Source organism: Frankia sp. BMG5.23, assembly GCF_000685765.2.
Lineage (GTDB): Bacteria > Actinomycetota > Actinomycetes > Frankiales > Frankiaceae > Frankia > Frankia casuarinae.
In genome coordinates, this window is record NZ_JDWE01000002.1 from 1 (window position 1) to 55,977 (window position 55,977).

Sequence of the window (55,977 nt, forward strand, 5' to 3'; positions counted from 1 at the left end):
CCTACTTCTGGTTCCCGAAGGTCACGGGCCGGCTGATGAACGACCGGCTCGGGAAGATCCACTTCTGGACGGTCTTCCTCGGCTTCCACACGACGTTTCTGGTGCAGCACTGGCTCGGCGTGCAGGGTATGCCCCGCCGGTACGCCGACTACGGACCGAACGACGGGTTCACCACGCTGAACACGATCTCGTCCGCGGGTTCGTTCCTGCTCGCCCTCTCGACGCTGCCGTTCATCTACAACCTCTGGCACTCCTACCGCAAGGGCCCACTCGCCGTCGTCGACGACCCCTGGGGCTACGGGAACTCGCTGGAATGGGCGACCTCCTGCCCCCCGCCGCGGCACAACTTCCGGACGCTGCCGCGCATCCGCTCCGAACGCCCGGCGTTCGACCTGCACTATCCGGCCACGATCGGCCGGATCGACTACCACGCGACTCCCGAGATCAGTTAAGGCGGCCATGGCATGAAGGTGGAAGGCATCATCTTCAACTTCTTCGGAGTTTTCGCCGGGGCCGCCGCGCTGGTGTACTGGTTCTGGTCGAAGGACCCGACCGGCACGGCCGCGCTGACCCTCACCACGGGGCTCGGCCTGCTCGTCGGCGGATACTTGATCTTCACCGGCCGGCGGATCGGGATGCGCCCGCAGGACCTGCCGGATGCGGAGGTCGCCGACGGGGCTGGGGAGCTCGGGCACTTCACCCCGGGCAGCTACTATCCGTTCTTCATCGGGGCCAGCTCGGTGACGGCGGCGATGGGCCTCGTCTTCGGCGTCTGGATGATCATTCTCGGTGCGCTTCTGGTCGTGGTGTTCGTGACTTGCCTGGTCTTCGAGAACTTCTGGCACCCGCCGGTGCCCGAGGACTGATCCCGCCCGGGTCGGGGTCGCCCTTCCCTCGGGGGCCCCGACCCGGGCGGGATCAGAGAGCCGTGGCCGCCGCCGCGTCAACCGCTGCGGCGCTCTGGCTCGCGGTCACCCAGCGCTCCAGGACGGCCCGGGCGGCACCGGAGTCCACCGCCTCGGCCGCCCGGGGCAGGGCGGCGGCGATCTGCTCGGTGACGGGGGCATCGGAGGGGCCGGCCGCGGCGACCAGGGCGGTGGCGGCGGCGAGCAGGACCGCGTCGCGGACGGGTCCGGGCTCACCGGCGAGCACCGACCGGGTGACGGCGGCGTTGTAACGGGCGTCCGCGCCGCGCAGCGCGGCGTGGTCCGCGACGTGGATGCCGACGTCGCGGGGGTCGAACCGCTCGCGGCGCGGCTGTCCGGCGCCGGCCGCGACGACCCACACGGCGGACGTCGTCACCGGGGTGAGCTCGTCGAGCCCGTCGTCGCCGCGGAACACCAGCGCCCGGGTGCCCCGGTCCGCCAGCACCCCGGCGACGACGGGAGCGAGCCGCGCGTCGGCGACGCCGATTGCCTGCGCGCCGGGGCGGGCCGGGTTGCTCAGCGGCCCGAGGATGTTGAACGCGGTGGGCACGCCGATCTCGCGCCGGACCCCGCCGACGTGCCGCATCGCCGGGTGGAAGACCTGGGCGAAGCAGAAGGCGATGCCGGCCGTAGCCAGGCACGCCTCGACGCCGGACGGCGACAGGTCGACCACGACACCGAGCTCCGCGAGCAGGTCCGCCGAGCCGCAGGATGACGACGCGGCCCGGTTTCCGTGCTTGACCACCGGCACACCCGCGCCGGCAACGACCAGCGCGGCCATCGTCGACAGGTTCACGGTGTGGGAACGGTCGCCACCGGTCCCGCAGGTGTCCACGGCGCGGGCCCGTACCCGCTCGGACAGGCTCAGGGGCGTGGCACTGGCCAGCATGGCCTCTACCAGGCCGGCGATCTCCTCCGGCGTCTCCCCTTTGGACCGCAGCGCCACCGCGAACCCGGCCACCTGCGCGGGCGAGGCGACCCCCGCCATGATCTGCTGCATCGCCCAGGCGGTGCGCGCGGAGTCCAGGGACTCGCCCGCTAGCAATGCTCCTATCAGCTCCGGCCAGCTCGTCCCGGCGGTCGGGAGAGCCCCGGCGGGGGACGCCCCGGCGGGGGAGCGGCCGGTGTGGGAGTGGGATGCGCCAACGGTGGTCATACCTCGGAAGCCCTGGATCTCAGTGGGCGAGCTGGGCGCCGGTGAGCGGCCGACGGGCCACGGCGCCGCCGGCACGCGCCCGCAGCAGTGTCACGACCGCCTCGGTGAGTAGACCCGGATCGATCGGATGGGTGACCACCGCATCCGCCTGGGACCAGGTGGCGAGCCAGCGGTCGTCCGGGCGGGCGACCAGCAGGATGGTCGGCGGACAGTTGGTGACCTCGTTCTTCAGCTGCCGGCAGAGCCCCATGCCCCCGCTGGGGGTGGCCTCCGCGTCGAAGACGCACAGATCCGCCTCGTGATGATCGACTACGCCGATCGCCTCGGGGGCGTCGGTGGCCTCGACGAACTCGATCGGACCGAGGTCGGCGGCGGGGAGACGGCCGATCGCGTTCCGGACGTGTTCGCGCACATCCGCTCGGTCGGCGTAGACGAGGACGGTGCTCATGTCGTCCGCGGGCCTTTCGCGAGAGGTGACCACCGCCGACCGGCGGCGAGCCGACCAGCGGTGAACTGCGGACCGCCCTCCAGGCACCTCGGAACTCCAGGCACCCGGAGCTCCGGGCGCCTCGGAAGTGGACGCTGCCATGTGAGAGTTGTCCTGTGCAGGCTACCTCCCGCGGACCGTTGGACGTGACCCGTGTCGCATCGCCCGACTGGCCCTCGCCGGGCCGGGTGAGGTCGGGATCACAGCTCCCTGGTTGCCTTCGGATCGTCCCGGGAGTGATACTGAGAATCGTTCTCAACCGGTGGATCCTGATGCCGGCCGGACCATGTGACGCCTCGAGCGTGATCGCCGGCGGCCTGGGGCGTTCCACCGCCGTACGACGGGCGTGATCCTATGAACGACCAGACCGATCTTCGTCTCACTCCGCAGCGGATGGCCGTGCTGGCGGTGCTGGCTGCCGCCCGCGACCATCCGACCGCGGCCGAGGTCCACGAGCGGGTGCGGACCGTATCCCCGGGGATCGGCAGTGCGACCGTGTACCGCACACTGGCGTTGCTGGTATCCGCCGGCCGAGCGCTCGAGCTGAACCTGGGCGACGGCACGGCGGCCCGGTACGACGCCAACACGAGTCGTCACGACCACGTGGTCTGCGACGGATGCCGTCGGGCGGTCGATATTGATCATCCCGTCCTCGACGGGATGATGGCCCAGATCGCGTGTCGCTCGGGATTCGCCATCACCGGGTACGACCTGCGGTTCCGGGGGCTGTGCCCGGACTGTCAGGCGAACGGCTCCGGCCCGGCCCGCGGCGCGGCCGGGACCGGCCAACAGTGAACACCCATCCACAAGGAGCGCTTCATGCCGAAGCTTGACGGCACCAAGACCCACGAGAACCTCAAGGAGGCATTTGCCGGCGAGAGCCAGGCGAACCGGCGTTACCTCTACTTTGCCCGCCGGGCCGACATCGAGGGGCTGACCGACGCCTCGTCGCTGTTCCGCGACACCGCGGAGGGCGAGACCGGTCACGCCTTCGGGCACCTGGACTTCCTCGCGGAGGTCGGCGACCCGGCGACGGGCGAGCCCCTCGGTACGACCACGAAGAACCTGGCCAGCGCCGTCGCCGGCGAGACCTACGAGTTCACCGCAATGTACCCGGGCTTCGCCAAGACCGCCCGCGAGGAGGGCTTCGAGGAGATCGCGGACTGGTTCTCGACCCTCGCCCGGGCGGAGAAGACCCACGCCGGTCGGTTCAAGAAGGCCCTCGACGCGCTGTCGGCCGAGGAGACGGCCGACGCCTGATCGTCGGGGTTTCTCGATCTACCGGGCCGGGGTGGCGGGGGCGATGTCAGTAGTCCCTCGTCGCCACCCCGGCTCGCATCGTCGCTCCCGCGCCGTGGGCCCTCGGCCGATTCGTGGGCCCTCGGCCGTTCCTGGACCGCCCGCCCGTTTACGGATCCCAGCATTTCCGGACAGGAGATCGCACGGTGGCGCTGACCATCGCCGACATCACCACCGACCACCAGGCGTACGCGGAGCGCCGGCTGCGGCTGCGCAGCCAGATGATCCTGGTGCGCGCCGAACGCCGGGTACGGGTCGGGGACATCGTCGTCCTCGAGTTCGAAAACGAGCAGACGCTGCGCTACCAGGTGCAGGAGATGGTCTACACCGAGCGGTTGACCGCCTCCGCCGACGTCGCCCACGAGATCGATGCCTACTCCCGCCTGCTACCCTCCAGCCACGTCCTCACGGCGACGGTGTTCATCGAGCTCTCGGTTCTGGAGACCGTCCGCGAGGAGTTGGGGCGGCTTGCCGGGCTGCAGCACAGTCTCGCCCTGGAGATCGGCGGAATCCGGGTGGCGGGCGAGGAGATCCCCGGCCTTGACGAGGATCCCGACATGCCCACCGAGACCGTCTCCGTGCACATGGTGCGCTTCGCGCTGACCGATTCGCTCCGGGACGCCTTCCGCGACCCCGGCGTGCCGGTCGAGCTTGTCGTGGAACACCCGGAGTACAGCGAGGCGACGCCGTTGACCGGAGCTACCCGGCGTGTCCTCATCGCGGATCTCGCGTTGCGGTCCTGACCGGCTCACCCGGCCGCTGCCTGCCGGTCACGGTCACGGCTGGCCACGGCTGGCCACGGCTGGCCACGGCCGGTCACGGCCGCGGGTCCCCGTCGCGGGTGAGGTCGGACGCATCCGCGGGTAGTCGGTTCGCGCGCCGCGGGATGGGTAGGCGGAACATCTAGGGCACGCGTCCGTGTCGGCACGTCCGTCCGCCCGTCAACGTCAGCACGTTCATCCACGTCAGGGAGCCACCCGTGACCGATGACCAGCTACGTCCCGACCGCATCCGCCCCGGCGCCGCCGTCCCGCCCGGCGTCCCCTCCGCGCAGGGCACGGCCGCGCGGGCCGCGCTGCACCGCCTCGCCGAGGGCAAGGACGAGTGGGCCGCGCTCGGTGACCTCGCCGCCGCCGAGGTCCTGTTGCCCGACCTCGGTAACGACATCACCGATCTGTCGGAGGAGGACGACAGCCTCCTGCAGCTGCCGGTGGCCGAACGGCAGGACGGCACCCAGTTCGTCCCGACGTTCACCTCTGAGCAACGCCTGGCCGAGGCGCTGCCGGAGGTGGCGCGTTACCGCACGGTCCAGGTGGCGGCCCTGGGCCGGATCTGGCCGTCCGACGATCTTCTGCTCGCGGTCGATCCCGGCTCGGAGGGCGGCATCGCCCTGCCGGCGGACGGCCTGCGGGCGCTCGCCGCGATGTCCGGCTGAGGCCCGCCCCGGCCCGGCGTCACGTCACGTCACGGTCGGGGGTCACGGCGCGGTCGGGGGTGTCCGTGTTGGCTCGACTGTGCCCGCCGGAGGGCGCTGGCGGGCCGGTGTGTCGCGGGTGAGGCACGCAACATCGGCCGGGTCAGCCTTGTCGCTCCGCGTCGTTCGTAGGCCAACTGACATCGCTGTGACCTGCGTTTTTCCAGCTACGGCAGGGCTTTGCCGGGCAGGCGAGGCAGCCGCCACGATGATTCGGGGCGGTCATCGACGGGTCGTAGTCCTACCGAACGTCGAACCTACAGTGGCGCGTGGGCCGTCCCGTGCCAGAATGACCGACGTGGCCTCAGCCCCCGTCCTCGAGAAGGCTCCTCCACCACACCCGACGGCCAACCGTCCCTCGATGGTCTCGGTTGGCACGGTCGTGTGGCTGTCGTCGGAGCTGATGTTCTTCGCGTCCCTGTTCGCGATGTACTTCACGATCCGTTCGGTCAACAGCGGCAACTGGCCGCCGGTCACCGGCGACCCCGCCGGATCCGAACACGGACCCGTGGAGCTGCACGTCGGGTACGCGTTGTTCTTCACCGTGATCCTGGTCCTGTCCAGCGTCACCTGCCAGCTCGGCGTGTTCGCCGCCGAGCGTGGTGACGTGTACGGGCTACGGCGCTGGTACCTGATCTCGCTGATCATGGGTCTGGTGTTCGTCGGCGGCCAGGCGAACGAGTACTTCAGCGAGAACAAGTTCACGATGGCATCGCACGCCTACGGATCGGTGTACTACCTGACCACCGGTTTCCACGGGCTCCATGTGATCGGCGGTCTCGTCGCCTTCTTGATGGTGCTGGGCCGATCGACGTACGGGCGCTTCACACCGGAGAAGGCGACCTCGGCGATCGTCGTGTCGTACTACTGGCACTTCGTCGACGTTGTCTGGATCGCCCTCTTCGCGACCATCTACCTCCTCCAGTGAGCGACATGACTGCATCCTCGGGCACCTCGTCATCCTCGGACACGCCGTCGGGCATCCCACCGTCGGGCACCCCGGCGTCGGGCACTGCGGCGTCGCGATCCTCGGTGTCGGTCACCGCCACGAAGCGGTTCTCGCGCGGACGCCGTTCGTCCGCGCGCCGCCGCCGGAGGTCCTCCGCGCTGGTCATGGTCCTCGGCCTGCTGGCCACGGGGGTGCTGTGGACGGTGCTGGCGCCGGGCGGCAACGCCGCGCAGACCCCGGACGCCAACGAGGCGGTCCGGCAGGGCCGGGCGCTGTACCTGCAGGGCTGCTCGACCTGCCACGGGCTGGGAGCGCAGGGCACGAACACCGGGCCCAGCCTCATCGGCGTCGGCGCCGCCGCGGTGGACTTCCAGGTGTCGACCGGCCGGATGCCGCTGGCCGCCCCCGCCGCGCAGGCCGACCGCAAGCCCCCGATCTACTCGGCGACCCAGATCGACCAGCTCGCCGCGTACATCCAGAGCCTTGGCGGCGGCGAGGAGGTGCCGAAGGTCACGGACGCGGCGCTCAACGACGCCGACCTGTCGCACGGCGGCGAGTTGTATCGGGCCAACTGCGCGCAGTGCCATCAGGCCGTCGGGCAGGGCGCGCCGCTGACCTACGGCAAGTTCGCCCCCTCGCTGAGCGAGGCCACCCCGGTGCAGGTCGTCGAGGCCATGCGGACCGGGCCGGAGTCGATGCCGGTGTTCGGCCCGCGCCAGCTCAACGAGGAGGACGCGACCGCGATCGCGGCCTACATCAAGCACATGAAGGAAGCGCCGAGCGCCGGTGGGTACAGCCTCGGTAACTACGGTCCGGTGCCCGAGGGACTGCTGGCCTGGCTGGTGGGCGTCGGTGCCCTGCTGGGTGTGTGCCTGTGGATCGGAGCGAGGCAGAAGGTATGAGTGACCAGACGGGCCGGGGCACGCCGGGGCCGGCGGATTCCGGTGCGGACCAGCCGTCCGTTCCGACGGACCGGCGCATGCACTACCCGGGCTACCAGGGCGAACCGGCCGACGAATCTGACCAGGACTCGATGAGCAGCATCTTCAGAAGGGCGAAACACCCGGTGGACACCTCCGGCCAGCCCGCCGGGGGATCCGGGGTGTCCGCCGGCGGCCCGGACGTCCCGGCCGGGACGTCGGACGGCCCGGAGGCCTTGGGCACGCCGCCCCACCAGACCGATTCGACCCGTGAGCCCGCGACCACGGCCGTTCGCCCGCAGGCGGGGGTCATCCAGCCGACCTACGGGGAGCGGGCCGCCGGTGGGGTGACCGTCCGTCCGCCGCGCGCGCAGGACGTGGACCGCCGGGCCGAGCGGCGGGCGGAGCGGCTGATTGCCGGCTGGTTCCTGATCTCGGTGATCGGCACCGTCGGGTTCGTTGTCACCAACTTCGTCGGTGACAAGTACAAGGCGTACTACACCCCCTCCCTCGGGGCCGCGCTGGGCCTCGCCGTCGGTGGGCTCGGCATCGGCCTGATCCTGTGGGCCAAGCGGCTGATGCCGCACGAGCAGGCCGTGCAGGAGCGCCACGCGTTCGCCTCCTCCAAGGAGGAGATCGCCGTCACCGAGGAGGAGATCGCGGCCGGGTTCGCCGACACCGGCCTCGCGCGCTACCCGTTGCTGCGCCGCACCCTGCTCGGGGCGGGCACCGTGCTCGGCGGGCTGATCGTGGTGCCGCTGCTGAACCTGACGAACACCAAGCCGGGCAAGAAGCTCGACCACACGAGCTGGGTGAAGGGTGCCCGCCTCGTCACGGAGGACGGCCGTTACGTCAAGCTCGGCGACGTCGCCATCGGCGGCATCGAGACGGTGTTCCCGGCCGTTCCGGTGACCGAGTCCGACGGCACCGTTGCGTACCAGCCGAAGACCGATGTCCAGACCAAGGCCGACAGCACGACGCTGCTCATCCGGCTGCCACCGGGGGTCGACCGCCCCCGCAAGGGCCGGGAGGACTGGGGCGTCGACGGCCACGTCGCCTACTCCAAGATCTGCACGCACGCCGGCTGCCCGGTCAGCCTGTACGAACAGCAGACCCATCATCTGCTCTGCCCCTGCCACCAGTCCGTCTTCGACGTGCGGGACGGCTGTCGGGCGATTTTCGGGCCGGCCAGCCGGTCCCTGCCACAGCTTGCCATCGCCGCGGACAAGGACGGGTTCCTCTACGCCCGTGACGGTGACTACCACGAGCCCGTCGGTGCCGCCTTCTGGGAGCGCTCATGACCACCGCATCCGCCCCCGAGTTCGTCAAGCGGCCGGGCCCGATCCGGAAGGCCAACCGTGAGCTCGACGAACGGTTCGGCAACCAGGCCTTTCTGCGGCGCAACCTGAACAAGGTCTTCCCCGACCACTGGTCGTTCATGATCGGGGAGATCGCCCTCTACAGCTTCGTCGTGCTGCTGCTGACGGGCATCTACCTGACTCTGTTCTTCGACCCGTCGAACACCGAGGTCATCTACAACGGTTCCTACGTCCCGCTCAAGGGCGTGGAGATGAGCCGGGCCTACGCCTCGACGCTGGACATCAGCTTCGACACCCGGGCCGGTCTGGTGTTCCGCCAGATCCACCACTGGGCCGCGCTGGTCTTTGTCGCGTCGATGATCGTGCACATGTTCCGGGTGTTCTTCACCGGCGCGTTCCGCAAGCCCCGTGAGACCAACTGGCTGATCGGCATCGGTCTGGTCGCCCTGTCAATGCTCGAGGGCTTCGCCGGCTACTCGCTCCCGGACGACCTGCTCTCCGGCACCGGTCTGCGGATCGCGGCCTCGATCGCCCAGTCCATCCCGATCATCGGGACGTGGGCGTCGTTCCTCGTGTTCAACGGGGAGTTCCCGGGCGTCAACTTCCTGCCCAGGCTCTACGTGACGCACATCCTGCTGGTGCCGGGTGTCCTGCTCGCCCTGATCGGCGCGCATATGGGCATCCTGTGGCACCAGAAGCACACGGACTTCCCCGGGCCGGGCAAGACCGAGGACAACGTCGTCGGCCACCGGGTCTTCCCCGTGTTCGCGGTGAAGTCCGGCGGGTTCTTCATGCTGGTCTTCGCGATGCTCGCGCTGCTCGGCGGTCTCGCCCAGATCAACCCGATCTGGATGTTCGGCCCGTACGACCCGTCGAAGGTCAGCTCGGCCTCCCAGCCGGACTGGTACATCGGCTTCCTCGACGGCTCGACCCGGCTCATGCCGCCCTGGGAGTTCCGCGGGCTCGGGCACACCATCCCCGCGGTGTTCTGGCCGACTGCCGTCCTGCCGGGCATCCTGTTCACGCTGGCGGCGCTCTATCCCGCGCTGGAAGCCAGGTTCACCGGGGACACGAAGCCGCACAACCTGCTGCAGCGGCCACGGGAGGCGCCGACCAGGACCGCGATCGGCGCGATGGCGATCAGCTTCTACCTGGTGCTGATGATCTCCGGTGGTAACGACATCATCGCCAAGACCTTCAGCATCTCGCTGAACGCGATGACCTGGGCCGGCCGCATCGGGCTCATCGTCGTGCCACCGATCGCCTATGCGGTGACGAAGAAGATCTGCATCGCGCTCAACCAGAAGGACGCCGAGATCGAGCATCACGGCATCGAGACCGGGATCATCCGCCAGCTTCCCAGCGGGGAGTTCGTGGAGGACCACCGCCCGAAGCCGACTCCCGTCCCCGACCATCCGCTCGTCCCGACGGACCGGTTCGAGCTGCCGGCGGCCAACGGGCATGGCGACGGTCACGGCAAGGGGCTTGCGCGCCGCGCAGGCAAGGCCGTGACCGGGTTCTTCGTCGAGGAGAAGCAGCCACCCGGCGGCGGCCGGCAGTAGCCGCCCGGCCTGACGGAGCACGTCACGTCAGGCCGACGGGAACCATCCGTCACCGTCATACGCACGTACCGACCGGCCGGGGGCCGCACCGAATCCGGCTGCGGCGCGGATGGCGCCCGCGGCCGGCCAGCTCCACTCGCCCTCCAGCCGCACGAGCCGCACCCCAGGCCCACCGAGCCAACGGGCGATGCGTTCGGTCTCCTCGACGGAGGCGCACGGGGCCGGACCGGGCCGCGGCCGCACCGTCTCGGCGCTGGCGACCGCGGCGTCGACCCAGGGCCGCGGATCGACACCGGGCGGCACGCTCGCCGCCGACACCAGCCGACCGTGACGCACTACGGCCAGATCCCAGCCGGCCTCGGCGGTCGGGGCCGCGGCGACGAGCTCGGCGACCCCGGTGAGGGCCGACAGCCGCTGGGCACGTGCGGCTGCGCGGACGAACGCGATCATCCGGTCCCGCTGGACGGCGGCCTCCTCGTAGCGCCGCTCGGCGGCCAGCCGGTCGATCCGCCGCGTCGAGGCGGCGATGACCCGGCCCGGATCGCCGGTGATGGCGGCCCGGGCGGCGGCGACGTGCCGGCCGTAGCTCGCCACGTCCTCCCGGCCGTCGCACGGCGCTCCGCATCTGCCGAGGTCGGCGAGGGTACAGGCGGACCGGCGCACGCGCGGGGACAGGCGCCCGGAGCACTGGCGCAGCGGCACCGCGGCCAGCAGCGCCTCGGCGGCGGCGTCGGCGGCGCGGACGCTGCCGAACGGCCCGAGATAGGTCGCGTCGTCACGGGCGGCGCGCACCCGTGAAAGCCGTGGGAATGGCTCGTCGGTGAGCTTGAGATACACGGAGCGCTCCGGGAAGCGGGATCGGCGGTTGTACGGCGGCTTGTACTCGGCGATCAGCCGCAGTTCCCGGACCTCGGCCTCCAGGGCGTGCGCGCATCCGATCGCGTCAACCCGCTCGGCCAGCGCCACCATCGCCGCCATCCGCGTCCGGGGCTCGCTGGCGGTGAAGTAGGTACGGACCCGGGAGCGCACCGAACGCGAGGTGCCGACATACAGGGCTCGTTCGTCGGCGTCCCGGAAGATGTAGACACCCGGGCCCGTCGGCAGGCCGTCGGCCAGATGCCGTTTGCGTCGCTGGGCCGGCGACACCCGGGAGCTGTAGTCGTGCAGGTCCTCCAGGGTGGTCACGCCCGCGTTGCCGAGCCGTTCGAACAGCCCGTGCAGCACGTCGACGGTGGCCCGGGCGTCCGCCAGCGCCCGGTGGCGGGGCTCGACCGGGCTGCGGAACAGCGAGGCCAGCGACGTGAGCCGGCAGTCGGGGCTCTCGTCTCTCGTGACCACCCGCCGGGCGATACGCAACGTGTCCAGATACTCCCAGACGGGTACCGGATAGCCGCAGAGCTCGACGGCGGCGCGCAGGAAGCCGAGGTCGAACGGGGCATTGTGGGCGACGAGAACGGCGCCGCGGGCGAACTCCAGGAAGGTAGGCAGCACCTGCGTGACCGGCGGCGCCGTCGCCACCATCACGTCGGTGATGCCGGTGAGCACCGAGACCATCGGAGGGATGCCGACGCCCGGCCGGACCAGGGTGGCCATCTCGGCGAGGATCCGGCCGCCGCGGACCCGGACCGCGCCGATCTCGGTGATCTCGTCGCGTCCCGGGGAGGTGCCCGTCGTCTCCAGGTCGAACACGACGAAGGTCACGTCCGCCAACGGACGACCGAGATCATCCAGCCTGCCCTGTCGGGGCGGCCGGGGACGGTCCGGGGCGGGATCTGGGCGCACGGCGTCACGGTAGGTCCCACCCCCGACAGTTTTGCGCCCGGGATCGTCCGCGGACCCGGATGCGAAAGCAGGTCCGCCTCGCCGCACGTCGTCATGGAGGTTCCGGGTCATGGAGGTTCCGGGTCGCGGGCCGGTGGAAAACGACTAACGCTACCTGCTCCGTAGGGTGCCGGGTGTGCCACGGGCCGGTATTGGCCACGAAATTCTCCGCGGTTGTCCCGTTCATGGTCCCGTCGGGGCAGTCTGGTGCTTCTGTCGGGGCGTGCGCTCAAGCGTGCGGCCCACTCGGCAGGCCTGCGTGCGTCGAATGCGGAATCATGCCCAGGTGGCATGGTTCGAGACGAACGGCATTCGAGTGGCGCGGGTCGCGGTCGACTGTTTGAACGTTGACGTGATGGTGCGCTTCTGGTCCGCCGCATTGGGATACGAGGTGAGCCGGCGTGACGACGGGGCGATCCTGCGTCACCCGGCCGGCGCGGGACCCAAGCTCCTTCTCAGGCCCGGGGCGAAGCGCAATGCCGGCCGTAACCGGCTTCATCTGGATCTCTACGCCGTCGACGCGGAGCGTGTGATCGGCTGGTTGTCGACCCTCGGTGCCCGCCGGGTATCCCGGTACGACGACGACGGGGAGAGCGGATACGTTCTCAAGGATCCGGAGGGTAATGAGTTCCGGGTGATGACGGTTGGGCCAGCGGGATTTGCGCGCCCCTTCGTCTGACACCCCGGCGGGCCGGACTCCCGCGGGGCCGGACTCCCGGCGCGCCCAGCGGAAAACGTGACAGCTCGACGGCCGGGTGAACGGCCATCGGCCATCGGGTGCTGTCGTCACGTGCCGGACGACCCGGTCGATAGGGTCGCACCCATGCCGAGCGTCTTCACCCGGATCATCAACGGCGAGCTTCCCGGTCGCATCGTCTACTCCGACGAGCATGTGGTGGCGTTCCTGACGATCGCGCCGATCCGGCCGGGACACACCCTGGTTGTTCCCCGCACCGAGATCGACCACTGGATCGATCTACCCGATGACCTCCAGACCGCGCTGTGGAGCGCCGCGGCGACGGTGGGCCGCGCCATCGACGCGGCCTTCCGACCTCGGCGGGTGGCCGCGCTCGTCGCCGGGCTGGAGGTCCCGCACGTCCACGTGCATCTCCTGCCGATCGAGGACGAGACGCAGATCGACTTCAGGCTCGCCGACCACAACCCCGACTCGGCCGAGCTCGATGCCGTGGCCGAGCGGATCCGCGCCGCCCTCGGCTGAGCCGGGTACCGGTCTGGCGCGGTTCTGGCGGTTTCAGGGGTTCTGGCGGTTTCAGCGGTTCGTAGGGGTACGCGGCGGTCAGAGCTGGAACTTCGGCGGATCGACGGCGAACAGCGGTTCCCAGTTCAGGATGGCGTGCCCGGGCGGCGCATCGATGACGATGTTGCCCCGGACCCGTTGCCCGGCCTTGAGAGTCGACACCGACAGCCGTGGCGCGACGTTTTCGTAGCTGCCGTCGTACCGGGTGCCGTCGGAGGTCTGGATGTAGAAGTCGGACGGCGAGGCGGACGTCGACCCGCGGCTCACCTCGACCGTCACGTTAATGACGTAGTAGGCCCCCTGGGTGGGCGCGTCGCCGTACTGGGTCACCTTGCCGGTGGTGGAGCAGACGCTGTTGAGGGTGACCCTGGCTTCGAAGTCGCTGACCGAGGAGGTGGCCCGGCCGACGGCGGTGCCGGACCCGCCGATCGTCGCGGTGCCGGCCGCCGGCGCGTGCTGTGGCGTCACCGGAACGCAGTTCGGCACTCCGTTCGGGGCGGTCGCGGTCGGGGCGGCCGCGGTCGGGGCGGTCGGGGCGGTCGCGGTCGCGGTCGCAGTGGTGTTCGGGAGGTCGGGCACGGTCACCGTCGGGGCCGGCGGGGAGGCGATCTCGGTGCCGTCACCGCCGCGCACCGCGAGGGCGATCACGACACCGAGCACGATGGCGGCGACCACGGCGAGGGGCACGATGATGAACAGCGGATTGGCCCGCTGCCGGGGCGGAGGCAGCGGGCTGCCCTGCTGCCAGCCGCCGGGCGGCGGGTAGCCCCCCGGGAGGTTGTGGTAAGCCCCCGGGGGGCTCTGGTAGGCGTCGGGAGCGCCCTGGTAGCCGACCGTCCCCGGGTATGGGGCACTCCCACCCTGGTAGGGCCCGGCAGCCGCGGCCGGGGGATGGTCCGGCTGTTGCCAGCCGCCCGGTTGTCCCCAGCCCTGCCGTTCGCCGGGCTGTCCCCACCCTGGCGCGGCGCCGGGGTGCTGTGGGGCGCCGGGGTGCTGTGGGGCGCCGGGGTGCTGCGGGCCGCCGGGCTGCCCGCCCCACTGCTGCCCACCCGGTTGTGGGGCGGTGCCTGGCCAGGCGAGGCGTGTCTCCTCCGAGTCGGGCTGGTTCGGCTGGCCGGGCTGGGGCGCTCCCCACGATGGGACCGGGGCCGCCGGGGGAGTAGAGGACGAACCGGAGGTGGGGGTGCTGCCGGCGTCCGCGGGCTGGTGCCAGGGATCACTCGGCTGCCTCCACGCCTCCTGGCTCCCGTCACCGCTGGGGGGCTGGTGAGGCGGGTTCTGGTCGGTCACGATGATCCTCTCAGGCGCAGCCAGGGCCGCGTTCGGAAGAAATCGAGCATAAGGGGCGCGCCTCGCGAGGCTACATAAGCCGACTTTCACCTAAGACAATGACCGCCCAGCCGTAGGCCGCGACGTACCGATCCGGCCGGTAGCGGCTGTGAGTGCCCTGAGCTCTCCCGATAAGCTGTACTGTCATCGTTCTCCCCATTGGCTCCGGAGTCCCGCGTGCCTTGCTGTCTGGCCGGTTGGACGAGCCGTTGGAGATACGGCCCGCCCAGTTTTTCCGTCGTGCGCGTGATGACGGACATTTCGTCGCCACCCTCGGGTTCGCCGCATGCGTGAGCCGCTTCCGGCGCCGGTGCGGGCGCATGTCGTCGAGTTCGCCGAGCGGACGCTGGCGGATCTTCCCGAGTCGCAGGTCCCGCCGTCGCTGGTCGCGGTGCGCCGCTTCAAGCCCTCCCGCCGTGTCCGCCAGGGGGCCGTTCCGCTGGCCGCGGCGGTGGACGGTGACGTGTTCCGCGGCCGGGTCGCCGAGTGGATCCACCGTCATCATCCCGAGCTTGTCGAAGCCGTCAGCTCGCCGGACGGACCGCCGCCCGCGGCGCCCCCCGAGAAGATCGCCGCGGTCGCGTACCTGCTGCGGGTCTCCGGCTGGCAGGAGCTGGTCCAGGTCGCCGCGGCGTCCACGTCGGAGGCGGCGGCCCGCAGCCAGGTTGACGAGGCCGGGCGGACGATACTGCGGCTCACCGAACAACTCGAGACGAGCAAGCGCATCGCCGCGGCCGAGCAGGAGGAACTGCGCGAGCAGCTGCAGGCGGCCCGGGCGGAGGCGGACGAGGCTCGCCGGCGGCTGCGCTCGTCCGCTGCCGGGATCCGGCAGGCCGAGCAGGCCACGCGGGAGGCCCTGACCGCGGCCGAGGCGGCCCGGAACGCCGCCCTGGCCGCCAGTCGGGATGCCGAGGCGGAGACCCGGCGGCTGCGCGGCCGGGTGGCGGAGCTGGAGAGCGCGCTCGCCTCCACCCGCCGGGACAGCCGCGAGTCCCGCAGCGTCGATGACGCCCGGTTGCGCGTTCTACTTGACACCCTGATCGCCTCGGCGCACGGCCTGCGACGCGAACTCGACCTCCCGACGATGGTCGCGAGGCCCGCGGATCTCATCGCTCGCGGCGGAGCCGGTCCGAGTAACGGCCCGCAGGCGTTCGTCGGGGCCCGCGGGCGGCCGGACGACGACCCCTCCCTGATCGACGAGGTGTTGGCCGTCCCCGGGGTCCATCTGATCATCGACGGGTACAACGTGACCAAGCGGGGCTACGGCCGCCTCACCCTGCAGGCCCAGCGTGAGCGGCTGCTGTCCGGACTCGGTGCGCTCGCGGGCCGCAATCCCGACAGCGAGGTCACGGTCGTCTTCGACGCCACCGCCGTCGTGGCCCGGCCGGTGGGTGTCGCCATGCCTCGGGGGGTGCGCGTGCTGTTCAGCCGGCCCGGGCAGCTCGCTGACGAGGAGATCGTCCGGCTGGCGCGGATGGAACCGGAAGGCCGTCCGGTCTTCGTCATCACCTCCGACCGGGAGGTCGCGGAGAACTGCGTCGCAGCCGGAGCCCGGGCGGTGCCCTCGGCCGCTCTGCTGGCCCGCCTCGACCGGTAGGGGATCCGCCGGGCGGGACTTTCGCCGGGCGGGACTTGTCCGCCGAGAATTGTCGGACCCTGGACTTACCGTCGGTGAAGTCGGGAGATCGGTGCTCGGATTGTTTGTCGTCGCCGACCTCCACCGGTTCGGATCCGGAAGGTGCGCACGATGCTGATCGACTGTGACTCCTGCACCGCCCGTGGTGTCAGGTGCGCCGGCTGCATGATGACCGTCCTGCTCCCGGCGTCGGGCCCGCCCGTCGGCTGGGACGCCGAGGAGCTCGAGGCATTGCGGTTGCTCGCCGACGCCGGTCTGCTGCCCCCGCTCGCCGACGTGCGGACGGCCCTGCTGGACCAGGCGCCGCGGCCGGACCAGACGCCGCGGCGTCGCCGCGCCGGCTAGCCCGCCCGGCCGGGGGATTCCGGCGCGGGCGTCGGTGGGGCCGTGGGAAAACGCGGTGGGACCGTGGGAGAATATGAGCGGATGCGCGTGCTGGCCGTCACGAACGATTTCCCGCCCCGTCCCGGCGGGATCCAGGCCTACGTGCACAACTTCGCCTCGCGGCTGCCCGAGGGCGAGATCGTCGTCTACGCTCCGGCCTGGAAGAACGCCGCCGCCTTCGACGCCGAACAGAACTTCCCGGTCGTGCGGCACACCACGTCGCTAATGCTGCCGACACCGGACGTCCTGCGCCGAGCCAGAGAGATCGCCCGGGCGGAGGGATGCGACACGATGTGGTTCGGCGCCGCGGCACCGCTCGGGCTGCTTGGAGCCCGGCTGCGCCGCGACACGGCCATGCGCAGGATGGTCGCGAGCACCCATGGTCACGAGGTCGGCTGGGCGGCGCTGCCGGGGGCGCGTCAGGCGTTGCACAGCATCGGCACCGCGGCCGACGTCATCACCTATCTGACCGACTACACCCGGGCCCGGATCCGGCCCGCCTTCGGCGGCCATCCCACCTTCGCCCGGCTGCCCAGCGGAGTCGACCCCTCGCTGTTCCATCCCGGTCACGGGCGCGAGGAGATGCGCCGGCGCCACGGGCTGACGGGCCGCCGGGTGGTGGTGTGCGTAAGCCGGCTGGTCGCCCGCAAGGGCCAGGACATGATGATCAGGGCGCTGCCCATGGTACGGCGCCGCGTACCGGACGCCGCGCTGCTGATCGTCGGCGGCGGTCCCCGGCGGGGTGACCTTGAACGGCTCGCCCGGGAGAACGACGTCGCCGAGCATGTGATCATGACTGGTTCAGTGCCGTGGGAGGAACTGCCGGCGCACTATGCGGCGGGCGATGTGTTCGCGATGCCCTGCCGCTCCCGCCTCGCCGGCCTGGAGGTCGAGGGGCTCGGCATCGTCTTCCTTGAGGCGTCGGCGACCGGCCTGCCGGTGGTGGCCGGCCGCAGTGGGGGTTCCCCCGACGCCGTCCTGCACCAGCACACCGGCATCGTGATCGACGGTACCGATCTGGCGCAGGTCGTGACGACCATCGGTGATCTTCTTGCCGACCCCGACCGGGCGGCGTCGATGGGTGCCGCGGGGCGGGCGTGGGTCGAGCTGCGCTGGCGGTGGGACGTCCTCGCGCAGGACCTGCGCACGCTGCTCGCCGGCCCGGACGGTTAGCGCGGGGTAGCGTAGATGTCCTCCACCGCCTGGCTGAACCGGTCGAGCACCAGCGAGCGGCGCACCTTCAGGCTCGGGGTGAGCTCGCCGGTCTCCACCGTGAAGTCCTGCGGCAGGATCGCGAACTTCTTGATGCTCTCGGCATGCGACACTGTCGCGTTCGCGGCGTCGATCGCATTCTGGATCTCGGTGCGCAGGCCGGCGTCGTCGATCAGGTCGGCAACCGTCGCGCCGGCCGGCTTGCCCGCCGAGGACCGCCACCGGTCGAACGCCTCGGGATCGAGCGTGACGAGGGCGGCGACGAAGGGCCGCCGGTCCCCGATCAGCATCGCCTGGCTGACCAGGGGATGGGACTGGATGATGTGCTCCAGTGGCGCCGGTGCGATGTTCTTCCCACCGGCGGTGACCAGCAGCTCCTTCTTGCGGCCGGTGATCCGCAGGAAGCCGTCGGCGTCGAGGTCGCCGAGGTCGCCGGTGTGCAGGAAGCCCTCGGCGTCGAGCGCCTCCTTCGTCGCGAGCTCGTTGTTGCGGTAGCCGCGGAACAGCAGGGGACCGCGGATGAGGATCTCCCCGTCATCGGCGATGGCGATCGTCACGCCAGGAAAGGGCTGGCCGACGGTGCCCATGCGGACGTTGCCCGGCCGGTTCGCCGCGGCCGGCGCGCTGGTCTCGGTCAGACCGTAGCCTTCGAGCACCGTGAACCCGATCCCGCGGAAGAAGTGGCCGAGGCGTTCACCCAGCGGCGCCCCGCCGCTGACCGCGTAGCGGGCCCGCCCACCGAGCGCAGCCTGGAGCTTGCCGTAGACCAGCGCGGCGAACAGCCGGTGCCGCAGCCGCAGGAGCAGGCCGGGGCCGCCGCCGTCGAGAGCCCGGCTGTAGGCGACCGCGGTGTTCTCGGCGGCGTCGAAGATCCAACCCCTGCCCTCGGCGTGCGCCTTGTGGCGTGCCCCGGCGTGCACCTTCTCGAACACCCGGGGCACGGAGAGCAGGAAGGTCGGGCGTACCTTGGCGAGATCGGGCAGCAGGGTCCGCGAGTCCGGGGTGTAGGCGAGGGTGAACGCCCCCTGGACCACGCCCACCTGGAGCATGCGGGCGAACACGTGCGCCAGCGGGAGGAACAGCAGTGTGGACGCACCGGGCGCGAACAGCTCGGGCAGCGTGGCGATGGCCGCCTCGGCGGTGAACAGCAGGGCGCGATGGGTGATCTCGCAGCCCTTCGGTTGGCCGGTGGTCCCCGAGGTGTAGATGATCGTCGCGAGGCTGTCGGCGTTGACGGACGCCCGGGCCGCCGTCAGCCGCTCCGGCGCGATGCCTGCGCCGTCCACGGCGAGACCGGCCAGCGCCCCGTGCTCGATGACGAGGACCTCCCGCAGCGCGGGAACGCCGTCGCGTATCTGTGCGACCCGCTCGGCGAGCTCGTCGTTTTCGACCACGAGAACCTCGACGCCGGCGTCCCGCAGGATCCACTCGATCTGGCCCGGGCTGGAGGTCTCGTAGATCGGCACGCAGACGGCTCCGGCCAGCCACGCCGCGTAGTCGACAATCGTCCACTCGAACCGGGTCCGGCTCGCCAGACCGACGCGGTCCCCGGGCCGCACCCCGCGGGCGATGAAGCCCCGGGCGGTGGCCACGACGTGATCGTGGAACTCGCGGACGGTCATGCCGACGAACTCGTCGTCGATCTTGTGTTGGATAAGCGTACTGTCCGGATGTGCCGCCGCGTTGCGGAACACGGCGTCCGTCAGGGTCGCATCGTCGGCGATGGTGACCAGGGGCGGGGAGGTGTACTCGCGCACTGCTACTCCTACCAGATGGCTTGTGCGCGCCGGAGGACGACGCCACGGAACAACGGAAGCACGGAACAACGGAAGAACGGAAGGCCAGGCCAGGGCATCAGACGTTAGCCTCCGGGCAGGCGGTTTGCGACCTTGCGGGGGGCAAAGGGTTCCCTTCGACGGTGTCCGGCCGGTGATCGTCGCCGGTGAGCGCGACCGCCGGGGATACGTCCTGAGATATGCCCGGGATCCGCACGGCATCCCTCATCGGCCGGATGGACCGTTCGAGTAGGGGCGACGGACCCCTGTCGGCGCCTAAGCTTCCAGCCATGCGGGTCCACGTGGTCAGCGACGTGCACGGGCGGGCGGATGCGCTGGCGGCGGCGGGCGAGGGGGCCGACGCGTTCGTGTGTCTGGGTGATCTCATCCTCTTCATCGACTACCACGATCACGGCCGGGGCATCATGGGCGACCTGTTCGGCGCCGAGGCCGTGGGTCGCATGATCGAGTTGCGTAACGCCCAGCGGTTCGACGAGGCCCGGGAATGGTCCCGGACGCTGTGGGCGAGCCTGGGCGGGGACCGTACGCAGATCGTGGAGGCGGCCATCCGCCGTCAGTACGAGGCGCTGTTCGCGGCGTTCCCGACCCCGACCTACCTGACCTTCGGCAACGTCGATCTGCCGCACCTGTATCCCGAGTACCTGCGCGACGGCGTCACCCTGCTGGACGGGCAGACCACCACGATCGGGGGGTTGCGGTTCGGCTTCGTCGGCGGGGGGCTACAGACCCCGATGCGCACCCCCTACGAGATTGACGACGACGCCTTCGCCGCCAAGGTCGCCGCGGTGGGCGAGGTCGACGTCCTGTGCTGCCACATCCCCCCGCACATCCCCGAGCTGGTCTACGACATCGAGGCACGCCGCTTCGAGCGCGGCAGTGTGGCGATCCTCGAAGCCATTCACGCGATCCGGCCGCGCTACGTGCTCTTCGGGCATGTGCACCAGCCGTTGACGGCCAGCCTGGAGATCGACGGCACACGCTGCGTGAACGTCGGACATTTCCATGCTCGGGGGACGCCCTTCGTTCTTGAGTGGTAGCCGGCCGCTCGGCCGGGCGCGCTCGGTGTTCCGGTAGCCTCAGGCGATCGGTCGGGGATTGTTCCCGGGCCCCGGAGAGATCCGGGTTGCCGGTGGGCCGGCGACGCCGTGCTCTTCAGCCGCGCTCGAAGAATGTGGAGGTGCTGTCTGCCATGGCGGACCACGCCCGATCGACGATCGTCATCAACGCCCGGCCCGCCGCGGTGATGGGGGCGATCGCCGACATCTCCGCGTATCCGACCTGGATCGGCCAGATCGAGGAGGCCGAGATCCTCGATGTGGGCCCGGACGGCCGTCCCCGGTGCGCCCGGTTTCGGATCAACGCCGTCGTCATCAAGGACGAGTTCGTCAACGAGTACACCTGGAAGGGCGATGATCAGGTCGTCTGGAGCATGGTCGAGGGCCAGGCGATGTCATCGCAGGACGGCAGCTACACCCTGCGCGACCTGGGTGACGGTAGCACCGAGGTGACCTACGACCTCACCGCCGAGACGAAGATCAAGATTCCTGGTCTGCTCCGGCGGAAGGTGCAGAGCGGCATCGTGGAGGCCGCTCTCAAGGACCTCAAGAAGTACGTCGAGAGCTGAGCGCACGTGCGGTGTGTGCTCTTCACGGGGAAGGGCGGCGGCGGTACCACCACGGTGGCGGCGGCGACCGCGATCCTCGCCGCCCAACGGGGTCACCGGACCCTCGTGCTGTCGGTCGACCCGGCCGCGGGGCTCGCCGGCGCGCTCGACCACCCGATCGGCGCCGAGCCGACCGAGCTTGAACCGGGGTTGCACGGCCAGCAGGTCGACCTGCGCCGCGCGGTCGAGACCCGGTGGCCGGCCGTACGCGAGGTGCTGGCGGGCACCTGGCCGGCCATCAACGTCGATCCGTTCGACCTGGAGGAGTTGGCCTTCCTGCCGGGGGCCGTCGAGACCCTGACGCTGCTCGAACTGCGCGACGGTCTCACCAGCGAGAACTACGACCTGGTGGTGGTCGACGGAGGCCCGGCGGCGGCGCTGGTGCGGCTGCTGGCCTTTCCCGAGACGCTGTCGTGGTACTGTCGCCGGCTGCTGCCGCCCGACGGTGCCTTCGCGCGCTGGCTGCGACCCGGTTTCGGCTGGGCGGCGGCGCTCGGCGGGCGGTGGAGCGCGCTGGCGGCCCCCGCCTACGACACCGTCTCCCGCCTGCACCGGGCGGCGGTCGACCTGCGCGCGATCCTCACCGACCACGCCACCACCAGCGTCCGGCTGGTGGCGACCCCCGAGAGCTCGGCGCTCGCCGCGGCCCGCGGCAGCTTTACGGCGCTGTCGCTGCACGGGTTCACTCTGGACGGCGTCGTCGTCAACCGGATCTTTCCGCCGGCGAACGCGGACGCCTGGCGGGCGGGGTGGGCCGCCGTTCACCGCGAGCAGCTCGCCGACATCACCGCGGCCTTCATGCCCACCCCGGTCCTCCCGGTCGGCTACCGGGCGGGCGAACCGATCGGCCTGGAGGAGCTGGCCGCTTTCGGCGCGGCGACCTACGGTGAGCTCGATCCGGGGAGTGTTCTCGGGGAGCCGCTCATCGGCCCGAGCGGCCAGCCGCGGGTGGAACGCACCGAGGACGGGTTCGCGCTGTCCTTCGGCCTGCCGTTCGTCGACAGTTCCCAGATCGATCTGGCCCGGCTGGGTGATGACTTGGTGGTGACCGTGGGGTCGTACCGGCGGGCTGTTCCGCTGCCCGCGGCGTTGCGTCGCTGCGACGTGAGCACCGCCCGGCTGCGTGACGACCGGCTGGTCGTCTCGTTCGTTCCGGACCCGCGGCAGTGGGTGCGGGTATGACCACGCAGCGGTCCACCCCGGGCCGGCCCGCCGGCGCTGGGCCCGACTTCACCACGCCTCCCCCCGGCACGCCTCCCCCCGACCCGTCCGCGTTGCCCGGCCGCGGGTCGCTCGCGGTCGAAGCCGCCCTGCTCGCTGACGCCCTGCGGGACTGGGCCGCCTCGCATCTGCCCCCCGGTCCCGCCGGGCATCCCGGTCCCGCCGCATCGTCGCCCGCCGCATCGTCGGCGGCGGGACCCGCTGCCGACGATGCGGCGGCGATGCCCGATCCCCAGGCGGATCCGGCGCCGGGACCCGCGGATCACACCTGGCCCTGCGCCGTGTGCCCACTGTGCCGGCTCCTGTCGAGCCTCGCTGGCGACCGCCCCGAGGTGGTTGGCCATCTCCTCGCGGCGGCCGGATCCCTGACCGCGGCGTTCCGCGCCGCCCTCGGTGCCGGTGGGGAGGGCGCTCCCGGGCCCGCCACGCCGCGACGGCGCGAGACGGCGCGCCCCGCATCCGGAGATCATCCATGGCCGGGGGACACCACCGGCACCCAACCAGCCACCGCGCTTAGACCCCGCGTGCAGAGGATCGATATCACGTGAGCATCGCTACTCCTGATAGTTCGAAGAACCTGGATATTCCGGGCAGCTTGACGGTTCCGCGCGCCGAGCGTGCCGGCGCGGCCCCCGGCCCGTTGCCGGCGGAGAACCGGATGGAGGGCCTGACGATCGGCATCGACGTTGGCGGGACGAAGGTCGCCGCCGGCGTCGTGGACGGTGCGGGGACGATCATCACTTCCCTGCGTCGGCCCACCCCGGGCCATTCGGCCGCCGAGGTCGCGGACACCATCGCCAGCGTCGTCGCGGAGCTCAGTGCCGACCACGCCGTGCGCGCGGTCGGCATCGGCGCGGCCGGGTGGGTCGACTCGGACCGGTCCCGCGTCCTGTTCGCACCGAACCTCGCCTGGCGCGACGAACCCCTGCGCGACGAGGTCGGGGGGCGCATCGGCCTGCCCGTCGTCGTGGAGAACGACGCCAACGCGATGGCCTGGGCGGAGTACCGTTTCGGGGCCGGCCGTGGCCGGCGTGACCTCGTCTGCCTGACGGTGGGAACCGGCATCGGCAGCGGCATCGTCCTGGGCGGTGAGCTCTACCGGGGCGCGTCCGGTATCGGCGCCGAGATGGGTCACATGCGGGTGGTACCCGACGGGTATCCGTGCGGTTGTGGTAACAGAGGGTGTTGGGAACAGTATGCGAGCGGGCGAGCGCTGGTCCGGCTGGCGAAGAACATCGCCACCGTGGATCCGAGTGCGGCCGTGCCCATGCTGGAGCATTGCGGCGGTGGCGTCGACGCGCTGACCGGCCCGGACGTCACCGAGGCGGCGCGCAAGGGGGACCCGGCGGCGATCAGGTGCTTCACCGAGATCGGCCACTGGCTCGGCGAGGGCATGGCGACGCTGGTCGCCGCGCTCGACCCGAACCGCTTCGTCATCGGCGGCGGCGTCTCCGACGCCGGCGAGCTGCTGCTCGGCCCGGCCCGGCAGAGCCTCCTGGCCGCTATGCCCGGGCGGGATTACCGTTCCGAGCCGGACATCGTCATCGCCGAGCTCGGATCCCAAGCGGGCCTCGTAGGCGCGGCCGACCTCGCCCGGTTCTGACCCGACCCCCACGGCGATCCCAGGAGGGTCGCCGAAGGCGATTCGGCGGAGACCCCGTACGGCGCCCTGTGACAGGGGTCCCCGCGTCGCGGCGAAGCCGCTACGCGGGGGAGGCCCGGTAGTCGGGTACCAGTTCGGCGGCGAGTTCCTCGAGGAACAGCCCGGTGTCGGCGACGACGCCGACCGCGTGCGCGCTGGTGCGTTCGATGAGGGCGTGCACCGTCGAGGGGTTGACGTCCACGCAGGCCACCGGGACCGAGGCCGGCAGGATGTTGCCGGTGGCCACGGAGTGCTGGGCGCTGGCGATCATGAGGGCGAACGCCACCCCCCGTAGCGCGGCGCGCATCGCCCGCTGGCCTGCCAGGACGTCGGTGTGGACGTCGGGCAGCGGGCCTTCGTCGCGGACCGATCCGACGAGCACGAAGGTCTTGTTGGCCTTGACCATCGCGTGCATGATCCCCTGGGTGAGCACGCCGGACTCCACGGCGGCCCGGATGGATCCCTCCCGGCGGATCGTGTTGACCGCGCGGATGTGCTGCTCGCTGCCGCGCTGCACCCGGCCGCTGCGCAGCGGCCCGAGCCCCAGCGGCGATCCGTAGAGGGCAGCCTCCACGTCGAGTGTCGCCAGCGCGTTGCCGGCGAACAGCACGTCGACATAGCCAGCCCCGACGAGGGCGACCAGCGCCGGCCCGGCTCCGGTACTCACCACCGCCTGACCCGCCACCCAGAGCACCTGCGAGCCCTCGGCCTTCACCTCGCGGATCTGGCGGGCGATCGCCCGGACCAGGACCGCCTGCGGCTGGGTGGAGCTCGGCAGCGGGGCGGCCAGGGATTCGTACTCCTCGTAGATCCGGCTGGAATGGGCGGTGACCGGCAGGACGACCTTCACCCCGTCCACGCCGCACACGATCATGTCTCCCGCGCGCACGTCGGTGACCGGTACCGTTCGCACCCGGCCGTGCGAGACCACCAGGCCGCAGTCCATCTCGGGATGCTCCACCGGCACCCACTGGCCGTCGAGGTGGACAACGGTCTCCAGATTGGTGGTGGAGTAGAAGTCCGGGGGGAAGACGCCGTCGCGGTCGGCCGGCTCGCACCGGGCCGTGCCAGACTCGATCTTGTTCACGCCGTGGACCTGGATCCGCATCAGAATGCGCATGAGCTGACTCGGTGAGTCGGCCCCCACCGTGATGACCGCGTGGGACTCGTCATCGTGGCTGCGCCCCAGGTCGATACGAACGACCCGATAGTCACCGCCATAGTCCAGCACGTCATCGAGAACCCGGGCCAGCACGCCCGTATCCATGAGATGTCCGTGGACTTCGACCTTTTCGTGATATTGCACGCCCCACGCCCTTCCATCTCGGTGCCGGTACGACGGCTGCCACGCCGCGCTCAGACCACCGCGCCGTCGTCGGGGCCGTCGAAGTCCGTGGGCGGACGGTCTCCCATCCGCGCGACCAGCGTGCCGACCCCGCCGAGGATCAGCAGAACCCCGGCGACGTTCTGGGTTCGGGACTGGTTGAAGTCGATCAGGTCCGGAACGACGAGGAACATCACACCGAGGGCGATCGAACCGAGCGCCCAGCGTGTCACGGGCCTGATCCGTGGCAGCGGTGGCGGGGGTGGCGGCTCGTAGTGCTCGCCGTCCGGGTCCGGATCCGGATCCAGATCCGGGTCGTCCAGACCCTCCGGGAGCTGGCCGGAACCCGACAGATCGCCGAGGTCGACGACGAGGTCCTCGGTGCCGCCGCGTCCCCGTCGGCCGCCCTCACCGCCCGCGGACGGGAACGGCAACTGGTCGAGCCCGGGTTCGGTCCGGTCCTCCGACACGGGCGGAGCAGCCGGCTCGAACGGCGGACGTAGGATGATCACAGTGGGGCGGCGGGTGTCGTCCAGATCCTCCGCAGCCGGCCACCGGTGGGATTCGGGCTCCTCGTCGAAGCGCGCGATGAGTTCGAAGAACGCGGCGTCGTCGGCTTTCTGGGAGCGCGGGGAGGGCCGCGGTGCGTCGCCCCCCGCGGTTGTCGCGGATCCGTCGCTGTCGCCGTCGAGACCGCCGCCACCCCGGCCGGCCGTGGGCGCGGCACCGGGCGTGGATCCGCCGCCGGTCGGCTCCTCGCGGTTCGCGGAGGTGCCACCGCCACCGGCGGGGGCGCCGCCCGGCCCGCCGAGGGGAGCCCCCTCGGGCGCGGCGCCGTCCGCCGGCGAGGGCCGGTGCTCGCCGGGTCCTGAACCCGGTGACCGCTCAGTCATCGCCGCAGGGCGCGTCGGGCACGAGCGCGCGTGGCGCGTGCCGCCGGACGAATTCCAGACTTCCGTCGAAGATCGTTTCTCGGTCGTTGTCGAGCGTCGCGACGTGGTAACTGTTCTCCAACAGTCGTTCTTCGGCCGGGGCGCGCAGCCCGGCCAGCAGAATCGCGCCGGAGCTGGCTTCCACCACATGGTCGACGACGCTGCGGTAGGTGAGGACCGGACAGACGATCCGACCGAGCTCCGGCCGGGTCACCGCCCACAGTTGGCGCAGCGACGCGAACGGGCGCAGGGGTACCCGGTCGTAACCGACCTCGGGCACGCCCTCGGCCTTCACGTCGCCAGCCACGCCAGGCACGGCGGGGATCACCCGGCTCAGCAGCGGGGCGAACGCCGCGTGCCACCGGTCGGTGGTGAGGCTGGGATTCACCGTGACGAGGCCGGCGAGGTCCCCGCCGTGCTGCTCGGCCAGCCGCAGGGCCAGGGTCCCGCCCATCGACAGCCCCATGACGAAGACCTGCTCGCAGGTGGTCCGCAGCCGCAGGAACGCGGCCTCCGCCGTAGCGTACCAGTCCGGCCAGGTAGTGGGCACCATGTCCTGCCAGCGGGTGCCATGGCCGGGCAGCAGCGGGCACGAGACTGTCAGTCCGACTGCGGAGAGGTACTCGCCCCAGGGCCGCATGCTGCCCGGGGAGCCGGTGAACCCGTGGACCAGCAGCACGCCGACCGACCCACCCTCGAACTCGAACGGTTCCGCGCCCGGGAGGACGGCCGCACCGGTGACACCCGCCATCGTGATCCGCCCTTCGTGCCTCGCGCGCCCGCCCGTATGCCGCGATGCGGGTCCGGCGACGCGCGGAGGGAAAACGCCGGTAAACGCATGCTCGCACGGTCCGCGGGCTGAGGCCACGGTCGTGCGTGTCTCACTCGCTGCGCAACATCGCTGCGCAACATCGCTGCGCAGAAGCCGCCGGACGGAAAGTCTCCGCCTGATGATATCGGTGATGGGTGGCTACGCGCGCGGGACATCGGGATCGAGGCGCGGTCCGCGGGGGGTTGGGGGCCCGCCGTCAGGTTTCCTGGCCGGCACCGGAGAATGACACGCCGAGCGGGGTAGACCCCGTTCGGTGGACGTCGTGATGACCTCTCCTTAGGCTCGAACAAGCCCATCATCCTGGCGACCCGGCCCTGGGCGACCCGGCGCGGTGGGGTCGCAAGGATCGTCGGGGTCTCCGTGGCGGACCCCGACGAGGCCGCGGGTCGTGGACCGGCGGCGTGCGCCCCGGTGCCCGACCGGCCGGTCGGTTCGTGGGAGGTTCGGGCCAGGTGTGATCGGCGTCGGCGGATGAAGACGGGCGACTGGCCACGGGCGCCCCCGGCGGGCCGTCGTCGTGCGGCGGTGACCAGGTGGGAGCTGTCTTGTTCTACTGGGTGGTCAAGGTATTCCTGACACCTGTCCTGCGACTGTTCTGGCGTCCCTGGGTCGAGGGGGCGGAGAACATCCCCCTGGAGGGGCCCGCGATCCTCGCCGGCAACCATCTCTCCTTCCTGGACCACCTCTTCCTGTCGCTGGTCGTCCCCCGCCGTGTCACCTACCTGGCGAAGAGCGACTACTTCACCGAGGCGGGCGTCAAGGGGTGGTTCAAGCGGGTGTTCTTCAGCGGCGTCGGCCAGATCCCGATCGATCGCAGCGGCGGCAAGGCGAGCGAGGGCGCGTTGCGCTCGGGGGTCCGGGTGCTCCGCCAGGGCCGCCTGCTCGGGATCTATCCGGAGGGCACCCGATCCCCGGACGGCCGGCTCTACCGCGGCAAGGTCGGTGTCGCGCGCTTGGCGCTGGAGGCCGGGGTCCCGGTCATCCCCGTGGCGATGATCGGGACTTTCGAGGTTCAGCCGCCGGGCCAGCTGGTGCCGAAGATCCGTCGGGTCGGCATCCGCATCGGCCGCCCGCTCGACTTCAGCCGCTACGCGGCCATGGCAGATGATCGTTTCGTCCTGCGCTCGGTCACCGACGAGATCATGTACGAGCTGATGGCCCTGTCCGGCCAGGAGTACGTGGACCTGTACGCGAAGCGGGCCAAGGAGGAGCTCGCGGCCGCCCGGGCACAGGCGGCTGCCGGGGCGGCCGCGGCGTCTACTGGCACGGCATCGGTCTCCCCGGCGTCCACCGGCACAGCGCCGGGTTCCCCTGGGGCGGCGACGCCGGCTCGGTCTCCGGATCAGCTCGGGCTGCCGGTCACGGCGCCGGCGAACCCACGTGCCACCAAAGACCGGATCGACCGGGCGGTCTGACCCGTTTGCGGTGGGCACGGCAGGATGGTCCGGTGTGTGGTGACAGCGTTCCTGGCTGGACGGCGATCGGTCGGCGTCGCGGCGGCTTCGAACATCCCCGGCGATTCCCGGGACGGCGTCCACTTCTGGTCGCGCTCGGCCTGATCGTCGGCTGCCTCGCGGGAACGGGCCCGGTGCCCGGGGCCTCGGCGGCCGGTTCCCCCGCTGGACCCGCCGCACCTGCTGGACCCGTTGGACCGTCCGTGGGCGCTGCCCCGGCCGATACGATCGGTCGCTCGGGAACGTATCTTACGGACAGTGATCGCCGGGTGGTCGTCCTGCATGGAATCACGGTGCCGGCCGGGGTGACGCCCACCGCCGGGGACATCGACACCTGGGTCGGCTTCGGATTTACCGGGGTGCGCCTGGCGGTCCCGATGGCCAGCGGCGGCCGCTTCCCGGCGACCTCCGGTGGGCCGGTCCTCGACGGTGCCGGCGCGGCGACCACGCCCGCCGACCCCGGACTCGACCAGGCCGCCGCCCTCACCCGCATGTTCACCGACCGCGGGTTGCGGGTCACGCTGCGGATCGTGCCCTCCTCGGCGGGCTACGTGCCCTCCGTCGCCGGCCTCGCCGCGGGGCTCGAACGGTTGGCGACGCGGTTCCGCGATGTGCCGGGCCTGCTCGGCTACGAGGTGTCCGATGGTGGTGGCGGCGGTGCGGGTCTCGTTGCGGCGGTGGCCGCGCATGACGGCGCGCACCTGCTGTGGCGGGAGCGGCCTGCCCCGTTCGACGCCGCATCGACGGTGGCGGTCAATGATCCGACCGGATACCTGGTCGGCTGGAAGGACGGGTCGGCGGTCAGTGTCCGCGGTCTCGTCGCCTCCGCCGACGCGTTCGGCCTGAGCTGGTTCTACGACGTCCCGAGCCCGACCGGGGGCACGGTGGGCACCGCCGCGCCCGTCGGGCTCGGCGGCGCCGAACGCCGGGCGCCCGCCCCGCCCGCGGACATCGTCCGCCCCTACCCCGTGGCCATCGCCGGGGTACCGGAGGTGTTGCGCTTCGACGCGTCGCGGGTGCTGACGGTGGCCTATCGGACCGCGCCGTCGGCCGGGCCGCCCCTCGCTGCCGGCACGGCGACCGCGATCAGCGTGCCGGCCTGGTCCTATCCGACGGGCTACCAGGTGCAGGTCACCGGGGCGCGGGTGACGTCCGCGCCCGGGGCGGGTCTGCTCTGCCTCGTCAGTGATCCCGGCGCCGCCCGGGTCGAGGTCCGGGTCTCTCCGGCGACCGGTCCCGCGGTGACTCCGCCGTCCGTCGCGGGTTCGGCCGGCTGCCGCGCGACGCCGGCGATCGTCCCGGCGGGAGGGCGGTCGCCGGGACCGGACGGTCCGCGGGTGGCGGCGTCCGGGGATGACGCCACGGAGGAGTACTCCGGGCCGCTGCTGTGGCTGCTGCCGTTGGTCGGTGCCGCCTTGGCGGCGCTGCTGCTCGGGGCCTTGCTGCGCCCGTGGCGCCGGCGCTCGGGCCCCGGCCCGGGGTGGTCCGCGGTCGAGCGGCCGACCATGGCGGACACCTCGGCCGGAGGAGACTGAGCCGGTGGGAACCCGCTTCTTTTACGACACCGAGTTCATCGAACGCGCCGACACCGGTCATCACTGGCTCGATCTGGTCAGCGTCGGAATCGTCAGCGAGGACGGCACACAGCGGTACTATGCCGTGTCGACCGAGTTCGACCCGTCGTGGGCTGTGCCCTGGGTCCGTCGCAACGTCCTCGACCAGCTGCCGTCGCCATCGGACGAGGCGTGGAAGCCGCGGGCCCGAATCCGCGACGAGGTCGCCGCGCTGTTGACCGCGGGCGGTGCCCCCGAGCTGTGGGCCTGGTACGGGGCCTATGACCACGTGGTGCTCTGCCAGCTCTTCGGCACGATGACCGCCCTGCCCGCTCAGCTGCCCCGCTTCACCCGGGACCTGCGTCAGCTGTGGGAGGAAGTGGGCCGGCCGGTTCTTCCCGCACCGCCGCCCAACGCCCACGATGCGCTCGCCGACGCCTTGCACAACCTCGCCCGGTGGCGGGTTCTCGCCCCGCTGCGCGCCCAGGTCGCCGCCGTGTCGAACCCATCCCGATGAGTCGATGACGTGGCCGTGGCGGCCTCGTCATTGCCACGCCACGTGACCGCGCTGTTGTCCTGAAGTGTGGCTCTCCCGCTACGCTGCCGCCGGAGAAAGCGGTGTACGGTCGACGGGAGGACTCGGGATGAGGATCGGCGTACTGACCGGCGGCGGCGACTGCCCGGGACTCAACGCGGTGATCCGGGCCGTCGTGCGCAAGGGAGAGAGCGTCTACGGCCACAGCTTTGTCGGGTACCGGGACGGCTGGCGAGGGCCGCTGACCGGCGAGACGGTCCCCTTGGACATCGCGGCCGTGCGGGGGATCCTCCCGCGTGGCGGCACGATCCTCGGCTCCAGCCGCACCAATCCCTACGCCGCCGTGGACGGGCCGGCGCTGGTGCGCGAGCACCTCGCCGCAGCCGAGGTGGACGCGCTCATCGCGATCGGCGGGGAGGACACCCTGGGGGTGGCCGCCCAACTACACGCCGAGGGACTGCCCGTGGTCGGAGTGCCCAAGACCATCGACAACGACCTCTCCGCGACGGACTACACCTTCGGTTTCGACACCGCGGTCAACATCGCCACGGAGGCGATCGACCGGCTGCACACCACCGCGGAAAGCCATCACCGGGTGTTGATCGTTGAGGTCATGGGCCGTCATGCCGGGTGGATCGCTCTGCACAGCGGCATGGCGGGGGGAGCCAACGTCATTCTCATCCCGGAGCGGCCGTTCGACTTCGACAAGGTGTGCGCCTTCGTCGAAGCCCGGTTCGCCACCCACTACGCGCCGATCATCGTCGCGGCCGAGGGTGCCGTCCCGATCACGGGTACCCTGGTCGCCAGGGAGGGTGAGGTCGATGCCTTCGGGCATGTCCGCCTGCAGGGCATCGGGGCGGTCCTGGAGACCGAGATCCGCGCCCGCACCGGTCGTGACGCGCGCGCGACGGTACTCGGGCATCTGCAGCGCGGCGGCACGCCCACGGCCTTCGATCGATGGCTCGCGACGCGTTTCGGACTGCACGCCGTCGACGCCGTGCACGAAGGCGACTTCGGGGTGATGGTCGCCCTGCACGGCACCCGCATCGACCGGGTTCCGCTGCAGGATGCGACCCGCGAGCTCAAGACGGTGCCCGAGGAGCTCTACCACGAGGCCGAGATCTTCTTCGGCTGACCGGGGGAGGGGCGGGCCGTCGGGCCGGATCCGCTCCGGGAACCGATCCCGGTCCGGGAACCGATCCCGCTCCAGGATCTGATTTCGGTCCAGGATCCGGTCCCGATTCGGGAGCCAGGGCCGGGTGCCGAGTTCCGGGCGGATGCCTGTCCAAGGGAAGACGCCGATTCCCGGGAAGATGTCGGGCGATGGTGACCGCTCGAGCTCGACCTGGGCCGTACCCTGGTGTGGTGAGCGTACTGGATCTCTGGCGGACCCTTCCGGCCAAGCAGCAGCCGTCCTGGCCCGACCCGGCAGAGTTGAGAGCCGCCCATGACCAGCTTGCGGCCCTCCCCCCGCTGGTCACCGCGCCCGAGATCCGGTCCCTGACCGACCGTCTCGCGCTGGTCGCTCGGGGCGAGGCGTTCCTGTTGCAGGGCGGTGACTGCGCCGAGACCTTCGTGGCGAACACCGCCGACAAGATTCGGGACAAGGTCAAGACGCTGCTGCAGATGGCGGTCGTCCTCACCTATGGCGCGAGCACGCCGGTGGTGAAGGTCGCCCGCATCGCCGGGCAGTACGCCAAGCCGCGGTCCGCGGACATCGAGGCCAGCACCGGGCTGCCCTCCTACCGGGGCGACGCCGTCAACGACATCGCGCCCACGGCCGCCGCGCGGCAGCCCGATCCGATGCGGATGGTCGCCGCCTACCACCAGAGCGCAGTCGCGCTGAACCTCGTGCGGGCCTTCGCCACCGGAGGTTTCGCCGACCTGTCGAAGGTCCACGAGTGGAACAAGGCGTTCGTGCGGGATTCCGCGGCGGGTCGCCGCTACGAGGTGATGGCGACGGACATCGAGCGTGCCCTCGCCTTCATGGCCGCCTGCGGCATCGACCTCGATCGGACCGCCGCGCTGACCGGGGTCGAGCTGTTCACGAGTCACGAGGGCCTCCTGCTGGAGTACGAGCGTGCCCTGACCCGGATCGAGGACGCCACCGGCGACCCGTACGACCTGTCCGCCCACATGATCTGGATCGGCGAGCGGACCCGGGACCTCGACGGTGCCCACGTCGACCTGCTGTCCCGGGTGGGCAATCCGATCGGCTGCAAGATCGGGCCGAAGGCTGGCCCGGACGAGGTCCTCGAGCTTGCCGAGCGGCTCAACCCCGACCATGTCCCCGGCCGGCTCACCCTGATCTCCCGGATGGGGGCAAAGCGGGTCCGGGACACGCTGCCCCCGATCATCGAGAAGGTCAACGCCGCCGGGCCGCCAGTGGTGTGGTCGTGCGATCCGATGCACGGCAACACCCGTGACGTGGGCGGCGTCAAGACGCGCCACTTCGACGATGTCCTCGACGAGGTCTTCGGCTTCTTCGAGGTCCACAAGGCGTTGGGCACCCACCCCGGTGGCCTGCACATCGAGCTGACCGGGGAGAACGTCACCGAGTGCCTCGGTGGGGCCGAACTCATCGGGGAAGACGACCTCGGCGGCCGTTACGAGACCGCCTGCGACCCCCGTCTGAACACCGGGCAGGCGCTGGAACTGGCCTTCCTCGTCGCCGAGATGCTGCAGAACACGCGGGGAGAACGCGGCGCGCCGTGGCCCTCGTGAGCTAGACTTGTCTTCCGCACGTGCGTGCGTGCGTGCGATGAGCCAGCTGCTTGATCTCTTGTTCTGATCACGTCGGGGTGACCGCGATCGGTAGTGACGGGTCTGGGACTGTTCCTGGCTGTGACGGTCGCGATGGACTACGGGCCGCCGAGCGTCGAGAAGCCGCTCGGCGCGCTGCCCGTCGTGCGTGACTACCTGGCCCGTCTCGATGTCGCGGGCACGATCGACCGGCTCGCTCCGATGCGTGACAAGGTCAACCGGGCCACCCACGGGCAGGTGATCGCCGCGCTGGTCGCCAACCGGCTGACCTCGCCGGCCCCGCTGCTGCACGTCGAACGGTGGGCACGCCAGTGGGCGGTCGAGGAGATGTTCGGCCTCGCGCCGGACGTGTTGAACGACGACCGGGTCGGTCGGGCGCTGGACGCGCTCGCCCCGGTCTGCGAGGCCGTCGTCGGCTCGGTCGGCGCCGCGGCGATCACCGCGTTCGGCCTCGACGTCTCCCGGATCCACTGGGACATGACGTCGATCTCGCCGCACGGCGCCTACCCCGAGGCCGACGGCGACTACGCGACCCCGAAGTACGGCCACCCGAAGGACCGCCGGCCCGACCTCAAAAGGTCCAGACCGGGCCCGCGGTCACCGGCGACGGCGGGATCCCGCTGGTCCACCGCGCCTACGACGGCGGCGCCGGTGAGGTCAGTCAGGTCTCCCAGGTCACCGCCGCGATACGCGCCCTGACCACGATCGCCGGCGAACGGCGGTTCCTGCTGGTCGGCGACAGCAAACTCGTCTCCTACCCCAACCTGACCGCGCTGACCTCCACGCCTGGGGTCACGTTCCTCGCGCCGGCACCGACGACGGCCGTGCCCGCGCAGGTCCTGGCCGCCCAGGACTGGGCCACCGCCACCCTCGTCGACCACGTCGCGGCGCGCGACCAGGACAAGCCGATCCACGCCCGGGCGACTTACCGGGCCCGCGAGGGCGTGACAACCCTGCGGGGGCCCCGCAAGACCGACGCGGCGGTCACCGTGCGCACGGTGTTCATCTGGTCGTCCGCGAACGACCAGGCCGCCAAAGCCGCCCGCGCACTCAAACTCGCCCGCGCCCGCACCGACCTCGACACCCTCACCCGCGCCGCGGGCAGCCACCACCTCTACCGCACCGAAGCCGCGGTGAAAGCCCGTCTGACCCTGCTGGCGACGAAACACCGCGTCACCCGCTACCTCGTCGCCGCCACCAGCGTCGATCCGGACACCGGGAAACCGGCCCTGACCTGGCACTTCGACTCCGCCGCGCTCGACGCCGAGGCCGCCACCGACGGCTGGTACGCCCTGCTGACCAACCTGCCCGACACCATCGGCCCCGCCGAGGTACTCGCCCGCTACAAAGGCCAGGAAGTCGTCGAACGTCGCTACGGCGCGTTCAAGGGCCCGCTCGCGGTCGCAGGCCGCACCGTGGGCGGGGTGCTGGACGGGCCGTCTGTGGACGGGGCGGCCCCGTTTCGGATCCCGGGAAGCTGCGCCGGGATGGACGGGCCGGGGCAGCCTCTGTCTCAGAGCCTGGGCGGCACCCGACTGCCGAGGTCAACCGGCGCGACGCGGTGATCAGGAAGACCTCTGCTGCGGGCGTACAGATCGGCATCGGCAGGGCTGCGGAACTCCGGCTCACCGACGATGATCCGGACAACTCGGCCGTTCACGTCCAGCTCGACCACACCCCAGCCCGGATGTGGCGTCCGGATCGGGAGCGGTGGGGAGTGAGCGCCGTCAACGGCCGCTCCGACCGGCTCCCTCCCCACCCCGGCCACCACGCCCTGTCCGACTCCGGAACGCAGCACGGCGCTGGACGACGACCGGTCAGGGCTGGGCTGGTGGCCCTCGGCGGGCGTCCGGCCGGCGGCCCCGGGTTCGTTCGTGGGTCTGGTCACGTGGGCCCATGGCGAATAGATGCTTTCGTCATCTCCATGCATCTCTGAACAAGCGTCTCGATAAATGGGCGCGAGGTGAAGTCTCCCGGACCGCTTCTGCGGGTGGAGGCAGCATTGGGATCCCGACCGCCAGCTCAGTGTCCAAGATCGGGAAGTGGGTGGGACTAGCGGGTTATGACTCTGTAGAGAGTCCCCAGATTGCCGCGACACGAGCTCCACCCACAAGGTCACTGCACCGTCCCAGTACCGAACTTTCACTGAACTTGGCGGACCCAGACACCCATCCGCTTGCCGGGCTGCCCCCGGCTGCCAGACTCCAGGACATGGCGGAACTCGACGGCCACCCGGTCACCCCTGAGGCGCTCGCGGCGCTGGCCCTGACCAACCTCGGGCACTTCACCTCGATGCGCGTCGATGATGGCCGGGTACGGGGCCTGCCGCTGCACCTGAGCCGGCTGGTCCGTGACTGCCGCATCGTCTTTGCAGCCGACCTCGATCCGGAACACGTCCTGAAGCTGGTCCGTCACGCGGTCGGAGGCAGAACCGGCTCGCTCGTCGTCCGCGTCACCGTCTTCGACCCAGCACTGGAACTCGGGCACCCGGGTGCGACGGCCGCTCCACACATCCTGGTGACCACTCGACCGGTCGCGCCGACCGTGTTGCCGGCGCTACGCGTGAAGGCCTGCGTCTACTTGCGGGATCTTCCGATGGTGAAACACGTCGGCCTGTTCGGCTCTCTGTACCATCGCCGCGGTGCCCAACTCGACGGCTATGATGATGCGCTGTTCACCGATCCCACAGGAGTCGTCTCCGAAGGCGCCACCTGGAACGTCGGTTTCTTTGATGGCGACAACGTCATCTGGCCCAAAGCCGACGTCCTGCCTGGAGTAACCATGGGACTCCTGCAGCAGGTCGGCACTCACGTCACCGCCCCTGTTACCCTGGATATGCTCGGCAGCATGCAGGCGGCTTTTGCTACTAACACTTCGATCGGCGTCCGCCCGATCCACATGATTGATGGTGTGAACCTTCTCGACGACCATCCAATTCTACGGGAACTCCATGCCACCTATATCGCCATCCCCGGCGATTCCCTGGAGTAGGAAGCTCACGGATGGCTACCGTGATCCGCTGGACAGGACGAGAGATCCGGGCACTACGTCAGGCCAAACGGATGAGCCTGCAAGCATTCGCGGCACATATCGGCGTCAGCGAGCGCATGGTCTCGAAGTGGGAGGCCGGTAGCAACACCATCACCCCCCGGCCGGTCAATCAGGCAGCTCTCGACACCTCCCTCGCCTGCTCGCCGGCCTCCGTCCAGGAGCGTTTCGCACTCCTACTAACACCTCGACTTTCGTAGTTATGCGGCGGTGATCTCCCAGGCCAGTCGGAGGGTGTGGATTTCGGCTGGGGTGGGCTGTTCGGGGTGAGCGGGCTGGTATTTGGTGGCGATGAGGACGCGGCGGTGCTTGGCGAGCAGGTCGGCGGTCGAGGGCCGGGTCTTGGTGGTGTACCAGGGCGCGCGGGCGCGGTGCTCCGCGGCGTCGTCGTGGTGGTGGCCGGTGGTGAGGTACCAGGTGAAGGCGAGGGTCTGGCAGGTCAGGCCGAACGGGACGGCGCGTTGCGCGGCGGTGGCGAGCCGGTTGCGGGCCTGGCCGACGCCGACGAGTTGTTTGGCGTCTTCGATCGCGACCTCGTGTTCCCATCTTTGCCGATACGCCCCGGCCAGGGCGGTCGCGGTCGCCTCCCGCGGGTCACAGATCGTGGTGAGCAGGCCGNTGATCTCGTGTTTCCCGTCGCCCTCACGGTCGGGGACGTCGTACTCGACGAGGCGGGTGTAACGGGCTTTCGTCGGGTCCAGCGGCGCGCCGGCGCGGGCCGCGGTGACGAGGGTCTCCCGGGCCTTCCCGGTGACCTTCGGGTTGACCAGCACGGTCAGATAGGAACCGTCGGACAACGCGCGCAGCGGGGGCAGGCGCAGGGTGGCCTTGACCCGCCACAGCAGCGCCGCACCGGTGTCCGCCGCGGTGCACCAGTCCGCCCACGAGTAGAAGTTACGGTCCGCGAGCAGCAGCCAGTCCGAGGCCAGCCGCGGGTAGACAGTCCGGGCCAGTGCCTGCTCGCTGGCGGGTTTCGCCCCACCGGCCGGGCCGAACGCGGCCAGGACCGGCGCGTGCGAGGCGCACTCGGACACGGTCACCGCGCGGACCTTCGGCAGTACCCCTGGCGCGTCGACGCGGCCGGCCGGTAGGCCGAACGCGGCGATGTTCTCCTTCGAGGCGGGGGCATCCCATTCCAGCCCGTCGATGCTCATCAGCCGCCACCGGCTCAGGAACGCCCCGACCGTGTCCAGGTCCGCGACCGGCCCGGCGACCTGACCGAACAGTTCGGCCAGCGGCGCCGCACCGAGCCGCTGGCGGGCCTTGGTCAGCCCTGACGAGGTCGGTTCCCACCGCGGCCCCACCACGTCGAGATCGGTGAGCGTGGCGGCGAGCCGGCGGGCGACCGTCTCGTAGTCGTCGTCCGCGAACAACGCGAGCGCCATCACGAAGTAGACCGCGACCCGCGGCGGGATCGTCGTGTCGGAACGCCGGGCACCTCTCCCGGTCGCCTCGATCGCCTCATCGACCGCATCACGCGGGACGAACGACGTCAGGACCCCCAGAGAGATCCAGTCCGTCAGCTGGCTACCCGCAACCGCCTCACTGTCCGCCACACACCCCGATCATGCCGGCAACCAGACAGAACAGCCGGAACCGACACACCGACGACCATCAAGATCCAGTTAGTGGAAGCGGCATTGGGACCCGAGCCCGTGACGCGGGGGTCCTGGGAAGAGCGAGTACCACGGCTCGTCCTCCGGAGAAGGCCGATCAGACGGCCAACCGTAAGAAGCGCGGCAGCGCCGGAGGTCGCCCGGTCCGCCACGACGCCGCGCTCTATAAAGACCGCAACACCGTGGAGCGCGGCATCAGCAAGATCAAGGAATGGCGGGGTCTGGCCACCCGCTACGACAAGACACCCGAAAGCTACGCCGCAGGACTCCACCTGCGCGGATCCATCCTCTGGCTACGCAGCCTGCCAACCCCATGATCCAAACTCGGAACAGATTCTAGCGGGATCCCGGCGTCGGCGCCCCGTTCGGGGGGCTCTGCGGCGAGGGCGCGCCCACCGTGGTCGGCGTGACATCGGATGCGGTCGTGGCGGGGGTCGGGGTCGTGTCGTCTGTCGGGGTCGTGTCGTCTGTCGGGGTCGTGGCGGGGGTCGGGGTCGTGGCGGGGGTCGGGGTCGTGGCGGGGGTCGGGGTCGTGGCGGGGGTCGGGGTCGTGGCGGGGGTCGGGGTCGGGATGGTCGTTCCGCTCGTGGCACCACCCGGCGCCGGGCTCGGGGGCCCCGGCGAGCCGATGCCGGTGCCGGCAGGGGTGGGAGTGCCGGGGGTGGGAGTGCTGAGGGCGGGCGCGGCGGTGGCCCCGGTCGCCGTGGGCCGAGGTGCGGAGAGCAGCGGCGCCACGTAGGGCGGGGGGGTGAGGGCGTCACCGGTCGGCACGATCGGAGAGATCTGGCGGACGGGTGAGGGGGCCCGGACCGGCGCTGGTGCCCGCGGGCCGAGCCTGCGCCTGACGTCGTCGATGAGATCCAGAGCCGCATGCGCCGGTCCGACCGAGCCCACGGGAAGCGATCTCAGCAGGTTCTTCAGCCCGCGGGACTGCTCGGTGGTGAAGGCGTTCACCGTGGTCCAGGCGTCCGTGTCCCCGGCGGCGACCCGGGCCAGCAGTACCTGCGTGCCGGCGCGCACCTCGGCGATCCAGTCCCGCAGCAGCGCGTTGACCAGCTCGGGGTCGAGGCGGTCCCCGTTGCCGGGGCCGGGCGGGTCGCTCGGCGCGTCGGGGCCATCGGATTCGCCGGCGTCGCCGGAGACGGCGGGTGTGCGGGGACCGGGAGGCCACGTCCCCGCAGTGGGTGACACCGCAGCGGGTGACACCGCGATGGTCGGTGACACCGCGATGGTCGGTGGTGCGGCGGTCGCCGTGGGGTTCACCACCGGCACCCGCGGGCTCGTCTCCGGAGCGCCGGCACCGGTTTCCGGGGCGATCACCCCGCCGTCGTTCACCGTGATCGTGCGCAGTTCGCTCATCCGCAAGCCGGCCATGCCCAGCCGGGTCTTCGCCCGCTCGACCGGATCGCGGACCAGCGACACCTGGAGGTCTTCGACCTGTCGTTTGACGCCGTACAGGGTATCGCCGGGTAGCGAGTCCCCCGAGCTGACCGCGAGGGCCGCCGTGGTGACGGCGGCGGTGAGTGCTCCGGCCAGCAGCGGCCGGGCGGCCCGGGTCATCCTGCCCCGGCCGGAGACACCGCAGGCAGAGACACCGCGGGCACCGGTCCGGCGTACCCACCGCGCGTCGACCGGATCGTTTCCCGGCAGGTCAGGATCGACGCCCTCGGGAGGCGTGCGTGCGGGACGGGTTCTTGTGGGACGGGCCTCGGTCTCGTGGCCCTTCACGGAGGTGCCGGGGGAAACGGCGGCGGGGGAACGGACGGGATCGCATGCCGGGGAGCCGGTGACGGCGGCGAACAGCTGTCCGCGCAGGGCGGCGTGCCGTGCCGGATGCAGCCGCGGTGACGGCAGGTCCCGGAGGGCCGCCACGGTGTCGATCAGCCGCGCGTCGGTCTCGTCATACGGGGGGCGCTGTCCGTCCAGCAGGTCGGCGACCCGCTCGGCCCGCCGTCCACCGCCGGCCATGCCCCGCCACGACGACTCCCGCCACCACGACGACTCCCGCCACCACGACGTCGGCCGCCGCGGGCCGGCGGGCCACCGGCCACGACCACGCGCTGCCTTCACGCCGTCGTCCCCCCGGGGAAGCGGTCGCGGATCTTTCGCCCACCGCGCGATTCGTTGCACAATATGATCAACCTGGTGGAGGATGGCGGCTCAGCCGAGGGGGTCCCACGTTGTGTTGACGTGCACGGTACTTCCTTTTTCGATTTTGCTCCCGGCCTTGGCGGACTGCGATGTCACCCGGTCGCCCGGCCCGCCGATCCAGCCGATACGGTCAATCTTCAACCCCCGGCGCTGCAGGATGTTCTCGGCTTCCCGGTAGCTCTTCCCGACCACGTTCGGCACCGGGACCTGGATCCCGCTGCCGTCGCCCCCGGAACCGTCACCGTTGTCGAACCCGTCGGCCTCGGCTACGGTGAGGGTGACGGTGCCGCCGGGTGAGATCGGCTGCCCCACGTCGGGAGAGACCCCGAAGACCTCACCGGGCTGCACGGCGTCGTTCACGGCGTCGGTGCGCTGCACCACGAGGCCGATGTTCAGGCCGACGAGCTCGGCCTTGGCCTCCTCGAACGACTTGCCGATGATGTCGGCCGGCACCGGCTTCGTCGCGGGGCCCGTCGAAGTGATCACGACGACCTGGTCCTTCGGCTTGAGCGCGGTGCCGGCCCCGGGGTTCGTACCGATCACATGGCCCGCCGGCACCGTGTCACTGGACTGTGGGCTCAGGCCGCCGAGGGTCAGGTCCACTTCGGCCAGCCGGGCCTTGGCCTGGGTCTCGGTGAGGTTCGCCAGGTCCGGCACGCGCACCGTCGCGGGGCCGGAGCTCAGCCGCAGGGTGATGAGCGCGCCCTTGTCGACCTTCGATCCGTCCCGGGGATCCTGCTGGGCGACGTGGCCGACCGGTACCGTGGCGCTGGCGACCGGGTCGAGGTAGGTGAACTGGAAGCCGGCGTCGCGCAGCATTTTCTCGGCGTCGGATCTGCTCAGGTTCGTCAGCAGCGGGACCTCGGTCCCTCCGCCGGACAGGGAACGGAACGCGAGGATCCCGAGCAGCAGGACCAGGACGGCCATGCCACCGACGACGACCGGGATGAGCCCTCGGGAGCGTGGCGATGCGGCGGCCCGTCGCCGCCCGCGCCCGCCACCGCCCCCGAGATAGGCCGTGGCGGTCGGCGAGGGCGGGGAGGCGGATCGATAGAGCGCGCCGGTGCCTGGCTGGCCCGGCCCGGCACCGGCGAACGCGCGCTCCGCGGCGGCCCCCGGCCCGGCGCCCCGGGAGTCGTCGTAGTCCTCGGCCTGGAACGGCTGGGTGTACCCGGGCTCCTGGGGGTACCCGGGCTCCTGGGGGTACCCGGGCTCCCGGGCCCCTGAAGGCCGCTCGGCCAACCCGATCCGTTCGATCTCGCCGGTGAACCCGCTCGGGTAGGCGTCCTGCGGGGGCAGGAACGGCTCGATGCGCCGCAGCTCCGCCAGCAGGGCCGCACCATCGACCGGCCGGCGCGCCGGGTCGCGGGCGGTGGCCCGGAGAACAAGACCGTCCAGCTCGGCGGGAATGCCCTCGATCATGGTGGACGGCGCCGGCACGTCGCCGTGGACCGACTGGTAGGCCACCGACATCGGGGTGGCGCCGCTGTGCGGGAGCTGCCCGGTCAGGGATTCGAAGAGCACCACACCGGCGGCGTAGACGTCGCTGCGGGTGTCGGCGACGCCGTGGGTGACCTGCTCGGGGGCGAGGTACCCGACAGTGCCCATCACCACGCCGCCGGTGAGTGCCTGGGTGGGCTGGCTCACCGGACGGGCGAGGCCGAAGTCCGCGACCTTCACCTGGCCGTCGTCACCGAGCAGGATGTTCTCGGGCTTGATGTCGCGGTGGATGATGCCGGCGGCATGCGCGGCGGCGAGGGCCTCGATCACGGGCTCGATGATCTCGATGGCCTCGGTGACCGGGAGCCGACCCCGGGCGCCCAGGTGCTGGCGCAGCGACCGGCCGCGCACCAGCTCCATCACCAGGTAGTTGACCAGACCGGCGGGGATGTGGTCGGAACCCTGGTCGAGGATGGAGACGACGCGCGGGGTGTTGAGCCGTGCCACGGCCTTGGCCTCGCGATGGAAACGGGTGACGAACTCCGGGTCGTGATTGAGAGTGGGATGCATGACCTTGAGGGCGACGAGCCGGTCCAGCCGGTTGTCGTGCGCGACGTACACCGTCGCCATCCCGCCGACGGCGAGCCGTTCCTGCGCCGTGTAGCGGCCGTCGAGAAGCCGACCTACGACGGGGTCGGCCACGGTGGCATCCACGAGGGAGAGTTTACGATCGTTGTCGAAGGATGCCGCTACCGAGCCCCGCGAGGTTAACCCGGATACGTCGTTCGAGCGAGAAGTACCTCGTCGCGCAGCATGGTGTCCACCGGGTGAAACCCGGGTGCCCACATTGAATCGGTTCTCAAGGCCGCGATGATCGTCGACGGGCGTGGATCAGTGTCGCAGATCGGCGTCGCAGATCGGCGTCGCGGCGGGACACCCGAAGCCGCGGCCAGGAAGCAGCGGTTACACTGTCGATTGCTCCGGGGAGCCCACGGACGTGGGCTGAGAGGCTGGCCAGTATCCCGTCGGCGACCCGTATACCCGATCGCGGTCATGCGCGCGTGGGGAGGATGAAAGATCGTGTCGCAGCACCCCCTACGTCCTGCCGGTTCCCGTCCCGGCGATTCTCCCCCCGACGGTTCCTGTCCCGATGGCCTCGCCGGTGAAGGTTCCGCCGTCGGCGGCGGGGGTGGTGGTGAGGCCGGACCCGGTGCCGCGGGGGCGGACGATCTCGTCATCGCCGGGCGGGCCTACGGCAGCCGGCTGCTGATCGGCACCGGGAAGTTCGCGAGTCACCGGGTGATGCGGGACAGCCTCGTCGCATCCGGTGCCACCATCGTCACCGTGGCGCTGCGCCGGGTCGACATCGGCCGGATCGGTGACGGCGACGTTCTCGACTTCATCCCGCCGTCGATGACCCTGCTGCCCAACACCTCGGGCGCGGTGGACGCGGCCGAGGCGCTGCGGCTGGCCCGCCTCGGGCGGGCGGCGACGGGCACCGGTCTGGTCAAGCTGGAGGTCACCCCGGATCCGCGCACCCTGGCGCCGGATCCGCTGGAGACCCTGCGCGCCGCCGAGCTCATGGTGGCCGACGGCTTCACGGTCCTGCCCTACTGTTCGGCCGACCCGGTGCTGGCCCGCCGGCTGGAGGAGGTCGGCTGCGCCACCGTGATGCCGCTGGGCAGCTGGATCGGCTCGAACCGCGGGCTGCGCACCCGGGACGCGATCGAGGCAATCGTGGCGAGCGCCGGGGTGCCGGTGGTCGTGGACGCCGGGCTCGGGGTGCCCTCGGACGCGGCCGAGGCGATGGAGATCGGCGCGGCCGCGGTGCTGGTCAACACCGCTATCGCGGTGGCCGCCGATCCGGCGCGCATGGCGCGGGCCTTCGCGCTCGCCACCGCCGCCGGCCGGTTGGGTTTCCTGGCCGGCCGAGGGGCTGCCGGCCCGGCCACGGTGGCGTCCGCCTCCTCCCCGCTCACCGGGTTCCTCGGCGCCCACCCGTCACCGGCGTCCCACCCGTCACCGGCGTCGCCCGTGCCCTCGGTGTCCCGGGCGACGTCCCCGGCTGCGGTGGTGGGCGAGGCGTCCAGGTGAGCGCCCCGCCAGGGGAGTTCGCGCGCGAACTTGCCGGTCACGACCTGGCCGGGCTGTCCGCGATGTCGCGGCGGGCCACGTCCGCCGAGGTGGACACGGTGCTGCGGCGGGTTCGGCCCGGATCCGGTGGGTCGGCCACCCCCCGGATCGGTCTCGCGGAGCTGGCGATCCTGCTCTCACCCGCGGCCACCGCCCGGTTGGAGGAGCTGGCGATTGCCGCCCGGGAGGCGACCCTGCTCCGGTTCGGTCGGGCGGTCCGGCTGTTCGCCCCGATGTACGTGTCGAACGCCTGCCTGTCGTCCTGCACCTACTGCGGCTTCGCCAAGGGCCTGCCGGTGGTGCGCCGCACGCTGGACCTTGAGGAGGTGGTGGCGGAGGGACGCCTGCTGGTCGACCGGGGGTTCCGTCATCTGCTGCTCGTCTCCGGCGAGCATCGCGTCGAGGTATCGGCCGACTACCTCGTCGCGGTGGTCGAGCGGCTACGGCCGATGTTCCCCTCGATCAGCATCGAGACCCAGACCTGGTCGGACGACACCTATGCCCGGCTGGTGCGTGCCGGGTTGGAGGGAGTCGTCCATTACCAGGAGACCTACGACCGGGCCCGCTACGCCGAGGTGCACGTCGCCGGCTGGAAGCGTGACTACGACCGGCGGCTGTCCTCGTTCGAACGGGCCGCGCGGGCCGGGGTGCGCCGGCTCGGGATCGGCGCGCTGCTCGGGCTCGCCCCGGACTGGCGCGCTGACGTGCTCGCGCTGGCCGCGCACGCCTCCTTTCTCTCCCGTCGCTACTGGCGGACCGAGGTCTCGATCGCGCTGCCGCGCATCAAGCCGAGTGCCAGCGGGTTCCCGCCGGTCGTCGTCGTTGACGACGCGGAGTTCGTCCAGGCGTACGCGGCCCTGCGCCTGTTCGAGCCGGACCTCGCGCTGTCGCTGTCGACCCGGGAGCCGGCGGTGCTGCGCGACGGGCTCGTCCGCATCGCCGTGACCACCATGAGCGCCGGCTCCTCCACCGAACCCGGCGGCTACACCACGCCCGGCACGGCCCAGGAACAGTTCTCGATCTCCGACGAGCGTTCGCCGGCACAGATCGCCGCGATGCTCGCCGAAGCCGGGTACGAGCCGGTGTGGAAGGACGCCTTTCCGCTTGTCGACCCGGTGCGGTGACGGCGGCCCGGCGTCGCGGGTCGTCGATAGTCTGCTCGAATGCAGCGAATAGTCGTCGTGGGCGCGGGAATGGCGGGGGGCCGGGCCGCCGCCGAGGTGCGCGCGCGTGGTTTCGCGGGAGAGGTGATCCTGCTCGGGGCGGAGCCGCACCGGCCCTACGATCGTCCGCCGCTGTCCAAGGCGGTGCTCTCCGGCCGCATCGACGACACGACGTTGCCCTTCGACCTCGACGGGGTCGAGGTGCGCCTCGGACGGCGGGCGACGGGCCTGCGACCGGGCACTGTGGAGACCGACGCGGGGCCGCTGGACTACGACGGCCTGGTGCTGGCGACGGGAGCCGACCCGGTAACCCTGCCGGGCGACGGCCCACAGCGGGTCCTGCGTTCCATTGACGACGCCCGGGATCTGCGTGGCGCCCTGCGTCCCGGCGTCCGGCTCGTCATCGTTGGTGCCGGCTGGATCGGCGCGGAGGTCGCCACGGCGGCGGCAGCGATCGGTGCCGAGGTCACCGTCGTGGAGGCAGCCGCCTCGCCGCTGTTCGCCGCGCTCGGCGCGCAGGTGGGCCGGTGCACGATCGCGTGGTACGCCCGGGCCGGGGTTACCCTGCGCCTGGCCACGGCCGTGGAGCGGGTCACCCCCGACGGGCTGGTGCTGGCTGGCGGTGAGGAGCTGATTGCGGACGAGGTTGTCGTCGGCGTCGGGGTGCGGCCCGGCACCGCCTGGCTCGCCGGTTCCGGGCTCGCCCTCGACCGGGGAGTCGTGGTTGACGAGCATCTCGCCGCCCGGTGGACCCATGGTGCCGACGGTGCCGACGGCGACCGGCCGCCGGTGGTCGCGGTCGGTGACTGTGCTGCTTGGTGGTCGCGTCGCTACGGTCGGCGGCTGCGGGTCGAGCACTGGGACTGCGCCCAGCAGTCGCCCGCGGTCGCGGTCAGCACGCTGCTCGGCGGGGAGGCCGTCTATGACCCGGTGCCCTACTTCTGGTCGGAACAGTTCGGCCGCATGGTGCAGTTCGCGGGACTCCCTTCGGCAGAGGCTGCCCCGGTGTTCCGGGGCGATCCGGGCGTCGTCGTGCCGCCCGACGGCGGGCGTCCGTCTGGCTGGTCGGCCGGGTGGTTCGCCCCGGACGGCCGTCTCGAGGCGCTGGTCACTGTGGGGCGCCCGATGGACATGGTCGCCGGTCGCCGGTTGATGGCGGCCGACGGTATCCCGGATCGGGAGCGTTTCGCCGATATCTCCGTGTCGATGAAGGAACTGGCCGCGGCAAGTCGATGACGCCCGGTGACGACCCGGTGTTCCCGGTGCTCCGGATTTTCCAGGCGTTCCAGGCGTTCCAGGCGTTCCGATCGGCCGGACGGCGGGATTTCTGGATATCAGGATCATTGGTACTCTTGCCCGGCATTGCGTTATGTATGCATCCTTGTGTAAATCTTTGCGCGGATCTTTATTTGGATCTTTGTTTGATGACCCCAATCGCCGGAACGTCGGGAACAGTCACTAGAGTGCGGAGACGTGCCTCGCATTCACCTGGTGTCGAACCTGGCCGGTGTGAACGCGCTCGGCGACCATTTGCGGGCAGCGGGTCTCGGCCCGACCTCGGCACGGTCGGCCGACGCGCTTCTCGTGCTCATCGACCGTCCGCTCGACCACGTCGAGCAGGAGTTGCTGGACCGGGCCCGGCAGACCGTCCCGGTCCTGCTCGCCGGGCCGACCATGCGGGCGCTGCCGCCGGGAAGTCCGCTCATCGAGGCGTCCGGTTTCATCCCGGGGCGGACCACCGCGCCCTACGACCTGCGGTTGACCGTCGGGCCGCAGGGCGGCGCGGTCATGGCCCGGTCCGCGGACTTCCGCCCCCGGGAGAGCTGGATCATCCCCGACAAGATTGCCGACGACGTGGAGCGGCTGCTCCTGGTCCGGCACGAGATGGGCGAGCATCCCGTCTGCACCTGGCGGCCCTCCACGGGCCTCGGCATACTCACCCTGGGTACCGGTCCCGCCGTGCTCGCCGATCCCGCCTACCAGCGGCTCGTGGGACGTTGGCTGCGGCACTGCCTCGGCGTGCTCGACGCCGCGCCGGCCAGGGTCGGGCTGCTGGGCACCCCGGACATCACCGGGACGCACCACTCGGCGGTGGACGCGACCGAGGGCCTGGAACTCGCCGCCCTCTGCGACGGCGGTGCCGGCCGGCTCCCGGCGCACGCGGCGGGTCGCCCGCCGCGCCGCGTCGACGACCCGGACGACCTGGTCAACGATCCGGATCTCGGGGTCGTCATCGTGGCCACACCGACCCACACCCGTCTCGAATGGGCTGGTCGTGCGCTGGAGGCCGGCAAGCACGTCGTCGTGCACGCCCCGCTCTGCCTGTCGACCCCGGACGCCGACCAGCTCGCGGAGCTCGCGGAGGCCCGGTCCCTGGTGCTCGCGGTGTATCCGGAGGGTCGGGACGACCCGGGCTACCGGGCGGTCCGCGCCGCCGTGCACCGCGGCGCCGTCGGCGAGCCGCTGCGGCTGGACGCCCACCGGGGCGGCTTCCGCCGGCCAGCCGGCACCTGGCACGACGACGAGCGGATCAGTGGTGGGCAGCTCCATGATCGGGGCAGCGCCTGCGTTGACCAGATCCTCGCCCTCGTTGACGAGCCCGTCGAATGGGTCAGCGCGTCCACCGTCAAGCGGGTCTGGCACCACGTCAGCAACGCTGACCACAGCCGGCTGCTGCTGCGTTTCGCGAGTGGGGCCGAGGCGCAGGTCACGGTCTCCGATCTGACGGTGGCCCGGCGCCCGCGGTTCGAGGTGCTCGGGTCCACCGGCTCGCTGATCCTGGACGGGGCTTTCCGGGACGGCGGGGCTTTCCGGGACGGCGGGGCTTTCCGGGACGGGGAGGGGAAGCTGGTGCCGCGGTTGGGACGGCACGCCGGTCGTCGGTCCGAGGTCGAGGCCGAGGCCGAGATACTCGAGGCGGAGGCGGGGTCGCTCGTGCTGATCACCCATGACGGGGTGCGCAGCCACATCCCGCTGGCACCCACCTCGGGCAGTACGTTTCACCGGGACCTGGCGGACTGTCTCGTCTCGGGCTGGCCGCTGTCCGGCTACGGCGTGCAGACCGCCCGTCCGGTGGTCGCGGTGTTGGAGGCGGCGGTGCGCTCGGCGGCCGCGGGCGGCGCCCAGGTGGCTGCGCTCTGACCCGTTCCGGCCGGACCGTCCCGGCCGGAAACCGCCTGGTCATCCCCTCGCCGAGGGGCGCGGCCAACGTCCGCGGCCGCGCCGGCACCATACGACGCCATCGAGACTTAGGTGTTTACTCTTGACCATGGACTGGCTGACCCTGCCTGACGTCGCCGATCAGCTGCAGGTTCCCGTGACCCGTGTCCGGCAGATGGTGCGCGACCGGACGCTACTGGCCCGGCGGGAGGGGGGCGTCCTGCGGGTGCCTGCCGATTTCATCCGGGACGGCGCCGTCGTCAAGGGGCTGCCCGGCTTGCTCACGGTGCTGGCCGACGCGGGGTTCACCGATGAGGATGCGCTCGACTGGATCTTCCGGGAGGATCCGAGTCTGCCGGGCACCCCCATGCAGGCACTTATCGAGAACCGTGGCAAGGAGGTCAAACGGCGGGCCCAGGCGTCGGCCTTCTAGCCCCGGCCCGGTCCCGGCCGTACCCACCGCCCGCACGGCGGGCGCTGCTCCCGTAGGGTCGAAAAATGGTCGATCGTCCGCCGCACTTGCACCCGCGTGCGCACCCGGAGCCGCTCGCCCGGGCGCGGGTCGTCGTCAATGGTGCGCCGCGGGGCATCCCGGGTGGCCAGCCGCTGCCCGACCTGCTCGCCGAGCTGGGCCTGCCGTCTGGTTCGGTGGTGGTCGAGCACAATGGCGTGGCTCTGACGCCGTCCGAGATTCCCGCCGTCCGGCTCGCCGACGGCGACATTTTGGAGATCGTGCGTGCTGTCGCCGGAGGTTGAGGGATCGTCGCCGCGCGCCGGTGGGCCAGCCCGGGCGGACCGGTTGCGGCGGCTGGCCGACGCCCGCCTGTACCTGTGCACGCCGCGTCGGGCCGAGTTCGACGCCTTCCTGAGCGCCGTGGTCGGCACGCCCGAGGCCCCCGGGGTCGATCTGATCCAGCTCCGGGAGAAGGGGCTCGAATGGGACGAGGAGCTCGGCGGGCTGCGGCGGGTGCAGGCCGCCGCCGGCGCCAGGGGAGTGCTGGTCAGCGCGAATGACCGCGCCGACCTCGCCGCCTTCGCCGGGGTCGACATCCTGCACGTCGGTCAGGGCGACATCCCGCCGCGGTTTGCCCGGCGCCTGGTGGGCCCGGACGTGCTGATCGGACAGTCGACGCACGATCCCGACCAGTTCCTCGCGGCGCTCGCCGACCCCGACGTCGACTACGTGTGCGTGGGGCCGGTGCACGCCACGCCCACCAAGGAGGGCCGGCCGCCGGTCGGCCTGGGTCTGCCCCGGCTGGCCGCGCGGCACGCTCCTCCGTTCGCTCCGGGCGTGAAGCCGTGGTTCGTCACCGGTGGCGTCGGTCCGGATACCCTGGATCAGATTCTTGCGACGGGAGCGCGCCGCGTGGTGGTCGTGCGGGGCCTCACCGGGGTCGAGGATCCGGCCGCGAGCGCTGTTGCCCTCGCTCGGCGTCTGAGAGCTGTCTGAGAGTTGTCGATGCGCCGTCCGAGCCGCCGATGCGCCATCTGAGCTACCTCGCGGTCCTGGCGGGATGCCTGCTCGGAACGGCGCCGCTTGAGGTGTTTCTGGGCACCCGGGTGTACGCCCGGCCGGTTCGGCTGCTGCTGACCCTCGCCCCCGTCATCGTGATCTTCGTTGTCTGGGACCTGTTCGCCGTCTCCGCGGGGCACTGGAGCTTCGACCGGCGCCGCATCACCGGGATCCTGCTTCCGGGGGGCCTTCCCCTGGAGGAGCTGCTGTTCTTCGCCGTGGTGCCGATGTGCGCGATCCTGACGCTGGAGGCCGTGCGCGCGGTGCGGGGCTGGGACGTCGGCGACGAGCCCGCCCATCCGAGCGCGACGCGTTCCGATGGGACTCCCGATGGTGATCGGCCGTGAGCTACACGGCCCTGGCGGTCGTCGGGGTCGCGTTGGCGATCGCGATGGACCTGTGGGTCCTGCGGACCCGGCTGCTGACCCGGCGGGTTTTCTGGACTTCCTATGCGATCATCGCGTTGTTCCAGTTGATCTCCAATGGGATCCTCACCGGGTTCGGCATCGTCGTCTACGACCCCCGCCGGATCCTCGGCCCGCGGATCGCGCACGCTCCGGTCGAGGATCTGCTGTTCGGCTTCGCGCTGGTGACCCAGACGTTGGCATGGTGGGTCTGGTGGGGGCGCCGGCTGCGGGGCGGGCCGCCCGGCAGGCCTCGCAGCCGGCGGACCGGGGAGAGCCGGGAGGCCAGCGACAACGGCGACAACGGCGACAACGGGGTCAATGGGGAGAATCGGGGCATCCCGTCTCGACCCGAGGGCCGAGAGAGATCTCGGCGTACTTCGTGACGGAAACGAGCGAATTGGTCCCCTAGCGAGAATCCGTCGGCTTAATCTCGTCACGATGACGCATGATGGTGCGGGGGGCCCGGGATCGCCGGGACGTCACCGTTCTCCCTGGGGGCGTTCAGGCCGGATCCTGCCGATCCGGTGGGGACGCATCATCGCTGTGGTGGCTGTGTTGGTCGTCATCGTTGCGGGTCTGGTGGTTGTGCGTGGGCGGATGGCCGGCGACCATCGTGCGGGTTCCTCCGGAGGCAGGCCGGGTGCGCCGGTCGCAGCGCCGGCACCCACGCCCGGTGACGAGGACGGGCCGGCGGACGTGACGGCGGCCCCGGTCACTGCCCGGCCGGGTGCCGGTCCGGCCCTTTCCACCGCGTCCGCGGCCTCCCCGAGCACCGGCATCGGGTCGGTTTCGCCACGGGTTGCCCCGACCGCCGCGAGGCCGCGGACCGGACCGCCGCCCGGGTCACCGGCCGTCCCGGTCGCTGCGCGGCCCGCCGGCCCGGCCCTAAGCCTGAGCTCGACCAGGGTCGACCTGGGTGACGTCGACTCCGTCTGGCGGCTTGACCTGCGTGGCGAGGGCACGGCGCCGGTCGACGTCGTGATCGGCGCCAGCCCGTCCTGGCTAACCGTGGTGCCCGGCCGGTCGCGGATCGATCCGGGGGCCGTCGTCCCCCTGGTGATCACTCTTGATCGGGCGGCGGCACCGTCCGGACCGATCGATGTGACCGTTCCAGTCAGGCCCCGCAAGGGTGATGGCGGGGGCGACGTGCGGGTCACCGCCAGGGTCGACGGCTCGCCACAGGTGGTGTCGATGGTCGCGGCGCCGACGACGCTGTACCCGTCCGGCTGCGCGCCGGCCGCGAGGGTGACCGCGTCCCCGGTGACCGCGTCCCCGGTGACCGCGTCCCCGGTGACGGTGTCCACGGTGACGGTGTCCGTCGTGGACGCGACCGGCATCTTCGCCGCGGAGCTCGTGGTGAACCTCCCCGACGGAGGCAGGGCTAGTGTGTCGCTGGTCCTTGACCGGGCGACGGGTAACCGGTCGACGTGGTCCGGCCCGGTGGGCCCGGCCCGTGTGGCCGGGGCGATCACCTACACGGCCACGGTGACCGATCTCGACGGGCGGCGCTCCCGGGCACCGGGATCCCTCACCGTTCTGCCCTGCCCCTCCTGACCGGCGCGGTGACGGTGACGGCGGTGACGGCGGTGACGGCGGTGGGAAAGTATGGCGCCGCCCGGTTCGGGGGGTACCGGGCGGCGCGGTATAGCATGACAGGTTGGCCGGGACGCGCCAAGGTTCCGTCGGGTGGCGCAGGCCCAGAGACGGGTGCCGCAGGCCCGGGGCGCCGCGGTACGCGATGCACGCGCCGTCGGGCGCCGGAGAAAACGGGTGGGTGAGGTCGTGGACGCTGCTCTCGGGGATGTCGGTGTGCCGCGTCAGACCGGGCCGCAGCCGGCCGTGGAGCGGGCCGGCCGGGACGGTGCCGCGCGGTGGCGTCGGCCCCTGCCACCGGTCGAGCAGGTGCGTCCGGGACTGTGGAGTATTCCCGTCCCGTTGCCCTGGGCCAAACCGGCGCACGTGTTCGTGTACGTTTTCGAGACCTCCACGGGCCCGTTCCTGATGGACGCGGGCTGGGACTTCGACGAGGCGTTCGACGAGCTGCAGGCCGGACTGGCGATGATCGGGATGTCGGTGGCCGACGTGCGGGGCGTCGTGGTGACCCATGCGCACCTGGACCACTACGGCCTGGCGAACCGGATCCGGGAGGCATCCGGGGCGTGGGTCTCGTTGCATCGCCTGGACGAGGCGATGCTCCGGCACTTCGAACATGGTTACGCCGACCGGATCTCCGAGCTGATGATCCGGGCCGGGGCGCCCGCCGAGATGACCGAGCGGCTGCTGGCGGGCTACCAGCAGCCGGCCCCGGGCCTATCGCGACCCGACATCCTCCTCGAAGACGGCGACCGGCCGGACATCCCGGGCTGGGATCTCACCGCGCTGTGGACACCGGGCCATTCGCCGGGACACCTCTGCTTCTGGGAGCCGACCAACCGGCTGCTGTTCTCCGGGGACCACGTCCTGCCCTCGACGGCGGTCGGGGTATCCGCGCCGGAGGAGGCCGTTCCTGATCCGCTGGGGGACTACCTGCGTTCGCTGGCCCGGCTGCGGAGCCTGCCGGCCGAGGAGGTGCTGCCGGCGCACGAGTACCGGTTCACCGGGCTGGAGCGCCGGCTCGCGGAGCTCGACGCGCATCACGCCGGCCGGCTGTCCGAGGTCGTCGAGGGACTGCGCGCGGGTGCCTCGCGGGTCTGGGACGTCGCCGGATACGTGACCTGGCATCGGCCGTTCCGCAACCTGCGGGGGGTGGCGCTGCAGAACGCCGTGATGGACACGATGTCGTACCTCGCGACGCTGGAGGCAACCGGCGCGGCGCGTTCCGAGCCGGGAACACCAGACCGGTGGCGCCTGATCGAGCCGTAGGGCCCGCCGGTCGGCAGGGCGGGGACCATTCGTACTAAGGTGAGGATATGACCTCCGTGTCGCTGTCCAAGGGCGGCAATGTCTCGCTGAGTAAGGTCGCCCCCAACCTCACTGCCGTGACGGTGGGCCTGGGGTGGCAGGTGCGGCAGACCACCGGTGCCGCCTACGATCTCGACGCCAGCGCGATCATTGTGAATGACGCCGGCCAGGTCCTCTCCGACGGCTATTTCGTGTTCTTCAACAATCTGGTGAGTCCGGACGGTGCGGTGAAGCACCTGGGTGACAACCTGGTCGGTGGCGGCGGCGGTGACGACGAGCAGATCAACGTCGACCTGCGGATGCTGACCCCGCAGGCGGCGAAGGTCGTGTTCACCGTGTCCATCTACGATGCCGACTCGCGTCGGCAGGCCTTCGGCCAGATCCGCAACGCGTTCATCCGGGTGACGGACGCGACGAACGGCGCGGAGGTGGCCCGCTACGACCTCACCGAGGACGCCTCCACGGAGACGGCGATGATCTTCGGTGAGCTGTACCGCTACGGTGGGGAATGGAAGTTCCGCGCTGTCGGTCAGGGATACGCCTCCGGGTTGCGCGGGATCGCCTTGGACTTCGGCGTCAACGTCTCCTGACCGCCCGGGCCTCGTGACCGCCCGGGCTCAGACCCGGCGCCATCCGGTTGCGGGGCGGGCGTTGCCGATCGTTGGCACGATCCGGGAGCGGGCACCTCGCGGCGCGACGACCATAACGCGCACAGAGCGTGTGTTGGCGTCGATCCGGTAGAGGATCCGCCAGGTCCGCCCGCTGGCCTCGTGCATGCCGACCTGCTCGCCGGGGATCGGAGTGCCGGCCTTGCGCGGATCGTCGCGCAGGGCACCGTCGAGGAACCGACGGACCTCGCCGCGGGTGAGCTCGGCCAGCTTCGACAGGTCCCGCTCGGCCGAGGCGGACAGCGTCACCTCGTGCTTGTCACTCACCGCCGGCTCCAGCCCCGGCGGCCAGCCGTCCCCCGGCGGCCGGAAGCGGGGAAAGCTCCACGTTCTCCACGTGAAGATCCTATGCGCCCGCCTCCACCGGGGCTCGTGCTTCTCGCCCCCGTTGCCGGGAATCGTTGCCGGGAACTGAGAAGTCCTTCCGCGGTCCGGATGAACCGGGCGGCATGGGCGGTTATGCGGGTATGCGCTTCGGAGATGACGACACCATTCGCCGCATGCTCACCGACACCGAGGTCTGGGCGGTGGTGGGGCTGTCCAACGACACCCGCCGGACCGCCTACAGCATTGCGGACTACCTGCGACGGCACGGCAAGCACGTCGTGCCGGTGCATCCTTCGGCACCCGTGGTCGCGGGGGAGCAGGGATACGCGACGTTGAGCGAGATCCCGTTTCCCGTCGACGTCGTCGACCTGTTTGTCCGGTCGGAGCTGGCCGGCCCGCTCGTCGACGAGGCGGTGAAGATCGGCGCGAAGGGGGTCTGGCTCCAGCTCGGTGTGCGGGACGAGGCTGCCGCGGCGCGTGCGGGCGAGGCCGGGCTGGACGTCGTCATGGACACCTGCCCGGCGATGGAGGCACCCCGGCTGGGGCTCGGCTGGAGCCGTTGATCCCCGGCTCCTCCGCGGGCGCCCGGCGCGATCGATTGAGCAGCACGAACCGGCGGGTCGCGAGCGCGGCGGCAGGCGGGAAGAGCACGAGGACGGGGAGCAGGTAGCGGTAGTCGAAGCACACCGTCGCGGCCGGGACGATGAGCGTGGCGGCCCCGGCCGCCACGAGGAGGGCCATGTCCGCCCGCAGCCGTCGATCTTCGGCGGCCCGGTCCCGCAGGCCTCTCCGGCGCCGGGAGCCACGGTTCCCCGGCGGCGCACGGCGGTCCCGTCCCGGGATCATGATCGCGACGACGGCAAGGATCACCATCCCGGCCAGGGCCGGACCGGGCGTGAAGACGAGATGCTGGTAGCTCCGCAGGAAACCGGCGGACGGCTCGCGGATGACGCGGCTGGGCGCGTCCCCGTGGAAGCCGAGCAGTGGCTCGCCGTTGTGCAGGTAGCGCGGTTCGTTACCGGTCGGGAACCGCCAGGTCGCGTCCGGCCAGTCACGGTGCCCGACCGGTCGGCCCGGGGCGAAGTAGTGCGCGATCTCCCCGCCGACCATCCGGGCGTAGTCACCGAACTGATACCGGATGACCTGGCGGGTGAAGTCGCGCAGCAGCGCGTCCCGCTTGTCGTCGGGCATGTCGAGCCGCCAGTGCGGGCTGTTGCCGTTCCAGACGTAGTAGCTGGGATCGGGCCGCCCCGCCACCGGATGCGGGGAGCACAGGACGAGCTGGCGCGTGCTCAGGTGTAGGCGATCACATTCGGCGATCGGTGCCACCCGGCCGTACATCCACACCGCGTCCCCACCGGTGAGCGCGTACTTCCCGTGCGCGTGGTGGAACCAGCCCGCGTATCCGACGAGTGGAACGGCGAGCATCACGGCGAAGGCGGCGGGCCGGAGCCATCCGACGCGACGAAGAAGCAGGTAGCCCACGGCGAGCACACCCATGGCGACCCCGATGGTGCGGACCAGGCCCGCCCCGCCCAGTAACAGGCCGGCGAGCCCGCACGCCCACACCGACGGTCGTGCCGACCAGGTCAGGGCGATCATCGCGGCGACCAGCAGGACCGCGAACAGGGTCTCGGCCATCACGTAGTGCTCGAGGACCAGCTGGTAGGCGTCCAGCAGGACCGGCGCGGCGGCGAGGGCCGCCACCGGGGCCGCCACTCGGCGGTGGACCAGCAGGACGTAGATCCCCACCCCGAGCGCCAGGCCCGCGACGTGCTGGACCACCGTCACCCACCACAGGTCGCCGGTGTGCGACAGCAGGCGCAGGAAGGCCGGGTATCCGGCCGGCCGCATCGGGTCGGGCGCGTGCAGGGTGGAAAGTCGCAGGTAGGCGTAGGAGTCTCCGCTGAACTCGAACGCCGGCCGGTAGGCGTACCCGGTGACCACCCGCAGGGTCATCCCGGCGACCAGGAGAACCGCGAAGGGCAGATGCCGCGCGACCGG

At 71.3% G+C, this 55,977-nt stretch carries 55 protein-coding genes, 2 pseudogenes and 1 riboswitch (1 of these 58 only partly in view); of the genes and pseudogenes, 43 read left to right on the forward strand and 14 right to left on the reverse strand.

The window, feature by feature from the left end:
* Both BMG523DRAFT_RS01060 and BMG523DRAFT_RS01065 read left to right on the forward strand, forming a co-directional pair.
* The coding region (locus BMG523DRAFT_RS01060; protein ID WP_043590139.1) for a cbb3-type cytochrome c oxidase subunit I at positions 1-452 on the forward strand (452 nt) is incomplete at its 5' end.
* A 12-nt stretch (positions 453-464) separates the two neighbouring features.
* Positions 465-866, forward strand: coding sequence for a cytochrome c oxidase subunit 4 (locus BMG523DRAFT_RS01065; RefSeq protein WP_011437500.1), 402 nt, complete (start codon positions 465-467; stop codon positions 864-866).
* 52 nt (positions 867-918) lie between these two features.
* Here the strand turns inward: BMG523DRAFT_RS01065 and trpD are convergent, their stop codons facing one another.
* Together trpD and BMG523DRAFT_RS01075 are read right to left on the reverse strand one after the other, a co-directional pair.
* Positions 919-2,082 carry an anthranilate phosphoribosyltransferase gene (gene trpD, locus BMG523DRAFT_RS01070; protein ID WP_011437499.1) on the reverse strand — a complete coding sequence of 388 codons (1,164 nt, stop codon included), beginning with the start codon at positions 2,080-2,082 and terminating at the stop codon, positions 919-921.
* A 19-nt stretch (positions 2,083-2,101) separates the two neighbouring features.
* A complete protein-coding gene (locus BMG523DRAFT_RS01075) occupies positions 2,102-2,530 on the reverse strand; it encodes a response regulator (RefSeq protein ID WP_011437498.1) in 429 nt (142 codons plus the stop codon).
* A 393-nt stretch (positions 2,531-2,923) separates the two neighbouring features.
* Here BMG523DRAFT_RS01075 and BMG523DRAFT_RS01080 point away from each other — a divergent pair, with 393 nt between their 5' ends.
* From BMG523DRAFT_RS01080 to BMG523DRAFT_RS01115, 8 genes are all read left to right on the forward strand, one after another.
* Entirely contained in the window at positions 2,924-3,364 is a 441-nt protein-coding gene (locus BMG523DRAFT_RS01080) for a Fur family transcriptional regulator (protein ID WP_011437497.1), read from the forward strand.
* A 24-nt stretch (positions 3,365-3,388) separates the two neighbouring features.
* Positions 3,389-3,829, forward strand: coding sequence for a rubrerythrin family protein (locus tag BMG523DRAFT_RS01085; RefSeq protein ID WP_011437496.1), 441 nt, complete (start codon positions 3,389-3,391; stop codon positions 3,827-3,829).
* A gap of 185 nt (positions 3,830-4,014) precedes the next feature.
* Positions 4,015-4,611 (forward strand): DUF3501 family protein, encoded by a 597-nt coding sequence (locus tag BMG523DRAFT_RS01090; protein ID WP_011437495.1) that lies wholly within the window; start codon positions 4,015-4,017, stop codon positions 4,609-4,611.
* 236 nt (positions 4,612-4,847) lie between these two features.
* On the forward strand, positions 4,848-5,303 hold the full coding sequence (locus BMG523DRAFT_RS01095) for an SseB family protein (protein ID WP_011437494.1): 456 nt from the start codon (positions 4,848-4,850) through the stop codon (positions 5,301-5,303).
* Between the two features lie 328 nt (positions 5,304-5,631).
* A complete protein-coding gene (locus BMG523DRAFT_RS01100; protein ID WP_035941687.1) occupies positions 5,632-6,270 on the forward strand; it encodes a heme-copper oxidase subunit III in 639 nt (212 codons plus the stop codon).
* A gap of 5 nt (positions 6,271-6,275) precedes the next feature.
* Complete coding sequence (locus BMG523DRAFT_RS01105) at positions 6,276-7,193, forward strand: c-type cytochrome (protein ID WP_043590198.1); 918 nt, start codon at positions 6,276-6,278, stop codon at positions 7,191-7,193.
* Positions 7,190-8,512 carry a Rieske 2Fe-2S domain-containing protein gene (locus tag BMG523DRAFT_RS01110; RefSeq protein WP_011437491.1) on the forward strand — a complete coding sequence of 441 codons (1,323 nt, stop codon included), beginning with the start codon at positions 7,190-7,192 and terminating at the stop codon, positions 8,510-8,512. The genes BMG523DRAFT_RS01105 and BMG523DRAFT_RS01110 overlap by 4 nt, the downstream gene beginning before the upstream one ends.
* Complete coding sequence (locus BMG523DRAFT_RS01115) at positions 8,509-10,092, forward strand: ubiquinol-cytochrome c reductase cytochrome b subunit (RefSeq protein WP_011437490.1); 1,584 nt, start codon at positions 8,509-8,511, stop codon at positions 10,090-10,092. The genes BMG523DRAFT_RS01110 and BMG523DRAFT_RS01115 overlap by 4 nt, the downstream gene beginning before the upstream one ends.
* A 27-nt stretch (positions 10,093-10,119) precedes the next feature.
* On the opposite strand, the gene BMG523DRAFT_RS01120 is transcribed toward BMG523DRAFT_RS01115, so the two are convergent.
* Entirely contained in the window at positions 10,120-11,874 is a 1,755-nt protein-coding gene (locus tag BMG523DRAFT_RS01120; protein ID WP_011437489.1) for a DEDD exonuclease domain-containing protein, read from the reverse strand.
* A 307-nt stretch (positions 11,875-12,181) separates the two neighbouring features.
* On the opposite strand from BMG523DRAFT_RS01120, the gene BMG523DRAFT_RS01125 reads away from it, so the two are divergent.
* Both BMG523DRAFT_RS01125 and BMG523DRAFT_RS01130 read left to right on the forward strand, forming a co-directional pair.
* Positions 12,182-12,592: a VOC family protein gene (locus BMG523DRAFT_RS01125; RefSeq protein ID WP_011437488.1), complete on the forward strand. Its 411-nt coding sequence runs from the start codon at positions 12,182-12,184 to the stop codon at positions 12,590-12,592.
* A gap of 144 nt (positions 12,593-12,736) precedes the next feature.
* Positions 12,737-13,132: an HIT family protein gene (locus tag BMG523DRAFT_RS01130; protein ID WP_011437487.1), complete on the forward strand. Its 396-nt coding sequence runs from the start codon at positions 12,737-12,739 to the stop codon at positions 13,130-13,132.
* Between the two features lie 78 nt (positions 13,133-13,210).
* Here the strand turns inward: BMG523DRAFT_RS01130 and BMG523DRAFT_RS01135 are convergent, their stop codons facing one another.
* Positions 13,211-14,461 (reverse strand): DUF4352 domain-containing protein, encoded by a 1,251-nt coding sequence (locus BMG523DRAFT_RS01135; protein ID WP_043590144.1) that lies wholly within the window; start codon positions 14,459-14,461, stop codon positions 13,211-13,213.
* A gap of 325 nt (positions 14,462-14,786) precedes the next feature.
* Here BMG523DRAFT_RS01135 and BMG523DRAFT_RS01140 point away from each other — a divergent pair, with 325 nt between their 5' ends.
* The 3 genes from BMG523DRAFT_RS01140 to BMG523DRAFT_RS01150 all read left to right on the forward strand — a co-directional run bounded on the left by BMG523DRAFT_RS01140 (position 14,787) and on the right by BMG523DRAFT_RS01150 (position 17,693).
* Positions 14,787-16,097, forward strand: coding sequence for an NYN domain-containing protein (locus BMG523DRAFT_RS01140; protein ID WP_011437485.1), 1,311 nt, complete (start codon positions 14,787-14,789; stop codon positions 16,095-16,097).
* Between the two features lie 150 nt (positions 16,098-16,247).
* Positions 16,248-16,481, forward strand: coding sequence for a hypothetical protein (locus BMG523DRAFT_RS01145; protein ID WP_011437484.1), 234 nt, complete (start codon positions 16,248-16,250; stop codon positions 16,479-16,481).
* 81 nt (positions 16,482-16,562) lie between these two features.
* Complete coding sequence (locus tag BMG523DRAFT_RS01150) at positions 16,563-17,693, forward strand: glycosyltransferase family 4 protein (protein WP_043590146.1); 1,131 nt, start codon at positions 16,563-16,565, stop codon at positions 17,691-17,693.
* On the opposite strand, the gene BMG523DRAFT_RS01155 is transcribed toward BMG523DRAFT_RS01150, so the two are convergent.
* Positions 17,690-19,489: a long-chain fatty acid--CoA ligase gene (locus BMG523DRAFT_RS01155; protein ID WP_011437482.1), complete on the reverse strand. Its 1,800-nt coding sequence runs from the start codon at positions 19,487-19,489 to the stop codon at positions 17,690-17,692. The two genes, BMG523DRAFT_RS01150 and BMG523DRAFT_RS01155, sit on opposite strands and share 4 nt — an antisense overlap.
* A 308-nt stretch (positions 19,490-19,797) precedes the next feature.
* Between BMG523DRAFT_RS01155 and BMG523DRAFT_RS01160 the strand changes: the two genes are divergently transcribed.
* The 5 genes from BMG523DRAFT_RS01160 to BMG523DRAFT_RS01180 all read left to right on the forward strand — a co-directional run bounded on the left by BMG523DRAFT_RS01160 (position 19,798) and on the right by BMG523DRAFT_RS01180 (position 24,015).
* A complete protein-coding gene (locus tag BMG523DRAFT_RS01160) occupies positions 19,798-20,565 on the forward strand; it encodes a metallophosphoesterase (protein ID WP_043590148.1) in 768 nt (255 codons plus the stop codon).
* A gap of 152 nt (positions 20,566-20,717) precedes the next feature.
* Entirely contained in the window at positions 20,718-21,152 is a 435-nt protein-coding gene (locus tag BMG523DRAFT_RS01165) for an SRPBCC family protein (RefSeq protein ID WP_043590200.1), read from the forward strand.
* A 15-nt stretch (positions 21,153-21,167) separates the two neighbouring features.
* The gene (locus tag BMG523DRAFT_RS01170; protein WP_277870082.1) at positions 21,168-22,373 is read left to right on the forward strand and encodes an ArsA family ATPase; all 1,206 of its coding nucleotides are present in this window, start codon (positions 21,168-21,170) and stop codon (positions 22,371-22,373) included.
* On the forward strand, positions 22,370-22,960 hold the full coding sequence (locus BMG523DRAFT_RS01175; RefSeq protein ID WP_235187022.1) for a hypothetical protein: 591 nt from the start codon (positions 22,370-22,372) through the stop codon (positions 22,958-22,960). The genes BMG523DRAFT_RS01170 and BMG523DRAFT_RS01175 overlap by 4 nt, the downstream gene beginning before the upstream one ends.
* Positions 22,957-24,015: an ROK family glucokinase gene (locus BMG523DRAFT_RS01180; RefSeq protein ID WP_023841262.1), complete on the forward strand. Its 1,059-nt coding sequence runs from the start codon at positions 22,957-22,959 to the stop codon at positions 24,013-24,015. Before BMG523DRAFT_RS01175 ends, BMG523DRAFT_RS01180 begins: the two co-directional genes overlap by 4 nt.
* 100 nt (positions 24,016-24,115) lie before the next feature.
* Here the strand turns inward: BMG523DRAFT_RS01180 and BMG523DRAFT_RS01185 are convergent, their stop codons facing one another.
* Genes BMG523DRAFT_RS01185 through BMG523DRAFT_RS01195 form a run of 3 tightly spaced genes read right to left on the reverse strand, consistent with a single transcriptional unit; the run spans position 24,116 to position 27,061 of the window.
* Positions 24,116-25,360, reverse strand: coding sequence for a hypothetical protein (locus BMG523DRAFT_RS01185; RefSeq protein WP_011437476.1), 1,245 nt, complete (start codon positions 25,358-25,360; stop codon positions 24,116-24,118).
* 50 nt (positions 25,361-25,410) lie between these two features.
* A complete protein-coding gene (locus BMG523DRAFT_RS27080) occupies positions 25,411-26,271 on the reverse strand; it encodes a hypothetical protein (protein ID WP_051623728.1) in 861 nt (286 codons plus the stop codon).
* Entirely contained in the window at positions 26,264-27,061 is a 798-nt protein-coding gene (locus BMG523DRAFT_RS01195) for a carboxylesterase (RefSeq protein WP_043590150.1), read from the reverse strand. The genes BMG523DRAFT_RS27080 and BMG523DRAFT_RS01195 overlap by 8 nt, the downstream gene beginning before the upstream one ends.
* Before the next feature lie 626 nt (positions 27,062-27,687).
* On the opposite strand from BMG523DRAFT_RS01195, the gene BMG523DRAFT_RS01200 reads away from it, so the two are divergent.
* From BMG523DRAFT_RS01200 to BMG523DRAFT_RS26115, 7 genes are all read left to right on the forward strand, one after another.
* Positions 27,688-28,557 (forward strand): 1-acyl-sn-glycerol-3-phosphate acyltransferase, encoded by an 870-nt coding sequence (locus BMG523DRAFT_RS01200; RefSeq protein WP_035731772.1) that lies wholly within the window; start codon positions 27,688-27,690, stop codon positions 28,555-28,557.
* A gap of 308 nt (positions 28,558-28,865) precedes the next feature.
* Entirely contained in the window at positions 28,866-30,131 is a 1,266-nt protein-coding gene (locus tag BMG523DRAFT_RS01205; protein WP_235462784.1) for a hypothetical protein, read from the forward strand.
* A gap of 4 nt (positions 30,132-30,135) precedes the next feature.
* Positions 30,136-30,666, forward strand: coding sequence for a polyadenylate-specific 3'-exoribonuclease AS (locus BMG523DRAFT_RS01210; RefSeq protein ID WP_011437471.1), 531 nt, complete (start codon positions 30,136-30,138; stop codon positions 30,664-30,666).
* Positions 30,667-30,793: 127 nt separating this feature from the next.
* Positions 30,794-31,819 (forward strand): 6-phosphofructokinase, encoded by a 1,026-nt coding sequence (locus tag BMG523DRAFT_RS01215; protein WP_011437470.1) that lies wholly within the window; start codon positions 30,794-30,796, stop codon positions 31,817-31,819.
* Between the two features lie 188 nt (positions 31,820-32,007).
* Positions 32,008-33,408: a class II 3-deoxy-7-phosphoheptulonate synthase gene (locus tag BMG523DRAFT_RS01220; RefSeq protein ID WP_011437469.1), complete on the forward strand. Its 1,401-nt coding sequence runs from the start codon at positions 32,008-32,010 to the stop codon at positions 33,406-33,408.
* A gap of 93 nt (positions 33,409-33,501) precedes the next feature.
* Positions 33,502-34,146: a DUF4277 domain-containing protein gene (locus tag BMG523DRAFT_RS26110; RefSeq protein WP_235462785.1), complete on the forward strand. Its 645-nt coding sequence runs from the start codon at positions 33,502-33,504 to the stop codon at positions 34,144-34,146.
* 125 nt (positions 34,147-34,271) lie between these two features.
* On the forward strand, positions 34,272-35,012 hold the full coding sequence (locus BMG523DRAFT_RS26115) for a hypothetical protein (RefSeq protein ID WP_235462786.1): 741 nt from the start codon (positions 34,272-34,274) through the stop codon (positions 35,010-35,012).
* Here the strand turns inward: BMG523DRAFT_RS26115 and BMG523DRAFT_RS01230 are convergent.
* A complete protein-coding gene (locus BMG523DRAFT_RS01230; RefSeq protein ID WP_035731665.1) occupies positions 34,961-35,335 on the reverse strand; it encodes a hypothetical protein in 375 nt (124 codons plus the stop codon). The genes BMG523DRAFT_RS26115 and BMG523DRAFT_RS01230 overlap by 52 nt on opposite strands.
* 323 nt (positions 35,336-35,658) lie before the next feature.
* Here BMG523DRAFT_RS01230 and BMG523DRAFT_RS01235 point away from each other — a divergent pair, with 323 nt between their 5' ends.
* Together BMG523DRAFT_RS01235 and BMG523DRAFT_RS22445 are read left to right on the forward strand one after the other, a co-directional pair.
* Entirely contained in the window at positions 35,659-36,438 is a 780-nt protein-coding gene (locus BMG523DRAFT_RS01235) for an aminotransferase class IV family protein (protein ID WP_011437467.1), read from the forward strand.
* An 11-nt stretch (positions 36,439-36,449) separates the two neighbouring features.
* Entirely contained in the window at positions 36,450-36,695 is a 246-nt protein-coding gene (locus BMG523DRAFT_RS22445; protein ID WP_011437466.1) for a helix-turn-helix domain-containing protein, read from the forward strand.
* Here the strand turns inward: BMG523DRAFT_RS22445 and BMG523DRAFT_RS01240 are convergent, their stop codons facing one another.
* Positions 36,696-38,051 (reverse strand): IS4 family transposase, encoded by a 1,356-nt coding sequence (locus BMG523DRAFT_RS01240; protein ID WP_152987805.1) that lies wholly within the window; start codon positions 38,049-38,051, stop codon positions 36,696-36,698.
* 143 nt (positions 38,052-38,194) lie between these two features.
* On the opposite strand from BMG523DRAFT_RS01240, the pseudogene BMG523DRAFT_RS01245 reads away from it, so the two are divergent.
* Positions 38,195-38,428, forward strand: a pseudogene (locus BMG523DRAFT_RS01245) (transposase); the annotation flags it as partial.
* 19 nt (positions 38,429-38,447) lie between these two features.
* Here the strand turns inward: BMG523DRAFT_RS01245 and BMG523DRAFT_RS25110 are convergent.
* Together BMG523DRAFT_RS25110 and BMG523DRAFT_RS01255 are read right to left on the reverse strand one after the other, a co-directional pair.
* On the reverse strand, positions 38,448-40,181 hold the full coding sequence (locus BMG523DRAFT_RS25110; RefSeq protein WP_160323694.1) for a DUF5667 domain-containing protein: 1,734 nt from the start codon (positions 40,179-40,181) through the stop codon (positions 38,448-38,450).
* 90 nt (positions 40,182-40,271) lie between these two features.
* Complete coding sequence (locus tag BMG523DRAFT_RS01255) at positions 40,272-42,404, reverse strand: Stk1 family PASTA domain-containing Ser/Thr kinase (protein ID WP_235462788.1); 2,133 nt, start codon at positions 42,402-42,404, stop codon at positions 40,272-40,274.
* Positions 42,405-42,673: 269 nt separating this feature from the next.
* Positions 42,674-42,787: riboswitch (TPP riboswitch) on the forward strand.
* Positions 42,788-42,938: 151 nt separating this feature from the next.
* On the opposite strand from BMG523DRAFT_RS01255, the gene BMG523DRAFT_RS01260 reads away from it, so the two are divergent.
* From BMG523DRAFT_RS01260 to BMG523DRAFT_RS01315, 12 genes and pseudogenes are all read left to right on the forward strand, one after another.
* On the forward strand, positions 42,939-43,796 hold the full coding sequence (locus BMG523DRAFT_RS01260) for a thiazole synthase (RefSeq protein ID WP_232235029.1): 858 nt from the start codon (positions 42,939-42,941) through the stop codon (positions 43,794-43,796).
* Positions 43,793-44,959, forward strand: coding sequence for a 2-iminoacetate synthase ThiH (gene thiH / locus BMG523DRAFT_RS01265; protein WP_011437460.1), 1,167 nt, complete (start codon positions 43,793-43,795; stop codon positions 44,957-44,959). The genes BMG523DRAFT_RS01260 and thiH overlap by 4 nt, the downstream gene beginning before the upstream one ends.
* Before the next feature lie 39 nt (positions 44,960-44,998).
* Complete coding sequence (locus BMG523DRAFT_RS01270) at positions 44,999-46,234, forward strand: NAD(P)/FAD-dependent oxidoreductase (protein ID WP_011437459.1); 1,236 nt, start codon at positions 44,999-45,001, stop codon at positions 46,232-46,234.
* A gap of 237 nt (positions 46,235-46,471) precedes the next feature.
* Positions 46,472-48,139 carry a Gfo/Idh/MocA family protein gene (locus tag BMG523DRAFT_RS01275; RefSeq protein ID WP_043590156.1) on the forward strand — a complete coding sequence of 556 codons (1,668 nt, stop codon included), beginning with the start codon at positions 46,472-46,474 and terminating at the stop codon, positions 48,137-48,139.
* 127 nt (positions 48,140-48,266) lie between these two features.
* On the forward strand, positions 48,267-48,590 hold the full coding sequence (locus BMG523DRAFT_RS01280) for an Rv2175c family DNA-binding protein (RefSeq protein WP_023841271.1): 324 nt from the start codon (positions 48,267-48,269) through the stop codon (positions 48,588-48,590).
* Positions 48,591-48,655: 65 nt separating this feature from the next.
* Positions 48,656-48,913: a sulfur carrier protein ThiS gene (gene thiS / locus BMG523DRAFT_RS01285; RefSeq protein ID WP_011437456.1), complete on the forward strand. Its 258-nt coding sequence runs from the start codon at positions 48,656-48,658 to the stop codon at positions 48,911-48,913.
* Positions 48,894-49,607, forward strand: a complete 714-nt coding sequence (locus tag BMG523DRAFT_RS01290) for a thiamine phosphate synthase (RefSeq protein WP_023841272.1) — start codon at positions 48,894-48,896, stop codon at positions 49,605-49,607. Before thiS ends, BMG523DRAFT_RS01290 begins: the two co-directional genes overlap by 20 nt.
* Positions 49,608-49,636: 29 nt before the next feature.
* Positions 49,637-50,017 carry a lycopene cyclase domain-containing protein gene (locus tag BMG523DRAFT_RS01295; RefSeq protein ID WP_011437454.1) on the forward strand — a complete coding sequence of 127 codons (381 nt, stop codon included), beginning with the start codon at positions 49,637-49,639 and terminating at the stop codon, positions 50,015-50,017.
* Positions 50,014-50,307 (forward strand): annotated as a pseudogene (locus tag BMG523DRAFT_RS01300) (lycopene cyclase domain-containing protein); the annotation flags it as partial. The gene BMG523DRAFT_RS01295 and the pseudogene BMG523DRAFT_RS01300, both read left to right, overlap by 4 nt.
* A gap of 316 nt (positions 50,308-50,623) precedes the next feature.
* Positions 50,624-51,631 carry a hypothetical protein gene (locus BMG523DRAFT_RS01305; protein ID WP_235462790.1) on the forward strand — a complete coding sequence of 336 codons (1,008 nt, stop codon included), beginning with the start codon at positions 50,624-50,626 and terminating at the stop codon, positions 51,629-51,631.
* Positions 51,632-51,763: 132 nt separating this feature from the next.
* Positions 51,764-52,939 carry an MBL fold metallo-hydrolase gene (locus tag BMG523DRAFT_RS01310; protein WP_235462793.1) on the forward strand — a complete coding sequence of 392 codons (1,176 nt, stop codon included), beginning with the start codon at positions 51,764-51,766 and terminating at the stop codon, positions 52,937-52,939.
* Between the two features lie 47 nt (positions 52,940-52,986).
* Positions 52,987-53,568 carry a TerD family protein gene (locus BMG523DRAFT_RS01315; RefSeq protein WP_011437450.1) on the forward strand — a complete coding sequence of 194 codons (582 nt, stop codon included), beginning with the start codon at positions 52,987-52,989 and terminating at the stop codon, positions 53,566-53,568.
* Positions 53,569-53,595: 27 nt separating this feature from the next.
* On the opposite strand, the gene BMG523DRAFT_RS01320 is transcribed toward BMG523DRAFT_RS01315, so the two are convergent.
* On the reverse strand, positions 53,596-53,913 hold the full coding sequence (locus BMG523DRAFT_RS01320; protein WP_011437449.1) for a type II toxin-antitoxin system RelE/ParE family toxin: 318 nt from the start codon (positions 53,911-53,913) through the stop codon (positions 53,596-53,598).
* Between the two features lie 182 nt (positions 53,914-54,095).
* On the opposite strand from BMG523DRAFT_RS01320, the gene BMG523DRAFT_RS01325 reads away from it, so the two are divergent.
* Complete coding sequence (locus BMG523DRAFT_RS01325; RefSeq protein WP_235462795.1) at positions 54,096-54,536, forward strand: CoA-binding protein; 441 nt, start codon at positions 54,096-54,098, stop codon at positions 54,534-54,536.
* On the opposite strand, the gene BMG523DRAFT_RS01330 is transcribed toward BMG523DRAFT_RS01325, so the two are convergent.
* Positions 54,478-55,977, reverse strand: partial view of a hypothetical protein gene (locus tag BMG523DRAFT_RS01330; RefSeq protein ID WP_043590160.1) — the 3' portion only. Its footprint extends 324 nt past the window's final position; the window shows 1,500 of its 1,824 coding nt (coding positions 325-1,824); its start codon lies off the right edge, out of view; it ends in the stop codon at positions 54,478-54,480. The genes BMG523DRAFT_RS01325 and BMG523DRAFT_RS01330 overlap by 59 nt on opposite strands.

Bases quoted from the DNA above. Each gene is read 5' to 3' on its own strand.
- BMG523DRAFT_RS01130 (WP_011437487.1), top strand. From the start codon at position 12,737: ATGCCGAGCGTCTTCACCCGGATCATCAACGGCGAGCTTCCCGGTCGC.
- BMG523DRAFT_RS01280 (WP_023841271.1), top strand. From the start codon at position 48,267: ATGGACTGGCTGACCCTGCCTGACGTCGCCGATCAGCTGCAGGTTCCC.
- BMG523DRAFT_RS01315 (WP_011437450.1), top strand. From the start codon at position 52,987: ATGACCTCCGTGTCGCTGTCCAAGGGCGGCAATGTCTCGCTGAGTAAG.
- BMG523DRAFT_RS01325 (WP_235462795.1), top strand. From the start codon at position 54,096: ATGGGCGGTTATGCGGGTATGCGCTTCGGAGATGACGACACCATTCGC.
- trpD (WP_011437499.1), bottom strand. From the start codon at position 2,082: ATGACCACCGTTGGCGCATCCCACTCCCACACCGGCCGCTCCCCCGCC.
- BMG523DRAFT_RS22445 (WP_011437466.1), top strand. From the start codon at position 36,450: ATGGCTACCGTGATCCGCTGGACAGGACGAGAGATCCGGGCACTACGT.
- BMG523DRAFT_RS01160 (WP_043590148.1), top strand. From the start codon at position 19,798: ATGCGGGTCCACGTGGTCAGCGACGTGCACGGGCGGGCGGATGCGCTG.
- BMG523DRAFT_RS01270 (WP_011437459.1), top strand. From the start codon at position 44,999: ATGCAGCGAATAGTCGTCGTGGGCGCGGGAATGGCGGGGGGCCGGGCC.
- BMG523DRAFT_RS01165 (WP_043590200.1), top strand. From the start codon at position 20,718: ATGGCGGACCACGCCCGATCGACGATCGTCATCAACGCCCGGCCCGCC.
- BMG523DRAFT_RS27080 (WP_051623728.1), bottom strand. From the start codon at position 26,271: ATGACTGAGCGGTCACCGGGTTCAGGACCCGGCGAGCACCGGCCCTCG.
- BMG523DRAFT_RS01175 (WP_235187022.1), top strand. From the start codon at position 22,370: ATGACCACGCAGCGGTCCACCCCGGGCCGGCCCGCCGGCGCTGGGCCC.
- BMG523DRAFT_RS01235 (WP_011437467.1), top strand. From the start codon at position 35,659: ATGGCGGAACTCGACGGCCACCCGGTCACCCCTGAGGCGCTCGCGGCG.
- BMG523DRAFT_RS01195 (WP_043590150.1), bottom strand. From the start codon at position 27,061: ATGGCGGGTGTCACCGGTGCGGCCGTCCTCCCGGGCGCGGAACCGTTC.
- BMG523DRAFT_RS01295 (WP_011437454.1), top strand. From the start codon at position 49,637: ATGCGCCATCTGAGCTACCTCGCGGTCCTGGCGGGATGCCTGCTCGGA.
- BMG523DRAFT_RS01115 (WP_011437490.1), top strand. From the start codon at position 8,509: ATGACCACCGCATCCGCCCCCGAGTTCGTCAAGCGGCCGGGCCCGATC.
- BMG523DRAFT_RS01220 (WP_011437469.1), top strand. From the start codon at position 32,008: ATGGTGACCGCTCGAGCTCGACCTGGGCCGTACCCTGGTGTGGTGAGC.
- BMG523DRAFT_RS01140 (WP_011437485.1), top strand. From the start codon at position 14,787: ATGCGTGAGCCGCTTCCGGCGCCGGTGCGGGCGCATGTCGTCGAGTTC.
- BMG523DRAFT_RS01150 (WP_043590146.1), top strand. From the start codon at position 16,563: ATGCGCGTGCTGGCCGTCACGAACGATTTCCCGCCCCGTCCCGGCGGG.
- BMG523DRAFT_RS01065 (WP_011437500.1), top strand. From the start codon at position 465: ATGAAGGTGGAAGGCATCATCTTCAACTTCTTCGGAGTTTTCGCCGGG.
- BMG523DRAFT_RS01105 (WP_043590198.1), top strand. From the start codon at position 6,276: ATGACTGCATCCTCGGGCACCTCGTCATCCTCGGACACGCCGTCGGGC.
- BMG523DRAFT_RS01085 (WP_011437496.1), top strand. From the start codon at position 3,389: ATGCCGAAGCTTGACGGCACCAAGACCCACGAGAACCTCAAGGAGGCA.
- BMG523DRAFT_RS01075 (WP_011437498.1), bottom strand. From the start codon at position 2,530: ATGAGCACCGTCCTCGTCTACGCCGACCGAGCGGATGTGCGCGAACAC.
- BMG523DRAFT_RS01080 (WP_011437497.1), top strand. From the start codon at position 2,924: ATGAACGACCAGACCGATCTTCGTCTCACTCCGCAGCGGATGGCCGTG.
- thiS (WP_011437456.1), top strand. From the start codon at position 48,656: ATGGTCGATCGTCCGCCGCACTTGCACCCGCGTGCGCACCCGGAGCCG.
- BMG523DRAFT_RS01100 (WP_035941687.1), top strand. From the start codon at position 5,632: ATGACCGACGTGGCCTCAGCCCCCGTCCTCGAGAAGGCTCCTCCACCA.
- BMG523DRAFT_RS01125 (WP_011437488.1), top strand. From the start codon at position 12,182: ATGCGGAATCATGCCCAGGTGGCATGGTTCGAGACGAACGGCATTCGA.
- BMG523DRAFT_RS01145 (WP_011437484.1), top strand. From the start codon at position 16,248: ATGCTGATCGACTGTGACTCCTGCACCGCCCGTGGTGTCAGGTGCGCC.
- BMG523DRAFT_RS01110 (WP_011437491.1), top strand. From the start codon at position 7,190: ATGAGTGACCAGACGGGCCGGGGCACGCCGGGGCCGGCGGATTCCGGT.
- BMG523DRAFT_RS01215 (WP_011437470.1), top strand. From the start codon at position 30,794: ATGAGGATCGGCGTACTGACCGGCGGCGGCGACTGCCCGGGACTCAAC.